This is a genomic window from Burkholderia sp. Cy-637 (genome assembly GCF_011753175.1).
Lineage (GTDB): Bacteria > Pseudomonadota > Gammaproteobacteria > Burkholderiales > Burkholderiaceae > Burkholderia > Burkholderia gladioli.
Window position 1 is genome coordinate 1 of record NZ_VWWC01000027.1, and the last position, 57,671, is coordinate 57,671.

43 protein-coding genes (1 of these 43 running past the window's edge) are annotated in these 57,671 nt (G+C 65.2%); 21 read left to right on the plus strand and 22 right to left on the minus strand.

All coding sequences use genetic code 11. From position 1 onward, the window contains the following. Positions 1–2,978: DUF3971 domain-containing protein (locus tag F3J10_RS10580; protein ID WP_167242027.1), on the minus strand; the 2,978-nt coding region annotated here is incomplete at its 3' end. A gap of 372 nt (positions 2,979–3,350) precedes the next feature. On the opposite strand from F3J10_RS10580, the gene glnE reads away from it, so the two are divergent. Beyond that, positions 3,351–6,167, plus strand: coding sequence for a bifunctional [glutamate--ammonia ligase]-adenylyl-L-tyrosine phosphorylase/[glutamate--ammonia-ligase] adenylyltransferase (gene glnE / locus F3J10_RS10585; RefSeq protein ID WP_167242028.1), 2,817 nt, complete (start codon positions 3,351–3,353; stop codon positions 6,165–6,167). Positions 6,168–6,337: 170 nt separating this feature from the next. Continuing rightward, positions 6,338–7,213 carry a hypothetical protein gene (locus F3J10_RS10590; protein ID WP_167242029.1) on the plus strand — a complete coding sequence of 292 codons (876 nt, stop codon included), beginning with the start codon at positions 6,338–6,340 and terminating at the stop codon, positions 7,211–7,213. Between the two features lie 136 nt (positions 7,214–7,349). Here the strand turns inward: F3J10_RS10590 and recN are convergent, their stop codons facing one another. After that, positions 7,350–8,999: a DNA repair protein RecN gene (recN, locus tag F3J10_RS10595; protein WP_025098494.1), complete on the minus strand. Its 1,650-nt coding sequence runs from the start codon at positions 8,997–8,999 to the stop codon at positions 7,350–7,352. A gap of 19 nt (positions 9,000–9,018) precedes the next feature. Then, the gene (locus F3J10_RS10600) at positions 9,019–9,921 is read right to left on the minus strand and encodes an NAD kinase (RefSeq protein WP_025098493.1); all 903 of its coding nucleotides are present in this window, start codon (positions 9,919–9,921) and stop codon (positions 9,019–9,021) included. 111 nt (positions 9,922–10,032) lie between these two features. On the opposite strand from F3J10_RS10600, the gene hrcA reads away from it, so the two are divergent. The 3 genes from hrcA (at position 10,033) to F3J10_RS10615 (ending at position 12,693) form a co-directional block, all read left to right on the plus strand. Then, on the plus strand, positions 10,033–11,058 hold the full coding sequence (gene hrcA, locus F3J10_RS10605) for a heat-inducible transcriptional repressor HrcA (protein ID WP_013696719.1): 1,026 nt from the start codon (positions 10,033–10,035) through the stop codon (positions 11,056–11,058). Between the two features lie 135 nt (positions 11,059–11,193). Further along, the gene (hemH, locus tag F3J10_RS10610; protein WP_025098492.1) at positions 11,194–12,261 is read left to right on the plus strand and encodes a ferrochelatase; all 1,068 of its coding nucleotides are present in this window, start codon (positions 11,194–11,196) and stop codon (positions 12,259–12,261) included. Positions 12,262–12,285: 24 nt separating this feature from the next. After that, complete coding sequence (locus F3J10_RS10615) at positions 12,286–12,693, plus strand: RNA-binding S4 domain-containing protein (RefSeq protein ID WP_025098491.1); 408 nt, start codon at positions 12,286–12,288, stop codon at positions 12,691–12,693. On the opposite strand, the gene F3J10_RS10620 is transcribed toward F3J10_RS10615, so the two are convergent. Then, positions 12,665–12,826 (minus strand): hypothetical protein, encoded by a 162-nt coding sequence (locus F3J10_RS10620; protein WP_013696722.1) that lies wholly within the window; start codon positions 12,824–12,826, stop codon positions 12,665–12,667. The genes F3J10_RS10615 and F3J10_RS10620 overlap by 29 nt on opposite strands. 427 nt (positions 12,827–13,253) lie before the next feature. Here F3J10_RS10620 and grpE point away from each other — a divergent pair, with 427 nt between their 5' ends. The 4 genes from grpE (at position 13,254) to pabB (ending at position 19,337) form a co-directional block, all read left to right on the plus strand. Continuing rightward, positions 13,254–13,808, plus strand: coding sequence for a nucleotide exchange factor GrpE (gene grpE / locus F3J10_RS10625; protein WP_025098490.1), 555 nt, complete (start codon positions 13,254–13,256; stop codon positions 13,806–13,808). 363 nt (positions 13,809–14,171) lie between these two features. Beyond that, complete coding sequence (gene dnaK, locus F3J10_RS10630; protein WP_167233185.1) at positions 14,172–16,118, plus strand: molecular chaperone DnaK; 1,947 nt, start codon at positions 14,172–14,174, stop codon at positions 16,116–16,118. A 215-nt stretch (positions 16,119–16,333) separates the two neighbouring features. Further along, positions 16,334–17,470, plus strand: a complete 1,137-nt coding sequence (gene dnaJ / locus F3J10_RS10635; RefSeq protein WP_025098488.1) for a molecular chaperone DnaJ — start codon at positions 16,334–16,336, stop codon at positions 17,468–17,470. Between the two features lie 22 nt (positions 17,471–17,492). Beyond that, the gene (pabB, locus tag F3J10_RS10640) at positions 17,493–19,337 is read left to right on the plus strand and encodes an aminodeoxychorismate synthase component I (RefSeq protein ID WP_167242048.1); all 1,845 of its coding nucleotides are present in this window, start codon (positions 17,493–17,495) and stop codon (positions 19,335–19,337) included. A gap of 96 nt (positions 19,338–19,433) precedes the next feature. Here pabB and panB read toward each other — a convergent pair whose 3' ends face one another. The 6 genes from panB to hda are packed head-to-tail and all read right to left on the minus strand — an operon-like array spanning position 19,434 to position 24,571. Further along, positions 19,434–20,249 (minus strand): 3-methyl-2-oxobutanoate hydroxymethyltransferase, encoded by an 816-nt coding sequence (panB, locus tag F3J10_RS10645; RefSeq protein WP_167242030.1) that lies wholly within the window; start codon positions 20,247–20,249, stop codon positions 19,434–19,436. A 47-nt stretch (positions 20,250–20,296) separates the two neighbouring features. Beyond that, positions 20,297–20,980: a deoxynucleoside kinase gene (locus F3J10_RS10650; protein ID WP_013696728.1), complete on the minus strand. Its 684-nt coding sequence runs from the start codon at positions 20,978–20,980 to the stop codon at positions 20,297–20,299. Beyond that, complete coding sequence (gene folK / locus F3J10_RS10655) at positions 20,977–21,507, minus strand: 2-amino-4-hydroxy-6-hydroxymethyldihydropteridine diphosphokinase (protein ID WP_036029628.1); 531 nt, start codon at positions 21,505–21,507, stop codon at positions 20,977–20,979. The genes F3J10_RS10650 and folK overlap by 4 nt, the downstream gene beginning before the upstream one ends. 29 nt (positions 21,508–21,536) lie before the next feature. Next, a complete protein-coding gene (pcnB, locus tag F3J10_RS10660; protein WP_167242031.1) occupies positions 21,537–23,141 on the minus strand; it encodes a polynucleotide adenylyltransferase PcnB in 1,605 nt (534 codons plus the stop codon). Further along, entirely contained in the window at positions 23,138–23,824 is a 687-nt protein-coding gene (locus tag F3J10_RS10665) for an HAD family hydrolase (protein ID WP_036029622.1), read from the minus strand. The genes pcnB and F3J10_RS10665 overlap by 4 nt, the downstream gene beginning before the upstream one ends. A 21-nt stretch (positions 23,825–23,845) precedes the next feature. Continuing rightward, entirely contained in the window at positions 23,846–24,571 is a 726-nt protein-coding gene (gene hda, locus F3J10_RS10670; RefSeq protein ID WP_025098483.1) for a DnaA regulatory inactivator Hda, read from the minus strand. A 369-nt stretch (positions 24,572–24,940) separates the two neighbouring features. Here hda and purM point away from each other — a divergent pair, with 369 nt between their 5' ends. Next, positions 24,941–25,996, plus strand: coding sequence for a phosphoribosylformylglycinamidine cyclo-ligase (purM, locus tag F3J10_RS10675; protein ID WP_013696733.1), 1,056 nt, complete (start codon positions 24,941–24,943; stop codon positions 25,994–25,996). A gap of 135 nt (positions 25,997–26,131) precedes the next feature. On the opposite strand, the gene miaA is transcribed toward purM, so the two are convergent. After that, entirely contained in the window at positions 26,132–27,100 is a 969-nt protein-coding gene (miaA, locus tag F3J10_RS10680) for a tRNA (adenosine(37)-N6)-dimethylallyltransferase MiaA (protein WP_167233190.1), read from the minus strand. Beyond that, positions 27,097–29,217 carry a DNA mismatch repair endonuclease MutL gene (gene mutL, locus F3J10_RS10685; RefSeq protein ID WP_166913120.1) on the minus strand — a complete coding sequence of 707 codons (2,121 nt, stop codon included), beginning with the start codon at positions 29,215–29,217 and terminating at the stop codon, positions 27,097–27,099. Before mutL ends, miaA begins: the two co-directional genes overlap by 4 nt. A 154-nt stretch (positions 29,218–29,371) precedes the next feature. Between mutL and F3J10_RS10690 the strand changes: the two genes are divergently transcribed. Then, entirely contained in the window at positions 29,372–30,055 is a 684-nt protein-coding gene (locus tag F3J10_RS10690) for a VTT domain-containing protein (RefSeq protein ID WP_013696736.1), read from the plus strand. A gap of 108 nt (positions 30,056–30,163) precedes the next feature. On the opposite strand, the gene F3J10_RS10695 is transcribed toward F3J10_RS10690, so the two are convergent. Then, positions 30,164–30,979 (minus strand): mechanosensitive ion channel family protein, encoded by an 816-nt coding sequence (locus F3J10_RS10695; RefSeq protein WP_025098479.1) that lies wholly within the window; start codon positions 30,977–30,979, stop codon positions 30,164–30,166. Between the two features lie 386 nt (positions 30,980–31,365). Here F3J10_RS10695 and F3J10_RS10700 point away from each other — a divergent pair, with 386 nt between their 5' ends. After that, a complete protein-coding gene (locus F3J10_RS10700; protein WP_167242032.1) occupies positions 31,366–32,502 on the plus strand; it encodes a class I SAM-dependent methyltransferase in 1,137 nt (378 codons plus the stop codon). Between the two features lie 40 nt (positions 32,503–32,542). Here F3J10_RS10700 and F3J10_RS10705 read toward each other — a convergent pair whose 3' ends face one another. Then, positions 32,543–34,105, minus strand: coding sequence for a right-handed parallel beta-helix repeat-containing protein (locus F3J10_RS10705; RefSeq protein WP_167242033.1), 1,563 nt, complete (start codon positions 34,103–34,105; stop codon positions 32,543–32,545). Between the two features lie 149 nt (positions 34,106–34,254). After that, positions 34,255–35,094 (minus strand): class II glutamine amidotransferase, encoded by an 840-nt coding sequence (locus tag F3J10_RS10710; RefSeq protein ID WP_167242049.1) that lies wholly within the window; start codon positions 35,092–35,094, stop codon positions 34,255–34,257. Between the two features lie 281 nt (positions 35,095–35,375). On the opposite strand from F3J10_RS10710, the gene F3J10_RS10715 reads away from it, so the two are divergent. Continuing rightward, positions 35,376–36,008: a class I SAM-dependent methyltransferase gene (locus F3J10_RS10715; protein ID WP_060000161.1), complete on the plus strand. Its 633-nt coding sequence runs from the start codon at positions 35,376–35,378 to the stop codon at positions 36,006–36,008. A 110-nt stretch (positions 36,009–36,118) separates the two neighbouring features. Here the strand turns inward: F3J10_RS10715 and F3J10_RS10720 are convergent, their stop codons facing one another. The 3 genes from F3J10_RS10720 to F3J10_RS10730 form a co-directional block, all read right to left on the minus strand. After that, the gene (locus F3J10_RS10720; protein WP_167242034.1) at positions 36,119–37,540 is read right to left on the minus strand and encodes a mannose-1-phosphate guanylyltransferase/mannose-6-phosphate isomerase; all 1,422 of its coding nucleotides are present in this window, start codon (positions 37,538–37,540) and stop codon (positions 36,119–36,121) included. A 109-nt stretch (positions 37,541–37,649) separates the two neighbouring features. After that, entirely contained in the window at positions 37,650–39,677 is a 2,028-nt protein-coding gene (locus F3J10_RS10725) for a capsular biosynthesis protein (RefSeq protein WP_240155509.1), read from the minus strand. After that, entirely contained in the window at positions 39,678–40,829 is a 1,152-nt protein-coding gene (locus F3J10_RS10730; RefSeq protein ID WP_167242035.1) for a glycosyltransferase family 1 protein, read from the minus strand. Between the two features lie 190 nt (positions 40,830–41,019). Between F3J10_RS10730 and F3J10_RS10735 the strand changes: the two genes are divergently transcribed. From F3J10_RS10735 to F3J10_RS10760, 6 genes are all read left to right on the plus strand, one after another. Next, entirely contained in the window at positions 41,020–42,213 is a 1,194-nt protein-coding gene (locus F3J10_RS10735) for a polysaccharide biosynthesis/export family protein (protein ID WP_167242036.1), read from the plus strand. Between the two features lie 201 nt (positions 42,214–42,414). Then, the gene (locus F3J10_RS10740) at positions 42,415–45,174 is read left to right on the plus strand and encodes an FkbM family methyltransferase (RefSeq protein WP_167242037.1); all 2,760 of its coding nucleotides are present in this window, start codon (positions 42,415–42,417) and stop codon (positions 45,172–45,174) included. 31 nt (positions 45,175–45,205) lie between these two features. After that, positions 45,206–48,511: a glycosyltransferase gene (locus F3J10_RS10745; protein ID WP_167242038.1), complete on the plus strand. Its 3,306-nt coding sequence runs from the start codon at positions 45,206–45,208 to the stop codon at positions 48,509–48,511. Positions 48,512–48,599: 88 nt separating this feature from the next. Next, the gene (gene gmd / locus F3J10_RS10750) at positions 48,600–49,634 is read left to right on the plus strand and encodes a GDP-mannose 4,6-dehydratase (RefSeq protein ID WP_167242039.1); all 1,035 of its coding nucleotides are present in this window, start codon (positions 48,600–48,602) and stop codon (positions 49,632–49,634) included. 3 nt (positions 49,635–49,637) lie between these two features. Continuing rightward, positions 49,638–50,531, plus strand: coding sequence for a GDP-mannose 4,6-dehydratase (locus tag F3J10_RS10755; protein ID WP_167242040.1), 894 nt, complete (start codon positions 49,638–49,640; stop codon positions 50,529–50,531). Continuing rightward, a complete protein-coding gene (locus F3J10_RS10760) occupies positions 50,528–51,658 on the plus strand; it encodes a glycosyltransferase family 1 protein (protein WP_167242041.1) in 1,131 nt (376 codons plus the stop codon). Before F3J10_RS10755 ends, F3J10_RS10760 begins: the two co-directional genes overlap by 4 nt. Here the strand turns inward: F3J10_RS10760 and F3J10_RS10765 are convergent. The 4 genes from F3J10_RS10765 to F3J10_RS10780 are packed head-to-tail and all read right to left on the minus strand — an operon-like array spanning position 51,653 to position 55,517. Further along, positions 51,653–52,897, minus strand: coding sequence for a glycosyltransferase family 1 protein (locus F3J10_RS10765; RefSeq protein ID WP_167242042.1), 1,245 nt, complete (start codon positions 52,895–52,897; stop codon positions 51,653–51,655). The genes F3J10_RS10760 and F3J10_RS10765 overlap by 6 nt on opposite strands. A gap of 17 nt (positions 52,898–52,914) precedes the next feature. Then, positions 52,915–53,568, minus strand: coding sequence for an ABC transporter ATP-binding protein (locus tag F3J10_RS10770; RefSeq protein ID WP_167242043.1), 654 nt, complete (start codon positions 53,566–53,568; stop codon positions 52,915–52,917). Then, positions 53,565–54,359 (minus strand): ABC transporter permease, encoded by a 795-nt coding sequence (locus F3J10_RS10775; RefSeq protein WP_167242044.1) that lies wholly within the window; start codon positions 54,357–54,359, stop codon positions 53,565–53,567. The genes F3J10_RS10770 and F3J10_RS10775 overlap by 4 nt, the downstream gene beginning before the upstream one ends. 9 nt (positions 54,360–54,368) lie before the next feature. Further along, entirely contained in the window at positions 54,369–55,517 is a 1,149-nt protein-coding gene (locus F3J10_RS10780; RefSeq protein WP_167242045.1) for a hypothetical protein, read from the minus strand. A 446-nt stretch (positions 55,518–55,963) separates the two neighbouring features. On the opposite strand from F3J10_RS10780, the gene F3J10_RS10785 reads away from it, so the two are divergent. Further along, positions 55,964–57,169 carry a capsular biosynthesis protein gene (locus F3J10_RS10785; protein WP_205200251.1) on the plus strand — a complete coding sequence of 402 codons (1,206 nt, stop codon included), beginning with the start codon at positions 55,964–55,966 and terminating at the stop codon, positions 57,167–57,169. Next, positions 57,162–57,671 carry the 5' portion of an SDR family NAD(P)-dependent oxidoreductase gene (locus F3J10_RS10790; protein WP_167242046.1) on the plus strand. 282 nt of this gene lie beyond the right edge of the window, so only the first 510 of its 792 coding nucleotides appear in the window; its start codon is at positions 57,162–57,164; the stop codon falls past the right edge of the window. Before F3J10_RS10785 ends, F3J10_RS10790 begins: the two co-directional genes overlap by 8 nt.

Below are 57,671 nucleotides of genomic sequence, written 5' to 3' on the forward strand. Positions count from 1 at the left end.
AAGGTCTTGGCGAAGGCGATCCAGGCGTCGGCGTCGAGCGCGGTGGCGTCGACGGCGGCCGTCACGCCCTCGCGCGGCAGGTCCGGCATGCGGTTCATGCCGAGCGCGCCGCGCACGGCCCGCACCGGTTCGCCTCGAGTGGCGTCGAGCACGTAGGTGGCGGCCACCGGGCCGAGCTTGAGTTCGGCCTGCTCCAGCGCGCGGCCCTCCTCGGGCGGCAGCGGCGCGAGCGTGAAGCCGAACGGCATCGGCGTGCCGGCCGGCTTGGTGAAGGGCGCCGGGAAGTCCAGCGCGAGCCCGGTCAGGTCCGAGGAGGCGGTGATCTCGGGCAGGCCGCCCTTGGCGCCGCGCACCGCCAGCCGGTACGGCGCGTCGCCCACCACGCGGCCCAGCAGCGCGGCGGCCGGCCCGTGCAGGTTGAGCCCGCGGGCCGAGTCGACGGCGATCCGGCCGTCCACGTCGAAGGCATAACCGTCGTTGCGCCGGAACCGGCCGTTGGCGTGCACCGCGCCGCCGAGCAGGCGCGCCGAGAGCCGGTCCAGCTCGGCGCTCTGCTGGGTGAAGCGCACCGTGCCGCGCAACTGCGAGAGCGGCGGCAGGCCGTCCGATTCCAGCGTGTTGCCGCCGAACGCGAGCGCGCCCTCGACCAGCGTATGCGGGTGCTTGACGTGCTGCGGGATGGTCAGCTTCAGCGCCAGCGAGGCCGGGCCCTGCGCGCGCAGCTTCTCGCCGACATGGCCCGACAGGCCGCCCAGCGCGCTGTGGTTCGTATAGTCGATCAGGTCGGCCAGCGGGCCGTGCGCGCGGCCCTCGATCAGCAGCGGCGACTCGGCCGGGTGGCCGAGGTCGTCGATGCGCCCGATCACCTTGCTCAGCTGCACGCCCTTGTAGTGGGCGCGCGGGATGTCGAAGCGCAGCTTGTTGTTGCGCAGCTCGAACACGCCGTCGATGCCGTCCAGCGCCGGCCAGACGCTGGGCGTGCCGTTGGCGAGCTTGCGCGGCGGCTGCGGGGTCGGCTCGAAGCGCCCGCCGGTGAACGGCGCGACGATGTGGAACACGCCGTCGTTCGGCGCGTATTCGTAGGGGAAGGTCTCGAGCGGGCCCTGGGCGATGATGGTCGCGCCCTTCGAGACCACGCCCGCCTGCAGCGCGTGGCCGAGATACTGGTGCAGGTGCTCGGACATGCTGGTCGGCAGGTAGCGCACGATGCGCGGGATCGCCGCGCGGCCGAAATCGGCCTTCAGGTCGAGCGTGCCGCGGCCGTGGCCGGGATTCGAATAGCCGCCGCTGACGGTGATCTCGGCATCGGGATTCTCGACGTAGAGCAGCGGCAGCTTGACGTCGACGCGCGGGCGCCGCTCGCCCGGCGCGGCGGCCGAGGCGATGGTCCAGGAGGTCTGCGCGCGCAGGCGGTCGAAGGACAGGCGCGGGTCCTCGAACACCCCGGGCACGGTGACGGCCGCCTTGACCGTGTCGATGCTGGCGCTGCCGCCGCGCTCGTTCGCGTCGACATGGCCCCAGACGTTCTCGAAGCCGGGAATCCCGGCGCGCGGATGGCCGCGCGGCGACAGCCCCGGCCCCGGTTCCTGGGCCTCGACGCTGATCCCCTGCAGGTCGCCCGTCAGGCGATAGCGCACGATCGGCGCGGCATGGGCGGTCTCGTCGCCGGCCAGCTCGGCCTTGCCCGGCGCGGCGCGCTCGGCCTCCATCACGTAGTTGGCGATCAGGCCGCGCGGGTCGACCCGCACCAGCTCGTTGCGAAAGCGCGCCGGCAGCGGCAGGCCGCGGATGAATTCGGCCAGGATCCCCAGGTCGACGCGGTCGCCGGCCACCTGGATCAGCTGGCCGTGGCTGGCGTCGGGCACGCGGTAGCGCGCCGTCAGGGTCGCGAAGGACAGCGCGCGCGACAGCGGCGTGCCGTCGTCGAGCGGCGGCTGGCCCAGCTCGGCGTGCAGGTTCGAGAGCTTCAGCGTGTAGTCGCGGCCCGGCGCCAGCGCGAGATCCCAGCCGAAGCCGGCCACCGGGATGTCCAGGCGCGGCTGGGTCGGGCGCACCCGCAGCGCGACGTCGGCGCCGCTCAGGCTGCCGTGCGCGTCGAACAGCCGGCCGTCGCGAAAGCCGATCCAGATGGTGTTGTCGATGCGTCCGGCATAGGCCTTGAGCGGCAGCGGCGCGTAGCGCGCCAGGGTCGGCAGGTCGACCGGGCCGGTCGAGACGTAGGCATCGCCGGTCCAGTTGGCGGGCCGGCCGATCGCGGCCAGCGGCTTGTGGGTGAAGCGCGCGCGGAAATCGAGCGGGCCGGCCAGCAGGGTGCCGTTGGCGGGCGCCTGCAGCGCCAGGCGGTGCACCAGGCCGTCGTTGAGCACCGCCAGGCGGATCCCGGTCAGCGTCAGCTCGGGCGCGTCGCGCTCGGCGTCGCGCCAGCGCAGCGTGCCCTCGCGCAGCACGATCGCCTGCTGGCGCAGCAGCCAGGTGCTGAAGGCGTCGTTGCCGCCCTTGCGGGTGGTCGGCACGTCCACCCCGGCGATGCTCAGCGTGCCGTCGCGCCGGCGCGCGATCAGCAGGTCCGGCGCGTCCACCACCAGGCTGGAGAGCGTCGGCGAGAGCCGCACCAGCGAGCGCCAGGAGATCGCGGCGGTGGCATGCGGGATGGTCAGGGCGGTGATGCCGTCCTTGCCGCGGATGCTCAGGGCGGTGACGTCGACGCCGGGCTGCATGCCGGACCAGTGCGGCGCCAGGCGGGCGATCCGGACTTCGGCGTGGAGCTTGTCGGAAACGAAGGATTCGATGCGGGGCCGCAGCTTGTCGACCTGCGGCAGCAGCGCATAGCGCAGGCCCAGGTAGCTGCCGGCGGCCACGAAGTAGAGCGTCGCGCCGCCGATCAGGACGACGCGGAACACGCGGCGCAGCACCGGATGATCGTGCTTGGGAGGTCCGGCTTCTTGACTGCTGGCGGCGGATTCCTGACGGTCGGGCATGCGGCGGACGGGCGGCGATGTGGTAGCGTTGCGGACTGACGCTGAAATGTAACACAGGGGTTTGCCGACGCGCCCATTTGGCCGGCTTGCGGGCTGGCGTAGGCGCGAGTCGGCGGCGGTTTCGCGAAGCAGGCTGCCGGGCGCGGCGCGTGCCGCCGAAGCCGTCGCGGCCGGCGACGCTTCACGCCTGCCGCGTCCCGCGGGGCAGCGTGAAGCCCGCCGGGAACCTTGCCGTGAAGCCCCTGCCGTTAAGCCCTTGCTGCGAGGCACCGAAGCTGCCGCGGCCCTGCAGTGGCCTTGCCGTTACGTGTTACTGCCGGCATTTTTCGCGCGCCTGTCGCGCCCCGACCGCCTTCCCATCGCGCCGCCGCCATGACCGACGCCACCACCCCGAGCAGCACTGCCTATTCCCGTTACCTGGCGCGCGCGGTCGCCGCGCGCCCCGAGCTGGCCGCGCGGATCGCCGCCTGGGCCGCCGCGCCGATCACGCGCGCGGCGATCGACGCCCGCCTGGACGAGCTGCTCGGCCAGCCCGAGGGCGCGGCCGCGCCGATCGGCGAGGAGCCCTTGCGCCGCGCCCTGCGGCAGTTGCGCATCGAGGTATTCGGCGCGGTGGCCGAGCGCGACCTGGCCGGCACGGCCGACGTCGCCGAGGTGACCGGCGCCATGACCGACCTGGCCGAGGCCACCATCCAGCGTTCGCTGGCGGTGCTCTCGACCGAGCTCGAGGCGCTCTACGGCGAGCCGCGCGGGCCCGGGGGCGAGCGCCTGACGCTCGGCGTGGTCGGCATGGGCAAGCTGGGCGGGCGCGAACTGAACGTCTCCTCCGACATCGACCTGATCTTCGTCTACGAGGACGACGGCGAGACCGCCGGCGGCACGCGCGCGGCCCTGGCCACTCAGGAATACTTCACGCGGCTGGGCCGGCGCCTGATCGGCGTGCTGTCCGACACCACCGCCGACGGCTACGTGTTCCGCGTCGACATGCGGCTGCGCCCGAACGGCGATTCCGGCCCGCTGGTGTGCAGCCTCGGCATGCTGGAGGAATATTTCTACGTGCAGGGGCGCGAGTGGGAGCGTTATGCCTGGATCAAGGGGCGGCTGGTGTCCGAGCCCGGCAGCGAGTCGGCGCGGCGCCTGGCCGGGCAGCTCGACGCGATCGTCAAGCCCTTCGTCTACCGGCGCTATCTCGACTTCGGGGTGATCGGCGCGATCCGCTCGCTGCACCGCCAGATCCGCCAGGAGGCGCAGCGTCGCGCCTCGATGCGCCCCGACAAGGCCGACGACATCAAGCTCGGGCGCGGCGGGATCCGCGAGATCGAGTTCAGCGCGCAGGTGTTCCAGCTGATCCGCGGCGGCCAGGACGCCGATTTCCGGGTGCGCCCGACGCTGGCCGTGCTGCAGCATGCGAGCGCGCGCGGCCTGATCGCGGCCGAGGTGGCCGAGCGCTTCGCCGAGGCCTATCGCTTCCTGCGCGTGATCGAGCACCGCCTGCAGTACCGCAACGACGCGCAGACCCACGCGATGCCGGTCGAGGCCGAGGATCGCGCGGCGCTGGCCGCCTCGCTCGGTTTCGCCGACTACGCCGCGCTGCTCGCCGAGCTGGACCGGCACCGCGGCTTCGTCGAGGCGCAGTTCGACCAGATCTTCTCGAACCGGCTGGCGGGCGATCCCTGCGGCAACGGCAATGGCGAGGAGGGCGCGGCGGCCTGGATCTGGAGCGGCGCGCTGGCCGACGACGGCGAGGACGAGGCGCTGAACGCGCGCCTGGCCGGCCTCGGCTTCGTCGATCCGGACGCGGTGCTGGCGCGGCTGCGCGGCGTGTGGCGCTCCTCGCGCTACGCGGGCCTGCCCGAAAGCAGCCGGCAGCGCTTCGACCGCGTCGCGCAGCGCGCGCTCGACGCCGCCTCGGGCATCGACGCCGCGCATCGCGACGACACCGTGATCCGCTTCTTCGACCTGCTGGAGACGGTCGGTCGGCGCGGCGCCTACCTGGCGCTGCTCACCGAGTACCCGGCCGCGCTCGATCGCGTGCTGTCGGTGCTGGGCGCGACGCGCTGGGGCGGCGGCTACCTGATCCGCCATCCGCAGTTGCTCGACGAGCTGCTCGACGACGAGGCGATCGCCAGCCCGTTCGACTGGCCGGCCTTCAAGGACGCGCTGCGCGCGCGGCTGGCCGCGGCCGACGGCATGGAGCAGCAGATGGACCTGCTGCGCCACGCGCAGCACGCCGAGGTGTTCCGGATCCTCCTGATCGACCTGGCCGGCAAGCTGTCGGTGGAGCACGTCAGCGACCGGCTCTCGGAGCTGGCCGACGCGGTGCTCGACGTCACGCTCGAGGTGGTCTGGTCGCAGCTCGCCAAGCGGCACATCGAGCGGCCACGCTTCGCGGTGATCGCCTACGGCAAGCTCGGCGGCAAGGAGCTCGGCTACGCCTCCGATCTCGACGTGATCTTCCTCTACGACGATCCCGACGAGCGCGCCGCCGACATCTACACCACCTACACGCGCCGCCTGATCACCTGGCTGACCACGGCCACCGGCGCGGGCGCGCTGTTCGACCTCGACCTGCGGCTGCGGCCGAACGGCGAGGCGGGCCTGCTGGTCACCGACCTCGACGCGTTCCGCCGCTACCAGTTGCGCGAGGGCGACGGCGCCAACACGGCCTGGGTCTGGGAGCACCAGGCGCTCACGCGGGCCCGCTTCAGCGCCGGCGACGCGCAAATCGGCGCGGCCTTCGAGGCGATCCGCGAGCAGGTGCTGACCACGCCGCGCGAGGGCGAGATGCTGGCGCGCGAGATCGTCGGCATGCGCGACAAGGTGGCGGCCGGCCATCCGAACCATACCGAGCTGTTCGACCTGAAGCACGACCGCGGCGGGATGGTCGACATCGAGTTCATCGTGCAGTACTGGGTGCTGCTGCACGCGGCGCGCGATCCCGAGCTGATCCGCAATACCGGCAACATCGCGCTGCTGCGCGAGGTGGCGCGCTTCGGGCTGATGGACGACACCGAGGCGGAGACGGTCGGCGCGGCCTACCGGCTCTATCGCAAGCGCCAGCACCAGTTGCGGCTCGACGGGATGGAGAAGGCGCGCGTGCCGGGCGAGACCGTCGCGGCCGAGCGGGCCGCCGTGGCGGCGCTGTGGGAGCGCGTGTTCGGCTGCGTGAGGCCGGCCGAGCCGCAGTGAGCGCGGCCGGCTGAAGGCCGGCGGGCGGGAAACATCGGGCCTCGCGCGGGGATCGGCGCGAGGCCCGGTTCGTCTGGCCAGATGGGCCCGCTGCCGGCCGGCGCGGCCGCTGGCGGGCGCAAAAGGCCGGTGATACGATGCGGCGACCTTCTCCCGATCCAGAATTCAAAATGAAAAAGGCGATCCTGGTTTATGTGGACCACAACAGCCAGATGGTCGAGGAGTTCTTCTGGCTCTACAAGAGCCTGATCCATACGCGCTCGCTGGACGGCGGCGCGCTGATCGTGGTCTGTCATCCCGAGGTGGTCGGCCATCTGCCGGCCGATCCGCGCCTGGTCGTGATACCCGCGCTGCCTCATGCTCGAACGCATGCCGAGTGGGCCGGCTATCCCTACATCAATTCGGTCGCCAACCTGTGCGCGCCGGAGGTGCTCGATGCCTGCGCCGGCTTCGACCTGGTGCTCAAGACCGACTGCGATACCTTCGTCACGCCGGCCTTCGCGAGCTTCGTGCCGAGCGGCCTGTGCTTCGGGTTCGGCGCCTATGCCTACGAGGATTCGGTGCGCCGCAAGCTGGTCGAGTGCAGCGCGCGCTGGGGCTTTCCGCATGCGGGCCTGCACAACGTCGGCGCCTCGGTGTACGGCCCGTCGGAGATGGTGCGGCACTTCCTGGTGGCGCAGATGGATTACTGCCGGCGGCTGTTGGCCGAGGAGTTTGCCGAGCACGAGGGGCAGTGGCCGGGCTGGTGCAAGAACGTGCTGACCATGTACGCCGGCGAGCTGGCCTTGCGGCAGACCTACCCGCAGCGCTGCTCGATCGGCCTGCTCGACCATTTCCCGCACGCGACGCGGCGCCTGGGCGGGGACGTGCTGCACATCCATGCCTGGCATATCGAGGAATATTTCTCGAAGCACGCGTTTCGCGCCGGCGAGTACGACGGCATCGACCCGGCCACCATCGATCGCGGCAGCCTCGGCGGCTATTGCCACTGGCTCGCGCGCGCCGGGCTCGACGAGATCGAGCCGATCGCGGCGCGGCCGGCCTGAGCGGGGGAAGCGCCCCGAGCCGCCGCCGGCGGGTGCCGGCCAGGATCACGGGAGTTGCCGCGGTGCCTGGGCGGGGGCGGTCGTCACAGCACGCCTGACAGCGGCGGGCGCCCGCGCGACGCGGGACAGGCCGGCCTCAGGCGGCCAGCATTTCCTTGGCGTGCTTGCGCGTGGTGGCCGTGATCTCGAGCCCGCCGAGCATGCGCGCGACTTCCTCGACGCGGCTCGCGCGATCGAGCGGGGTGACCGAGGACACGGTGCCGCCGCCCGGGCCCTGCGCCTTCGCGACCTGGAAGTGATGGTCGCCGCGCGCGGCCACCTGCGGCAGGTGGGTGACGCACAGCACCTGGCGGTCCCGGCCGAGCTGGTGCAGCAGGCGGCCGACCACCTCGGCCACGCCGCCGCCGATGCCGGTATCCACTTCGTCGAAGATCAGCGTGGGCGTGAGGCTGGCCGCGCTGGCGATCACCGCCAGTGCCAGGCTGATGCGCGCCAGCTCGCCGCCCGAGGCGACCTTCGCCAGCGGGCGCAGCGGCACGCCCGGGTGGCCGGCGACGCGGAACTCGATCTGCTCGAGCCCGTGCGCGCCGCCCTCGGCCAGCGGCAGCAGGCCGACCTCGAAGCTGCCGCCCGCCATCGACAGTTCCTGCATGGCGGCCGTCACCGCGCCGCCCAGCGCGTCGGCGGCCTGGGCGCGCGCCTCCGACAGCGTGCGCGCATCGGCCAGGTAGGCCTGCCGGGCGCGCTCGGCGGTTTCCTGCAGCGCCGACAGGTCGGCTGCCGCGTCGAGCGCGGCGAGCTGCTCGCGGCGCGCCGCGTGTTCGTCGTGCAGCGTCTCCGGCGGCAGGCGGAACTTGCGCGCGGCCGTGTGCAGCGCATCCAGCCGCGCCTCCACCTGGGCCAGGCGCTCGGGATCGAGTTCGAGCCGCTGCGCGTAATGCGACAGCGAATAGGAGGCTTCGCGCAGCTGGATCTCGGCCGGGTCGAGCGAGGCCAGCACGTCGTTGAGCGTCGGGTCGATCGCGGCCAGCTGGCGGACCTTCGAGATGATCGCGCCCAGCTGGGTCAGCATCGCCTCGTCCGATTCGGAGATCGCCAGCAGGGTGCCCTGCACGCCGTCGATCAGGCTCGCCGAATGCGTCAGGCGCTGGTGCTCGGCGTTCACCTCGTCCCATTCGCCGGGCTGCGGCGCCAGCTTGTCGAGCTCGGCCAGTTGCCAGGCCAGCTTCTCGCGTTCGAGCTGCAGCTCGCGCTCGTGTGTCTGGGCCACCTCGATATGGTGCAGCGCGTCGCGCCAGGCGCGCCAGCCGCGCGCCACCACGGCCGCGTCGGCGCTCAGGCCGGCATGCGTGTCGAACAGCTCGCGCTGCGCGTCGGGCCGCATCAGCAACTGGTGGGCATGCTGGCCATGCACGTCGACCAGCATCTCGCCGAGCTCGCGCAGTTGCGAGAGCGTCGCGCTGGTGCCGTTGATGAAGGCGCGCGAGCGGCCGTTGGCGTCGATCACGCGGCGCAGCATGACGCTGTCCTCGGCCTCGAAGGCATGCGCGTCGAGCCATTGCGCGACGCGGTCGTGCGGCGTGAATTCGGCGGACAGGTCGGCGCGCTGGCAGCCGGTGCGCACCACGCTGGCGTCGCCGCGCTCGCCGAGCGCCAGCGCCAGGGCGTCGATCAGGATCGATTTGCCGGCGCCGGTCTCGCCGGAGAACACGGTGAAGCCGCTGTCGAATTCGATGTCGAGCGCGGCGACGATGACGAAGTCGCGTATCGAGAGATGGCGAAGCATGATGGAGGGCGCCGCCGCGTCAGGATTCGGGATCGTCGTCGTGCGACGGATGCTCGTTCCAGTGCAGCTTCTTGCGCAGCGTGGTGTAGTAGCTGTAGCCGACCGGGTGCAGGAACGGCACGGTGTGGCGCGAGCGGCGCACCTCGATGGTGTCGTTCAGTTGCAGCGCGGTAAACGACTGCATGTCGAAATTCACGTTGACGTCGCGCCCGCCGATGATCTGGATCCCGACCTTGACGTCGTCGGGCAGCACGATCGGCCGGTTCGACAACGCGTGCGGGGCGATCGGCACCAGCACGATGCCCTGCAGTTGCGGATGCAGGATCGGGCCGGCCGAGGACAGCGCATAGGCCGTCGAGCCGGTCGGGGTGGCGACGATCAGGCCGTCCGAGCGCTGGTTGTACATGAAGCGGCCGTCCACCGAGACGCGCAGCTCGGCCATCCCGGAGAAGCCGCTGCGGTTCACCACCACGTCGTTGAAGGCCAGCGCGTGATAGATCGGCTCGCCGTTGCGCACGATGCGCGCCTCCAGCAGGGTGCGCTCCTCGCGCTCGAAGCTGCCGGCCAGCATCAGCGGCACCAGCTCGAGCATCTCCGAGGCGGAAATGTCGGTGATGAAGCCGAGCCGGCCGTGGTTGATGCCGATCAGCGGGGTCTTGTAGGGGGCGAGCTGGCGGCCGATGCCAAGCATCGTGCCGTCGCCGCCGAGCACGATCGCGACGTCGGCGCGCGCGCCGATTTCGGTGGGGGTCAGCGCCGGATGGCCGGTGATGCCGTATTCTGTCGCCGTGGCGGCCTCGAACACGACCTCGAGCCCGCGCTGCGCGATGGCGGCGGCGAGCGCGGCGAGCGGTTCGGCGATGCCGGGCGTATTGCTGCGCCCGACGAGCGCGACGGTCTGGAACTGGTTGCCGGTAGTCATGGCGGCATTACACCATAGCTGGATGACGAAAAGGAACCGTCCGGGAGGCCAGGCATGGCCTGGTGCCGGAACGCTCGCGGGCGCCGCCCGCTTAGGCTAGAATTTTCGATCATGTTAGATCCCCGCGCCCGAACCCTCCTCAAGACCCTGATCGAACGGTATATCGCCGACGGTCAGCCGGTCGGCTCGCGCACTCTGTCGCGGTATTCCGGCCTCGAACTGAGCCCGGCCACCATCCGCAACGTGATGTCGGACCTCGAGGAGCTCGGCCTGGTGTCGAGCCCGCATACCTCGGCGGGGCGGATTCCCACCCCGCGCGGCTACCGCCTGTTCGTCGACACCATGCTGACGGTGGAGTCGCCGATCGACGACGCGGCCGTCACGCGCCTGGTGCAGACCACCCTGCAGGCCGGCGAGCCGCAGCAAAAGGTGGTGGCCGCGGCCGCCAGCGTGCTGTCCAACCTGTCCCAGTTCGCCGGCGTGGTGCTCACGCCGCGCCGCAGCCATGTGTTCAAGCAGGTCGAGTTCATGCGGCTATCCGACAAGCGGATCCTGCTGATCATCGTCACCCCCGAGGGCGACGTGCAGAACCGCATGATGGCGACCCAGCGCGACTACTCCCCGTCCCAGCTGACCGAGGCCTCGAACTACATCAACGCGAACTTCGCGGGGCTGTCCTTCGACGAGGTGCGGCGCCGGCTGCGCGAGGAGATCGACACTCTGCGCGACGACATGACGGCGCTGATGCACGCGGCCGTCACGGCCAGCACCGAGACGTCCGACGACGAGGACACGGTGCTGATCTCCGGCGAGCGCAAGCTGCTGGAGGTGGCCGACCTGTCCTCCGACATGGCGCGGCTGCGCAAGCTGTTCGACGTGTTCGACCAGAAGACCAGCCTGCTGCAGCTGCTCGACGTGTCCAGCCATGCCCAGGGCGTGCAGATCTTCATCGGCGGGGAGTCGACCCTGGTGCCGATCGACGAAATGAGCGTGGTGACCGCGCCCTACGAGGTGAACGGCCAGATCGTCGGCACGCTCGGCGTGATCGGGCCGACCCGGATGGCCTACAACCGGGTGATCCCGATCGTCGACATCACCGCGCGCCTGCTGTCGCTGACCTTGAGCGGCAACCAGTAGGGCCGCCGGCCGGGCCGATCGAGCCCGGCTATTGCCCTCATCGGCGCGGCGGGCATTCGGCCGCGAGGCGGCCGCGGCGGGCGCCCTCGTTATAATGGGGGCCGTTCGATCCGGTGCCCATGCACATCCCCGTTCATGCGTTTTGATCTCGAACCCCCTTCGCAGCAGGCCGCAGCGCATCGCACGGCGGTCCTGCTGATCAATCTCGGCACGCCCGACGAGCCGACTGCGGGCGCGGTGCGCCGCTATCTCGCGCAATTCCTGTCCGACCCGCGCGTGGTCGAAATCCCGGCCCTGGCCTGGCAGCCGATCCTGCGCGGCCTGATCCTGCCGTTCCGCTCGCGCGCCTCCGCCAAGAAATACGCCACGGTCTGGATGCCGGAAGGCTCGCCGCTGCGCGTGCACACCGAGCGCCAGGTCGAGGGGCTGCGGCCGCTGTTTGCCGCCAACGGCTACCAGGTGCTGGTCGACTACGCGATGCGCTACGGCACGCCCGACATCGGCACGGTGCTCGGGCAGTTGAAGCGTCTGGGCGTCGAGCGCGTGCTGCTGATGCCGCTCTATCCGCAATACTCGGCCTCGACCACGGCCACCGCCTTCGATGCCGCCTTCGCCGCGCTGGCCCGCATGCGCAACCAGCCGGAGATCCGCACGGTGCGGCACTACGCCGACCACCCGGCCTATATCCATGCGCTGGCCGAGCAGGTGCGGCACTACTGGGCCGAGCATGGCAGCCCCGATTTCGCGGCCGGCGACAAGCTGGTGCTGAGCTTCCACGGCGTGCCCAAGCGCACGCTCGACCTGGGCGATCCCTACCACGACCAATGCCAGCAAACCGCCGCGCTGTTGATGGCCGAGCTGGGGCTGGGGCCGCTCGAATGCCGGGTGACCTTCCAGTCGCGCTTCGGCAAGGCCGAGTGGCTGCAGCCCTATACCGCGCCCACCCTGCGCGAGCTGGGCGCGGCCGGCGTGAAGCGGGCCGACGTGTTCTGCCCCGGCTTCACCTCGGATTGCCTGGAAACCATCGAGGAGATCGGCATGGAGGTGCGCGACGAGTTCCTGCACGGCGGCGGCGGGAGCTTCCACCGGATTCCCTGCCTGAACGCCTCGCCCGCCTGGGTTTCGGCGCTGGGCCAGATCGTCGCGGAAAACCTGCAGGGCTGGCCGGTGCGCGTGGCCGTGCCCGCGGAGACGGCCGCATGAGCGTCACGAAACGGGATTAAGCTGATGAATTACCGGATTTCGACCGAACCCGGCGCCAAGCTGCGCATCGACAAGTGGCTGTGGGCCGCGCGCTTCTTCAAGACGCGCTCGCTGGCGGCCGATGCCGTCGAGAAGGGGCGGGTGCGGATCGGCGGGGCGACGGTCAAGCCCTCGAAGGACGTGCGGGTGGGCGACCGCGTGGAAATCACCATCGAGACCGTGGTCTGGGAGCTCGACGTGCTCGGCATCTGCGACACGCGCGGGCCGGCCAGCATCGCCCAGACGCTGTATGCGGAAACCGCGGAAGGGCGGGCGAAACGGCTTGCCGAACTCGAGCGGCGGCGGCATTATCGCGAGCCGGCCGCCGAGCTGCATGGCCGGCCGACCAAGCGCGATCGCCGCATCATCGACAAACTTTCGGGTGAACGCTGAAGATCTGCTCGAAGGTGGCGCGCGCGCTGCCGTATTCGGTGGTGCGGTCGGTGACGGCGCCCGACAGGCAGATGGTGGTGGTGCCGGCCACGAGTACCAGCGCGACCACCGATATGGCAAAGGTCAGTTTCACGGTACTCCCCTGGGGAACGAGGCCGGCATGAGCCGAGGGCGGTGGATGGCGGCCGGGGCGGGTTTCGCGCCGATCGTCAGGCAGCGGAAAGTCTGACGATAGCTCAGGGTTAACCTGCGTTCGGGCAGCCTGATGGCAGTGTAGTGCAGCGCCCGAAGCCGATCCAGTGGGGCCGCGGTAACGGTTGTTACCGGCAGTTTCGGCGCCACGGCGCGACAGCCCGCCACGATTGGCCGCGCGGGCGGCGCCCAAGCCCGATGCCGGGCCGATCCGCGGCTCGACGCCGCACCCCTGGCCGAAAGACCCTCTTGAAGTTGTTGTCTTCGGCCCCAACTACGTCGCCGTTGTCCGGCGATGCGTGCCGCGTGCCCGTCACGCGGCGCGTATCGTCGATCCGGCTTTCATCATTCAATTCGATTTCAGCGACATGGAAAACACGCAAGAGAATCCGGCTGGTCAACCGGCCGACGAGACCGGCCGCGACGCAACGGCTGCCCAGGCACCGGCCGGCGACGCGCCGCAGGCAGCGGCCGCCGACGCCGCGCTCGCCGAAGCGCAAGCCAAGGTCGCCGAGCTGCAGGAGAGCTTCCTGCGGGCGAAGGCCGAGACCGAGAACGTGCGCCGCCGCGCGCAGGACGACGTCGCCAAGGCGCACAAGTTCGCCATCGAGGGCTTCGCCGAGCACCTGCTGCCGGTGATCGACAGCCTGGAAGCCGCCGTCGGTGACAAGTCGGACGACGTCGCCAAGATCCGCGAAGGCGTCGAGCTGACGCTGCGCCAGCTGCAGAGCGCGCTCGAGAAGGGCCGCGTCAACGTGATCGACCCGGTCGGCGCGAAATTCGATCCGCATCAGCACCAGGCGATTTCGATGGTGCCGGCCGAGCAGGAGCCGAATACCGTCGTCAGCGTGCTGCAGAAGGGTTACACGATCGCCGAGCGCGTGCTGCGTCCGGCGCTCGTGACGGTCGCGCAGCCGAAGTAAGGCGCCGGCCGGGCGCCGCGCCCGCCGCCTCCTGTCCACGGCCCTCCGGCATCCCGGCGGGCCGCGTGCATGATGGCCGCCGCGGGCCGCGCCGGGAAAGCATCAGGCAAGCATCGAGCAAAGCATCGAGTCGGGGGTGTCAATACGGGGTTCGATCCGGGGTCTTGCGCCCATGGGCATCGACCACCGTCCTCTGGCCGGCCGCCGCCGGCGATTGAAAAAATTGAATGGCCGCATCGCTTTCGGGGTCTTGAAAACGGCGCGGTCGCACCTATTTCGTGTGCAGAGTCGAATTCGGCGCGGCAAACCGGGCAAAAACGGCCCGAAAGCCGCAGCAAACAGCATTTCTGGAGATTACGAAAAATGGGAAAGATCATCGGTATTGACCTCGGCACCACGAACTCGTGCGTGGCCGTGATGGAAGGCAACCAGGTCAAGGTCATCGAGAACTCGGAAGGTACCCGCACCACGCCGTCGATCATCGCGTACATGGACGACAACGAAGTGCTGGTCGGCGCGCCGGCCAAGCGTCAGTCGGTGACCAACCCGCGCAACACGCTGTTCGCGGTGAAGCGCCTGATCGGCCGCCGCTTCGAAGAGAAGGAAGTGCAGAAGGACATCGGCCTGATGCCCTACAAGATCATCAAGGCCGACAACGGCGACGCCTGGGTCGAGGCGCACGACGAGAAGCTGGCGCCGCCGCAGGTGTCGGCCGAAGTGCTGCGCAAGATGAAGAAGACCGCCGAGGACTACCTCGGCGAGCCGGTCACGGAAGCCGTGATCACGGTGCCGGCCTACTTCAACGACAGCCAGCGCCAGGCCACCAAGGACGCGGGCCGCATCGCCGGCCTCGAGGTCAAGCGCATCATCAACGAGCCGACCGCGGCCGCGCTGGCCTTCGGCCTGGACAAGGCCGAGAAGGGCGACCGCAAGATCGCCGTGTACGACCTCGGCGGCGGCACCTTCGACGTGTCGATCATCGAGATCGCCGACGTGGACGGCGAGATGCAGTTCGAAGTGCTGTCGACCAACGGCGACACCTTCCTCGGCGGCGAGGACTTCGACCAGCGCATCATCGACTACATCATCGGCGAGTTCAAGAAGGAGCAGGGCGTCGACCTGTCGAAGGACGTGCTCGCGCTGCAACGCCTGAAGGAAGCCGCGGAAAAGGCCAAGATCGAGCTGTCCTCGAGCCAGCAGACCGAGATCAACCTGCCGTACATCACGGCCGATGCCTCGGGCCCGAAGCACTTGAACCTGAAGATCACGCGCGCCAAGCTGGAAGCGCTGGTCGAGGAACTGGTCGAGCGCACCATCGAGCCGTGCCGCACCGCCATCAAGGATGCCGGCGTGAAGGTCTCGGACATCGACGACGTGATCCTGGTCGGCGGCCAGACCCGCATGCCGAAGGTGCAGGACAAGGTCAAGGAGTTCTTCGGCAAGGAACCGCGCCGTGACGTGAACCCGGACGAAGCCGTCGCCGTGGGCGCCGCGATCCAGGGCCAGGTGCTGTCGGGCGACCGCAAGGACGTGCTGCTGCTCGACGTGACCCCGCTGTCGCTCGGCATCGAGACGCTCGGCGGCGTGATGACCAAGATGATCAACAAGAACACCACGATCCCGACCAAGCACGCCCAGGTCTATTCGACCGCGGACGACAACCAGGGCGCGGTGACCATCAAGGTGTTCCAGGGCGAGCGCGAGATGGCGGCCGGCAACAAGCTGCTCGGCGAGTTCAACCTGGAAGGCATCCCGCCGGCACCGCGCGGCGTGCCGCAGATCGAGGTGAGCTTCGACATCGACGCGAACGGCATCCTGCACGTCGGCGCGAAGGACAAGGCGACCGGCAAGGAAAACAAGATCACCATCAAGGCGAACTCGGGCCTGTCGGACGCCGAGATCGACCAGATGATCAAGGACGCCGAGGCGAACGCCGCGGAAGACCAGAAGCTGCGTGAGCGTGCCGATGCGCGCAACCAGGGCGACGCGCTGGTCCACAGCACCAAGAAGGCGGTGGCCGAGTACGGCGACAAGCTCGACGCGGGCGAGAAGGAGAAGATCGAGGCCGCGCTCAAGGAGCTGGAAGACGTGCTGAAGGACAGCTCGGCCGAGAAGGCGACGATCGACGCGAAGGTGGAAGCGCTGTCGCAGGCCTCGCAGAAGCTCGGCGAAAAGATGTACGCCGACATGCAGGCCCAGCAGGCAGGCGCCGCCGCCGGTGCCGGCGCGGCCGAGGGTGCCCAGGCGGGTGCCGCGAACGCCGCCGACGACGTGGTCGACGCGGACTTCAAGGAAGTGAAGAAGGACTGAGTCGGGCCGCGGTCGTGCCGCGCGGCACGGCCGCTACCGATTCGGTCCGTTACTGCCGGACGGACCGGATCACCCTGCGCCTGGCGGGCCTCGCGGCCCTCCGGGCACATTTGTTTTATGGCGGGGCGGCGCGCGAGCGCCGTTCCACGGTCGCAAGACTTTACTGGAAGCGAGAGGAGCCGCCCGTGCCGAGCGCGTGGCGGCATTGAACCGATATGGCGAAACGGGATTACTACGAGGTTCTGGGCGTCGCGAAGAATGCGAGCGACGACGAAATCAAGAAGGCATATCGCAAGCTCGCGATGAAGTACCACCCGGACCGCAATCCGGACAGCAAGGATGCGGAAGAGCATTTCAAGGAGGTGAAGGAAGCCTATGAAATGCTCTCGGACGAGCAGAAGCGAGCCGCCTACGACCAGTACGGTCACGCGGGCGTCGATCCGAACATGGGCGGTGCCGGCGCGCAGGGTTTCGGCGGTTTCGCCGATGCCTTCGGCGACATCTTCGGCGACATCTTCGGCCAGGCCGCCGGCGGCGCGGCCCGCGGCGGCCGGGGCGGCCCGCAGGTGTATCGCGGCGCCGACCTGCGCTACAGCATGGAGATCACGCTGGAGCAGGCCGCGCACGGCTACGACACGCAGATCCGCGTGCCGAGCTGGGTCTCCTGCGAGATCTGCCACGGCAGCGGCGCCAAGCCGGGCACCAAGCCCGACACCTGCCCGACCTGTCACGGCCAGGGCACGGTGCGCATGTCGCAGGGCTTCTTCAGCATCCAGCAGACCTGCCCGAAGTGCCATGGCACCGGCACCTACATCCCCGAGCCCTGCGTGCACTGCCACGGCTCGGGCAAGGTGAAGGAAACCAAGACGCTCGAGGTCAAGATCCCGGCCGGGATCGACGACGGCATGCGGATCCGCTCGTCCGGCAACGGCGAGCCCGGCATCAACGGCGGGCCCTCCGGCGATCTCTACGTCGAGATCCACATCAAGCAGCACTCGGTGTTCGAGCGCGACGGCGACGACCTGCACTGCCAGATGCCGATCCCGTTCACCACCGCGGCGCTGGGCGGCGAGATCGAGGTGCCGACGCTGGCCGGCCGCGCCTCGTTCACGGTGCCGGAAGGCACGCAGTCGGGCAAGACCTTCCGCTTGCGCGGCAAGGGCATCAAGGGTCTGCGCTCGAGCATCGCCGGCGATCTCTACGTGCATGTGCAGATCGAGACGCCGGTCAAGCTGACCGACGGACAGCGCGATCTGCTGCGTCAGTTCGAGCAGTCGCTGGCCGAGGGCGGCGGGCGCCACAGCCCGCAGAGCAAGAGCTGGTTCGATCGCGTGAAGAGCTTCTTCGAGTGACGACAGCGGTGCCGGCAACATGATGGACGTGCAGGAGGGCGCGCCGTTCGCGCTCCTCGACGATTGCGACTCGACCGCGGCTGCGCGGTCGAGTCGTTTGTACATGGGCTTCTCGCACGAGCGCGTGTGCACCGATCCGGCGCGGCTCGATGCCTGCTGCGCGGCGGTGGCCGAGGATCTCGCGCGCGGCCTGCATGTGGTGGTGCTCGGCGACTACGAGTTCGGCCGCAATCTCGAACGCGGCCAGGCCGGCGACGCGCCGCTGCGCTTCCTGCTGTTCTCCACGCTCACGCGACTGTCGCGCGACGAGGCCGATGCCTGGCTCGCCGCGCGCGACGGCGCGGCGGCCGAGCCTTCGCCGGCCGGCATCGCGCGCCTGCGCAAGAGCGTCACGCGCGCCGAGTTCGATGCGGCGATCGACGCGATCCACGTCGCGCTGCGCGCCGGCGATTCCTACCAGGTCAACTACACCTATCGGCTCGGCTTCGACGCCTGGGGCTCGCCGACGGCGCTGTATCGGCGGCTGCGCGCGCGCCAGGCGGTGCGCTACGGCGCGCTGGTCGCGCTGCCGGGCGGGCGCTGGATCCTGTCCTGCTCGCCCGAGCTGTTCGTCGAGAAGCAGGGCACGCGGCTGCGCACGCGGCCGATGAAGGGCACCGCGCCGCGCTTGGCCGACCCGGCCGCCGATGCGCACGCGGCCGCATTCCTGGCCGGCGACGCGAAGAATCGTGCCGAGAACCTGATGATCGTCGACCTGCTGCGCAACGACGTCTCGCGCGTGGCGCGTACCGGTTCGGTGCGCGTGCCGGCGTTGTTCACGGTCGAGCCTTATGCCTCGGTCTGGCAGATGACCTCGACCGTCGAGGCCGAGGCGCGGCCCGAGGCGGGTTTCGCCGATCTGCTGCGCGCGCTGTTCCCCTGCGGCTCGATCACGGGCGCGCCCAAGCACAGCACCATGGCGCTGATCGACGCGATCGAATCGACGCCGCGCGGGCTCTACACGGGCATGCTGGGCTGGCTCGACGCGGCGCCGGCGGGCGCTTGCGGCGACTTCTGCCTGGCGGTCACGATCCGCACGCTGACGCTCGAGGCGCCGAGCGTCGATGGATATCGCGCCGGTACAATGGGCGTCGGCGCGGGCATCGTGCTCGACAGCCGTGCCCCTGGCGAATACGCGGAGTGCGAATTGAAGGCCCGTTTCCTGACCGACGCCGATCCCGGCCTGCAACTGTTCGAAACCCTGTACGCGACGCGTGCCGAGGGCGTGCGCCATCTCGATCGCCATCTCGCGCGGCTGGGCGGCAGCGCCGAGGCGCTCGGCTTTGTCTTCGACGCGGCCGCGATCGAGCAGCAGGTCCGCGCGCGCGTCGACGGCTTCGACGCCGACGGCCCGCATCGCCTGCGCGCGGCGCTCTCGAGGGACGGCTCGCTCGAACTGACATCGGCGCCGCTCGCGCCGCTGGCGGCCCCGGTGATCGAGGTGCTGCTGGCATCCGAGCACGGTTTCGCGCCGACCGCCTCCTCGGACCCGCTGCTCGCGCACAAGAGCACGCGCCGCGCCGAATACGATCGCGCCTGGCGCGAGGCCGAGGCGGCCGGTGCCTTCGACATGCTGTTCGTCAACGAGCGCGGCGAGCTGACCGAGGGCGGCCGCAGCAACGTCTTCGTGAAACTCGACGGCCGCTGGTTCACGCCGCCGCTGGCCAGCGGCCTGCTGCCGGGCGTGATGCGCGGCGCGCTGCTGGCGGACCCGGCGCTCGGCGCGAGCGAGCGCGTCCTGAGGCCGGACGAGCTGGCGCGCGCCGATGGCCTGCTGATCTGCAATGCCTTGCGCGGTGCGGTCGAGGCGAGCTTGCGCCGGATCTGAACGCGCGGCGCGGCGCGCCGACTGGTCAACGAAAAAGCGCGGCACCTTTCGAGGTGCCGCGCTTTTTTATCGCCGTCGTGCCGACCGGCGGAGAACTCAGAACGAGTGCTCGGGCCCGGGGAAGCTGCCGTCCTTGACGGCGCGCACATAGGCCTCGACGGCCGCCAGGATGCTCGGCTGGCCGTGCATGAAATCCTTCACGAAGCGCGGGCGCTTGCCGGGGAAGATGCCCAGCATGTCGTGCAGCACCAGCACCTGGCCCGAGCAGTTGAGACCGGCGCCGATGCCGATGGTCGGCGTGCTGACGAGTTCGGTCAGCTCCGAGGCCACCAGGGTCGGCACCGCCTCGAGCACGATCAGCTGCGCGCCGGCCTGCTCCAGCGCCTTGGCGTCGCGCAGCAGCTGGGCCGCGCCCGCCTCGGTCTTGCCCTGCACCTTGAAGCCGCCGAAGGCATGCACCGATTGCGGCGTGAGCCCCAGGTGCGGACAGACCGGCACCGCGCGCTCGACCAGGAAGCGCACCGTCTCGGCCAGCCATTCGCCGCCCTCCAGCTTGACCATCTGCGCGCCGGCGCGCATCAGCTTGACCGAGCTCTCGAAGGCCTGCTCGGGCGTGCCGTAGGTGCCGAACGGCAGGTCGGCGACGATCAGCGCGCGCGGCTGGGCGCGCGCCACGCAGGCCGTGTGATAGGCGATCTCGTCGAGCGTGACGGGCAGGGTGGTGGTCTGGCCTTGCAGCACGTTGCCGAGCGAATCGCCGATCAGCAGCGCGTCGACGCCGGCGCGATCGAGCAGCGAGGCGAAGCTCGCGTCGTAGCAGGTCAGCATCGCGATCTTCTCGCCGGCCGCGCGCATCTGCTGCAGCTTGGGCACGGTGATGGCCGCGCGGCTCGATTCCTGGAGATAGGTCATGGGGAGATCCGGTTCGTGAGGAAAGACAGGCGGCGCGACGACGCTGGTCAGCGGTCGGCGCCGCCCTTGACGAAGGATTCCTTGCGGCCGCGCATGGTCTCGATGCGCGTCATCAGCAGTGCAAGGTCGTCCGGCGAGTCGAGCGGATTCAGGTGTTCCGCGGCGACGGTGAGGACCGGCGTGCGGTCGTAGTGATAGAAGAATTCGTTGTAGGCGTCGCACAGTGAGCGCAGGTAGGCGTCGCCGATCTGCAGCTCCATCGCGATGCCGCGCTTCTGGATGCGCGCGTAGAGCACCTCGGGGCTGGCCTGCAGGTAGACCACTAGGTCCGGCGCCGGGGCCGGTACGTCGACGCGCTCGGCCAGCGCGCGATAGAGCTGCCATTCGTCGTCGCCCAGCGTCAGGCGCGCGAAGATCTCGTTCTTCTGCGGCATGTAGTCGGCGACGATCGCCAGGCCCGCCGCCTGGGCGGCCGCCAGCTCCTGCGCCTGCTGCGCGCGCTGCAGCGCGAACGACAACTGCGCGGGCAGCGCGTAGCGCGCGCCCTCGCGATAGAAGCGTTCCAGGAAGGGATTGTCCTGCGGCCGCTCGAGCAGGGGGCGCATCGCCCAGCGTTCGGCGATCAATGCCGCCAGCGAGGTCTTGCCCACCCCGATCGGCCCCTCGATCGCGATGTAGCGATGCGGCGGGCGCGGGTCGGGCGGCGTGACGGTCAGCGGAGTGGCGTTCATCGGCAGCGGCTTTTGTCGTTCGCGGCCTTCATCGCCATCAGGCACTGGCAGGTCTGCACCTTCTCGATGCGCTGGTCGGCCACCGCGGTCAGGAAGGCCTGCGCGTGGCCGTGGATCGGGATCGCCAGCGCCGGGTCGAGCTCGACCAGCGGCACCAGCACGAAGGCGCGCCCGGTCAGGCGCGGATGCGGCACCACCAGGTCGGGTTCGTCGATGGTGTGATCGCCGTACAGCAGGATGTCGATGTCGAGCGTGCGCGGCGCGTTGTGGAACGGCCGCTCGCGGCCGAAGTGGTGCTCGATCTGCTGACAGAGCTTGAGCAATTCGCGGGCCGCCAGACGCGTCTCGATCTTGACCGCGCAGTTGTAGTAGTCGTCACCGCCGGCGTCGATCGGCGCCGTCCGGTACAGGCTCGATTTGCCGAGCACGGTGACCGCGCATTGCTGCGCGAGGCAGACCACCGCATCCTTCAATGTCTGGCGCGCATCGCCGAGATTCGCGCCGAGGCCGAGATAAGCAAGCGTCATGGCATCCACTTCCTGCGTCGTCCGACGGCTCAGTCGTCCGCATCCGGCGCTTCGGCCGGCTGCTGCGCCGCGCCGCCGTCTTCCGGACGGCGGTTGCGCACGCCGCCGCGGCGGCGGCGCTTGCGGGGCCCGGCGGCCCCCGGTACTCCAGGCGCCTTGTCGCGCGAGGTGCCCTGGGTGAGCAGCGTCTCGCGTGCCGCGGCATCGCCGTCGATGAAATCCGTCCACCACTGCGCCACCGATTCGTCCAGTTCGCCGGACTCGCAGCGCAGCAGGAGGAAATCATACCCCGCTCTAAATCTTTGGTGTTCCAGCAGCCGGATCGCGCTGCGGCCCGAGCGTTTCTCGAGGCGCAGTTGCAGGCCCCAGATCTCGCGCATGTCGGCCGAGTAGCGCTTGTGGATCGCCAGCTTCTCGGTCTGCATCTCCAGCACGTCGTCCATCGCGCGCTGCAGGGCCGGCACCGGGAATTCGCCGTTGGCGACGTACTGGTTCCAGCGCTGGCGCATGTCGTGCCAGAGCAGGGTCGCGAACAAAAAGCCCGGCGACACCGACTTGCCGGCGCGCACGCGCGCGTCGGTATTGTTCAGCGCCAGCGTGATGAACTTCTCGCCCTGGGGCTGTTCGAGCACCACGTCGAGCAGCGGCAGCAGCCCGTGGTGCAGGCCTTCGCCGCGCAACTGCTTCAGGCAGGCCAGCGCGTGGCCCGAGAGCAGCAGCTTGAGCATCTCGTCGAACAGGCGCGCGGCCGGCACGTTGTTGATCAGGTCGGCCAGCGGCTTGATCGGATCGCGCGTATGCGGCTCGATGTCGAAGCCGAGCTTGGCCGCGAAGCGCACCACGCGCAGCATGCGCACCGGATCCTCGCGGTAGCGCGTGGCCGGGTCTCCGATCATGCGCAACAAGCGTGCGCGCATGTCGGCCATGCCGTCGTGGTAGTCGAGCACGGTCTGCGTCGCGGGGTCGTAATACATCGCGTTGATCGTGAAGTCGCGGCGCGCCGCGTCCTCGTGCTGCTCGCCCCAGACGTTGTCGCGCAGCACGCGGCCGCTGGCGTCCACCGCGTGGGTGCGCCGGTCCAGCTCGTCGCGCTTCATGCGGCGCGGCGGCGGCGCGTCGGCGGGCGGTGCCTCGGCCGGCGCGTCGACCAGAGCGCGGAAGGTCGAGACCTCGATCAGCTCCTGGCCGAACTGCACGTGCACGATCTGGAAGCGCCGCCCGATCAGGCGCGCGCGGCGGAACAGGCGCTGCACCTCGGTCGGGGTGGCGTCGGTGGCGACGTCGAAATCCTTGGGCGCGATGCCGAACAGCAGGTCGCGTACCGCGCCGCCGACGATGAAGGCGCGGAAACCCGCCTGCTGCAGCGTGTCGGTCACGCGGACCGCGTTGCGCGAGATCAGCGAGGGATCGATGCCGTGCACGGCGGCCGGCACGATGGTGGGGTCGGTGCGCCGCTCGGCCACTTTCGCGGCGTCGCGCGCGGCCTGCTTCTGCGCGTTCGCTTTTTTCGCGGCGGCGGTGGCCGGCGCGCGCGGGGCGGCGCGTTCGGACGGCGCGGCCTCGGCGGGGGCGGAATCGTCGCGGGCGGCGCTATCGTCCTGCCCGAGCAGCTTGCGGATGAGTTTCTTGATCACGAAGGTTGGAATAGATCGAGGATGCGCCAGCCCTGCTCGCGGGCATGCGTGCGCAGCGTGTCGTCGGGGTTGGTCGCGACCGGGTCGGTGACTTTCGCGAGCAGCGGGATGTCGTTGTGCGAGTCGCTGTAGAAGTAGCTGCGCTCGAAATCGGCCAGGCTCTTGCCGAGCGAGGCGAGCCAGGCCTCGGTGCGCGCGATCTTGCCCTCGCGGAAGCTCGGCACGCCGGTGGCGCGGCCGGTGAGGTCGGAGGCCGGATGGCCGTCGACCGTCTCGACCTCGCAGGCGATCAGGGTCTCGACGCCGAAGGCATCGGCGATCGGGCGCGTCACGAAGGCGTTGGTGGCGGTGACGATGCAGCAGAGATCGCCCGCCTCGCGATGCCGGCGCACCAGCTCGAGCGCGGCCGGCAGCATCGCCGGGCGGATCACTTCCTGCATGTACTGCTCGTGCCAGGCGTCGAGCTGCGCGCGCGGATGCCTGGCCAGCGGCGCCAGCGCGGCCGCCAGGTAGGCGTGGATGTCGAGCGTGCCGGCCTTGTAGTCGGCGTAGAAACGGTCGTTCTGACGCTTGAAGCTTTCCGCGTCGACGAGACCGAGCTTGATCATGAAGCGACCCCATTCGTGGTCGCTGTCGGTCGGGATCAAGGTGTGATCGAGGTCAAAGAGTGCCAGATTTGTCATGGAGGGGCATTTTACTTGAAGCTACTTGATCTGGCCGGAACCGCCCGCCTCGCGCTCCAGCGTGGCCAGCAGCGTGCGCAGCAGCGGCAGCGTGACGGCGCGTTTCTGTTCGAGCGAGAAGCGGTCGAGCGCGTCGAGCAGGGCCATCAGGCTCGGCATGTCGCGCCGGTAGTGCGTGAGCAGGTAGGCGGGCACGTCGTCGGCGATGGCGATGCCGCGGTCGCGCGCGGCGCGCTTGAAGACCGCCGCCTTGTCGGCGTCGGACAGCGGCGCGAGATGGAACACCAGGCCCCAGCCCAGGCGCGTGCGCAGGTCCTCGCGCACGTCGAGCGCGAGCGGCGCGGCCGGCCCCGCGCCGACGAAGGCGCTGGACGGGTGGGCGCGCACCTCGTTGAACAGGTTGAACAGGGCGATCTGCTGGTTGTCGCTCATCGCGTCGATGTCGTCGACGGCGTACAGCGAGACGCGCGGGTCGAAGGCGATCTCGCCGAGCGGGCTTTGCGGCGTCAGGTAGCGCGCGCTGCCGTAGGAGGTGTCGTAGACCAGCGCCTGCAGCAGGTGGCTGCGACCGCTGCCGGCCTCGCCCCAGACATAGAAGGAGCGGTCGGCCACCGGGCCCGCCGCGAGCGCGAGATCGAGCCGGCGCAGCCGCGAGACGAGCTCGTCGTTGGCCCCGATGGTGAAGTTCTCGAAGGTACGCGGCGGCGGGGTGCCGAGGTCGAGCGTCAGTTGACGGGTGGCGGTCACGATGCGGGGCGGTTGAGGTCGGGCTCGCGCCGTGCGGCGGCAGGCAGGGGGAAGCGATCGGGGCCGTGGCGCCGCGCGGCTGTCGTGGCGGCCCAACGCCGGGCGGGCCGGGCGGGTGCCGGGCGACGGTGGCAGGCAGGTGCCGGGCTTCGTTTCGCGGCCGCGTCCGTCGTCCTCGACATGCCGCCGGCATGGGCCGGCCCTGGCTGGCGCGGCATCGCGCCGGTGCTGGCCGGCGGCCGCGCGAACGGCGATGAAAACGGGGACGATTCGGACACGATGGTTTCCGTCGAAAGATCGGCGCGGGAATTCGGCCGGGCGTCCGGCTTCGGGTAAAATCGCATTTTACCGACCTTCTCGCATTCCCCCATGACTTCTCCGAAATCCGCTCCCGACGCCCAAGGTCTTTCCTACCGTGACGCGGGCGTCGACATCGACGCGGGCGATGCCCTCATCGACAAGATCAAGCCCTTTGCGAAGAAAACGCTGCGCGACGGCGTGCTCGGCGGGATCGGCGGATTCGGCGCGCTGTTCGAGGTGCCCAAGCGCTACCAGGAGCCGGTGCTGGTGTCCGGCACCGACGGCGTGGGCACCAAGCTCAAGCTGGCCTTCCACCTGAACCGCCACGACACGGTCGGCCAGGACCTGGTGGCGATGAGCGTCAACGACATCCTGGTGCAGGGTGCCGAGCCGCTGTTCTTCCTCGACTACTTCGCCTGCGGCAAGCTCGACGTCGATACCGCGGCCACCGTCATCAAGGGCATCGCGACGGGCTGCGAACTGTCGGGCTGCGCGCTGATCGGCGGCGAAACCGCGGAAATGCCGGGCATGTACCCGGACGGCGAATACGACCTGGCCGGTTTCGCGGTCGGCGCGGTGGAGAAGAGCAAGATCATCGACGGCAGCACCATCGCCGAGGGCGACGTGGTGCTGGGCCTGGCCTCGAGCGGCATCCACTCGAACGGCTTCTCGCTGGTGCGCAAGATCATCGAGCGCGCCAACCCGGACCTGAACGCGCCGTTCGACGGCCGCACGCTGGCCGACGCGCTGATTGCGCCGACCCGCATCTACGTGAAGCCGCTGCTCGCGCTGATGGCCAAGCTGACGGTCAAGGGCATGGCCCACATCACCGGCGGCGGCCTGGTCGAGAACATCCCGCGCGTGCTGCGCGAAGGCCTGACGGCCGAGCTCGACCAGAGCGCCTGGACCCTGCCGCCGCTGTTCCAGTGGCTGCAGGAGCATGGCGGCGTGGCCGACGCGGAAATGCACCGCGTGTTCAACTGCGGGATCGGGATGGCCGTGATCGTGTCGGCCGCCGATGCCGATGCGGCCGTGGCGGAACTGAGCGCCGCCGGCGAGCAGGTCTGGAAGATCGGCCGCGTGCGCGCGAGCCGCGAAGGCGAGGCGCAGACGGTGGTTGTCTGAGGTAAGGGAAGGACGAACCGGGCGGCGCGTGTCGGCGCCGCCGATCGTCCAGCCACCCGGCAGGAATACGAAGGGCCGCGATTTCGAATCGCGGCCCTTTTCATTTGGCGCAGCGCATCGCGGTGATCGAGGCGGCTAGCCGGCGTTCGCCTCCAGCACGCGCTCGAGCGCGGCCACCGCGCGCGCCGGCGCATCCTCGGCGCAGCAGTCGACCACCACCCGCTCCGGCATCGAGCGCAGCCAGGTGAGCTGCCGCTTGCAGAGCTGGCGCGTCGCGAACACGCCCTTGTCGCGCATGGTCGCGTGGTCGGTCGCGCCGTCCAGGTATTCCCAGGCCTGCCGGTAGCCGACGCAGCGCATCGAGGGCAGGCCCAGGTGCAGGTCCTCGCGGCGGCGCAGCCGTTCCACCTCGTCGATGAAACCGGCCGCGAGCATCGCGTCGAAGCGCGTGGCGATGCGCGCGTGCAGCACCGCCCGGTCCGACGGTTCGAGCGCCACCGGCACGAAACGGTAGCGCCCGGCCGCCGCGTCCTCGCGCGGCGCGGCCAGCAGCGCCGACATCGGCTGCCCGCTCAGCATGAACACCTCGAGCGCGCGCTGGATGCGCTGCGCGTCGTTCGGCGCGAGTCGCGCGGCGGTGGCCGCGTCGACCCCGGCGAGCCGCGCATGCAGAGCCGGCCAGCCCTCGCGCGCGGCGTCCTCGTCGAGTCGCGCGCGCAGTTCCGGATCGGCGGCCGGCAGGGCGTTGAGCCCTTGCGTGAGCGCCTTGTAGTAGAGCATGGTGCCGCCCGCCAGCAGCGGGATGCGCCCGCGCGCGATGATCTCCTCGACCAGGCGCAGCGTGTCGGCACGGAATTCGGCGGCCGAGTAAGCGGCGGCCGGGTCGATGAGGTCGATCAGGTGGTGCGGCACGCGCTCGCGTTCCTCGCGGCTGGGCTTGGCGGTGCCGATGTCCATGCCGCGATAGACCAGGGCCGAGTCGACACTGACGATCTCGATCGGCAGGCGCTCGGCCAGCGCCAGCGCCGCGGCGGTCTTGCCCGAGGCGGTCGGGCCCAGCAGGCACGCCACCGTGAGCGGCGCGCGACGGTTCGTCATGCTCATTGTCCGCGCATGAACAGGCGGTCGAGATCGCCGAGCGTGAGCTGGTACCAGGTCGGGCGGCCGTGGTTGCACTGGTCGGCGCGTTCGGTCGCCTCCATCTGGCGCAGCAGCGCGTTCATCTCGTCGAGCGTGAGGCGCCGGTTCGCGCGCACCGCGTGATGGCAGGCCAGCGTGCCCAGCAGTTCGTGCTGGCGCTCGGTCAGCACGCGCGAGCCGCCGAATTCGTGCAGGTCGGCCAGGATCGCGCGCGCCAGCGTCGGCAGGTCGGCATCCTTCAGGAGGGCCGGCACGGCGCGGATCGCCAGCGTGGTGGGCGAGAGCATCGCCAGGTCGAAGCCGAGCGCGTCGAGCGTCTCGCGTTCCTCGTCGGCGGTGCCGATCTCGACCGGCGTGGCCGTGATCGTCACCGGCAGCAGCAGCGACTGCACCGCGATGCTGCGGTTGGCCAGCGCGGTCTTGAACTGCTCGTAGAGGATCCGCTCGTGCGCCGCGTGCATGTCGACGATCACCAGGCCCTGCGCGTTCTGCGCCAGCACGTAGATGCCGTGGACCTGGCCGAGCGCGAAGCCGAGCGGCTGCTGGTCGTGCGCGCCGTCGGCGGGCAGGCTGCCCGGCGTCGCGCCGAACGGTGCCGGGGCCGGCTCGGCCACGCCCGCGCTGCCGTCGCCGGCCTGGCCGTCCTTGCGGCCGAACAGGGCGTCGTAGAGCGCGAGCGGCTGCGCGACGGGCAGGGTGCCTTGCGTCATGCGCGACTGGCGCATCCAGGTGTTGCCCGAAACCGGGCGGGCGCTGCCGCCGCCAGCACCGCCACCGCCGAAACCACCGCCGCTGGAAGCACCAGCGCCGAAGCGGGAAGTACCAAAGCCGCCCGAGGCGCCGCCGCCGAAGCCGCCCGCACCATCGGCCGATGCCGTGCCGCCGGCCTCGCCGCTCACCTCGCCGCCTTCCGAGCCGGTGCCCGCGCCGAGCGGCGTGCGCTCGAACGAGGCCGGGCTGCCCGGCTGGGCCGGCGAGAGATGCGCGGCGTGCCCGCCCGCGGTGGTTTCCGGCGAGGCACCGGCGTGCCGCGCCAGCGCGCGCTGCACGGCATGGAACACGTATTGGTGGATCGAGCGCGAATCGCGGAAACGCACCTCGATCTTCGAAGGATGCACGTTCACGTCGACCGCCTCGGGCGGCAGGTCGAGGAACAGCACGTAGGACGGGTAACGATCGCCGTGCAGCACGTCCTCGTAGGCGGCGCGCACCGCGTGGGTCAGCAGCTTGTCGCGCACGAAGCGGCCGTTGACGAAGAAATATTGCTGGTCGGCGCGGCCGCGGCTGGCGGTCGGCAGGCCTGCGCAGCCATACACGGCCAGCGGCCCGGCGCTCTCGTCGAGCGGCAGGTGGGCGGTGGCGAAACCCTCGCCGAGGATCTTCGAGACACGCACCGCCGGTTCGCTGGCGTTCCAGTGCTCGACGGCACGGCCGTTGTGCAGCACCGAGATCGCCACCTCGGGCCGCGCCAGCGCCGCGCGGCGGATCATTTCCAGGCAGTGGCCGAATTCGGTCTGCTCGCTTTTCAGGAACTTTCGGCGCGCCGGCGTGTTGAAGTAGAGTTCGCGCACCTCGATGGTGGTGCCGCGCGTGCCGGCCGCGGGCGAGAGCGCGCCCGTGTCGGCGTCGATGCGGGTGGCGTGCGCGGCGTCCTCCGTGCGGCTGGTGATCGACATCTCGGCGACCGAGGCGATCGAGGCCAGCGCCTCGCCGCGAAAGCCCAGCGTGGCGACCGACTCGAGCTCGTGCAGCGAGCGGATCTTGCTGGTGGCATGGCGCATCAGCGCGAGCGGCAGCTCGTCGGCGGGAATCCCGCAGCCGTCGTCGGTGATCGAGATCCGTTTGACGCCGCCTTCCTCGAGCACGATGCGCAGGCTGCCGGCGCCGGCGTCGATCGCGTTCTCCAGCAGCTCCTTGACCACGGAGGCAGGGCGTTCGACCACCTCGCCGGCCGCGATCTGGCTGATCAGCTGGTCGGGCAGCGGCTGGATCGCGCGCAGCGGGCGCGGGCTGGGGGCGGGCGCGGCGGCGGGCTCGGCAGCGCTGGCGTCGTCGGCGGCGGAATCGGTGAATTCGGACATGCCGCGATTATAACGAGGCTGCCGCCGCCGCACCGGGCGCCGCCACCGGGGGCTTTTTTCACGGAACCCTCAGGTTCTTTCGGTATCATTCCGCGGTCGCGCCGCAGCCCGGCGCCATCGTTCCCGTCATGTCTCGAAATCGAAGGAAACGCATTTGGATACGCTGATTCACTTCTTCGGTCTGGTTCTGCACATCGATGCGTTCCTCGGCCAGTTCATCCGGCAATACGGCGCCTGGGTGTACCTGGTGCTGTTCCTGATCGTGTTCTGCGAAACCGGCCTGGTGATCCTGCCCTTCCTGCCCGGCGATTCGCTGCTGTTCATCGCGGGCGCCTTCGCGGCCTCGGGCGAGATGAGCCTGGCGGGGCTGATCGTGCTGCTGCTGGTGGCGGCCACCGCCGGCAATACCGTCAACTACCTGATCGGCCGCGCGATCGGGCCCAAGGTGTTCGATACGCACATCCCGGTGCTGGAGCGCTTCCTCGATCGCGCCGCGCTGCAGAAGACCCATGATTTCTACGAGCGCCACGGCGGCAAGACCCTGGTGCTGGCGCGCTTCATCCCGGTGGTGCGGACCTTCGCGCCCTTCGTGGCCGGCGTGTCGATGATGCGTTTCGCGCGCTTCCAGTTCTTCAACGTGGCCGGCGCGCTGCTGTGGGTGCTGCTGCTGGTGCTGCTCGGCTACTTCTTCGGCAACATCCCCTTCATCCGCCAATACCTGAACGTGATCGTGCTGGTGGGGATCGGCGCGGCGGCCGTGCCGGTGCTGATCGGCGGAGTCTGGAAGCTGCTGCGCGGCCGCTCGGGCGCGCAGCGCGCGGGCGGCGGACGCGGCTGAGCCAGCGCCCGTCAGCCGGGCCCCGGCGGCCTGCCGCGGCGGTACTCGAAACAACGCCCGCTCGTGGATCGAGCGGGCGTTGTCGTTTCCGCGTCGCCGCGGCGGGGTTCAGCCCGCCGTGCGCTGGATGGTCGGCGTTTCCGGCGTCGGGTAGCCGGCCTCGCGGAAGGTCTCGATGATTACGCGATGCGCGTCGCAATAGACCTGCCAGTAAGTGGCGGGCGGCGTGTTGGGACGCACGAACAGCAGCGGGCCCTCGGGGGTGAGCTGCAGGATGCCGATGTCGGGCGCGGGCGCCGACATCACGTTCGGGATCGCGGTGATCGCCGTGCGCAGCTTTGCGATCGCCTCGACCGGATCGACGCCGTTGGCGATCTTGGCGGTCAGGTCCACGCGCCGATGCGGCGTCGCGCTGTAGTTGGCGATGTTGTCCGAGAAGATCTTGTTGTTGCCGACGATGGTCACCACGTTGTCGCCGGTCAGGATGGTGGTGCTGAACAGGCCCAGCTCCTTGACGGTGCCGGTCACGCCGGCCGCCGCGATCGAGTCGCCGACCTTGAACGGGCGCAGCACCTGCAGGAACACGCCGGCCGCGAAGTGGGCCAGCAGGCCGCCCCAGGCGGTGCCGACCGCCAGGCCGATGCCGGCCAGCAGCGCCGCGAAGGAGGTGGTCTGCACGCCGAACACCTGCAGGATCGCGAGGATCAGCACGATCGTCAGCAGCACGCTGACCACCGAGGAGAGGTAGTAGGCGAGCGTGGTGTCGACCTTGCCGCTGCGCTGCACGAGCCGGCTCAGCAGGCGCGTGGCGAGGCGGATCAGCCAGCGGCCGACGATCCACAGCGCGATCGCGGCGATCACCTTGAGGCCGAAGTCGAGGCCGCGCGTCATCAGGAACTGCTGAGCGGTTGCGAGATCCAGCATGGGTTCTCCGAGGGGGAAAGGAAAAGGGCGCGAGCAGTTATAACCCGATCGTCCTGCGTTATCAATCGATGGACATGCCCTCGTCGAGGGACGATATGCCGAGCACATTGACCGGTCCGCGGGTGGTCATGCCGCTTGCATGGAGTTGAGATAGTTCGAGCGAATATTGCGGTCGCCAGCCTGGTTTTTTTGCGTTAATGTCTTGGGCAATCCGTAATCTCTCATGTGTCATCGCTTGGACTTCCCGAGGCTGCTAACATCGATGATTCCGCTTCGCCGCATCCTGCCCGCCAGTTCACGGGCCCGGGCGAACTGCGCATCGCGTGATCGGAAATCACGATGCCGGGCGATTTGATCCTATTCCTGTATTTGGAGTGCTGCGCGCAATGGCGAAAGACTTTGCTAGTTATTACGATGTCCAGTTTTCGGAAAGCCTCGAGACCGGTTCGATCTATGAGCCGTTCACGCCTTTACTGGAAGCGGCTCATAACCAGCGTATCGAACTGCTGGACAAGCTGCCGCTCGGGGATCTGAGTGACAAGGTCGTCGTCGATTTCGGCACGGGGTCTTGGGGTTTTGCATGTGTTTTCGAAAAATTGCACGACTGCAAGCTGGCGATTGGTATCGATATTTCCGCGCAGGCCGTGGCAATTTCTGAACAGAAGTCCAGGGCTGGCAACTTTGCCTACGGCAATCGCTTCAAATACTTGGTGTCGGACGGCAATACGCTTCCTCTGGAAACGGGGTCGGTGGACGTGTTCTTCACCGGGGAGTGCATCGAACACGTTGAAAATACGGATGCCTTTCTCGATGAGATTTATCGGGTGATGAGGCCTGGCGGCATCCTGATCCTGACGACGCCGAATCCACAGCCCTGGTTTTATCGGATCTTCGGCATGGAATATGCCGTGGGCCCGGAACATATCGCGTTGATGACGTATGACGAACTGAATTCGTACCTGGCGCCTCGTTTCGACGTGTTGGAGTGGCAGGGCTACAACGCTTCGATCCACCCCGATATCGATGGTTTCATTTCAAATCCGGCAATTGCGCAAACCTGGGCTCGCGCTTGCCGCGACAACCCGCGAGATGCTTGCGGCTTTGTTGTGATGGCCCAGGCCAAGCCCGGCTATCGTCCGCGTCAATACGAGCGGAACTCGCGTCGTCTGACTAGTAGCGATGTCCGGCAGAGAGGAGTGTGGGAAGAAATGGGCATCCACAAGGAACTCAGCGCCCATATGACGAAGGCGGGTGGTGAATTGTCCATGTCGTTTACCGGTTCGCAACTCGTGGTGCTGATGTGGGCTCACGACTGGAGCGGTATCGCCAGGATTTCGGTTGACGATGATGTGCGGGAAGCCGACCTGTATTGCGCACATGCCGGTTTCAGGCGTCTGGTGTTCGCAGGGCTGGACCCACACGCGCCGCACCGTCTCGAGATCGCTGCCACGGGACGCAAGAATCCCTTGTCGCATGATGATCAGGTCCTGTTCTTTTCGGCCTCGTCGTTCCAGTCTGTCTGACGTAAAGCCATCCTGAACGGGCTCATGCGTGTGAACCCACCTAGTACTCAAGCAGGCTGATGTACCAGCGGTGTCGTGTGGCGGGAGCATCGGCGGAACTGGTGAGCTGGATGTCGATGACATCGCCGGGCGCTACGAGCACGGCTGGTTGAGAACTGTTGGTTTTCACGCTGTACGTGGTTCCCCGCTTCGAACCGACCGTCATGACGGTTGGCGCGCCATTCTTGCGCAAGGTATAGACGAAGGTCGCCGGCTTGCTGGTGGCCTGTTCGGTGGCGGCGTAGATCGTCATGATCATCGCCCGGCGCGGTATCACGTAGTAGGCGTCTGCCTCTGTCTGATGCGCTCCGTTTGGACCGAGAAACACCGTGCCGCCCGGCGCGACAGGAGCGCCCGAGGTGCCGGTTAGGTCCAGGTCTCCCGATACGTCGACGGCGTCGGTGTCGACGCGATAAGGCCCGTAAGCCGGCGAAAAACCGTGTGCGAACACCTTGTTCTTGCCCAGTGAGACATTCCGGCTTTCGCCATCCAGATTGATGCCCCAGCGGGCCTGGCTCGCATCCCAGTGATAGACCTTGTTGCCCAGGATGAGCGCGTCGGTGACACTGGAAAACACGGCATCGTCGTATCGGCCATTTCCCGCCTGGGAATTAGTGTGGATATCGTTGCCTTCGAAGGTCAATTCGCTGCCCCCGACGATATCGACGCCTTGGCGGTCACTCAGTTCGAAACGATTGCCGAGAATGCGATTGTCGCTGGAATCTTCCTGCCTGAAGCCCACGACATTCTGCCAATGATAGTTGCCGTTGTAGGTCCCTGCGCTCGAGTGAATAGCCAGGAACCCGAAGTCGGCATGAGCGTACCCCTCAAGCATTCCGAACTGATTACCCTCGATCGAAAAATCGTTGCAATAATTGAAGGCTGCGTTCGAGCGCCGATTGCCGAGAAAGTAGCTGTGTGCGATTCGAATTCCCGATATCTGGCGTTCGCGTGTCCCGAAACACTGAAGGCCGTTACCAGAAAAACCAATCACGGAAATATCGTCGAGCAACGCATTGTTGGACCCGGAGTCGAGACGCAAGCCGGTTGACTGCGGTAAGGCCTGAGGCTTGCCCAGCGTATCGAAGGCCAGATGCGAGATGGTCAGCCACTGCGCGTCGGAAAATGTCATTGCGGTGCCGGATGTCGTCAGTGTGAGCAGGCTCGCCTGCCGCCCCTTGCCGATCAACCTGACATTGTTGATGCCGGAGAACTGCATCGGCCGGATCATGCAGCGCCCAGCCGGAAAATCGATTTCCCCGCCACTTTTTACCGACGCGATTGCCGCAACGATAGCTGCCGTGTCCGCGTCGGCATGCTCCATCGATCCGTCGCAGACTGCGCCGAAATCCCGGACGTTGACAATATCCTGCAGTTTGCTCTGCAGGCTTCTCTGTTTTGAACCAAGTGCTGCGCCCCGGAATTGGAATTCGAACGTGGCGCCGGGAGGCGCACGATGGGCGGTGGCGTCGCTGCCGGTGAAGGTCTCCCCGCTCGCGGAGGACGGGGTGGCCGATTGCGTGCTGCTGTTTGTCGAGGCGCTAGATCCTGGCGGGGCGAGCATCAGTGCGCCTATCAAGACGCATGCCCGAATGCTTGGAGGTACCCTATGCCGCGGTCTCGGATCATTTCGATATCCATGGAGTAGCTTCAAGAGTTGGATGCTCGCTGGTAAATGAGGCCATGGGTCACGTGGTTTGCCTTTTGGCGTGATCAATGATTAGGTATCCGTGGCGAGAACGGTCGCTGTTCGACATTGCCATGATGGACAAGGATAGCCGTGCTTTCTGGAATCTCTTCCCAGGCGCCGGGAAGTTCGACGAGCGGTTCGGACAGCACCAGGAACGCATCCTCCCCGACTGCCGTGATGCGAGGATCGTTCGGATACAGTTCGTGCAGGTGCCGGAACGACGTGCTGTGGAACAGCGAACGGGAACGATGCTCGCTCGAGTAGCGTATCGCCACGATCCGTGCGCCGTCGGTGGCGCAGACCGTCATGTTGATCGGTTTATCGATCGCATGTCGGGCAGCGATGTGTTCGATGGCGCCGGCCATACGCTCGATAGCCGGGAGGGGCTCATGTTCGAGCCCAAATGTCAGGGCCAGATGGAACATGATCTCCGAATCGGTGGAGCCTTCGATCGAAGGAAACAAGGCGGGATCGATCCGCATCATCAGATCATGCCGCAGCTTGTGATAGCCGCGGATCAAGCCGTTGTGTACGAATAACCAGCGTCCGTGCCGGAACGGATGGCAGTTGGTTTCCTGTACCGGCGTATCGGTTGCGGCGCGGATATGCGCGAGAAACTGCGGCGAGTGGGTGGCGCGCGCGACTTCACGAAGATTCCTGTCGTTCCAGGCTGGATGGACCGAGCGATAACGAAACGGGATTTCTTCCGGGCGACCGTACCAGCCGATGCCGAACCCATCGCCGTTGGTGGTGGTGGCGCCGAGCCGCGAGTGAAGGCTCTGATCGATCAGGGAGTGCCTGGCGCGAAACAGGACTGTTTCTAGTGGAATCGGATTGCCGGAATAGGCCAGCCAGCGACACATGAGGACCTCCTGCTGGGTATGCATCGAGAATTCGTCGCTTGTCGAGGATAGCGGAAACGGCTGGCTGACGTCGTGTGTTCCGTCGTGAGGATGACGGTAAGGTAGGCGGCGTGGTTAAGACGGAACGCTCCGTTGGGGAGCGAGCGTGCCTGGCGACATCAGGCGCGAATCGGTCTTCCGGAGGCATGTCGACGCGAGATGGGTCGCTCGAAATCAGGTGGTGGCGTGCTGCAATTTCGACAGTTAGAATGCCTACGCCGACTGATCGGCAGATGATAATCATGGAGCGTTCCGTGCCGTACACTCATGTGAATTTCCCCGCGCTGGAAAAGAAGCATATCGAAGGCGCAAGACTGTTTGCCAATCGTGCCGACATGGTTGGTTTTCTAGGCAGGCTGGGCGGCGTTGTGGCTGAGCTGGGTGTGGCAGCTGGCGATTTCTCGCAGTTCATGCTGGAAAAGCTGATCCCCAAGAAATTCGTGGCGATCGACCTGTTTGATATGCACAAGTATCCGATGATCTGGGGCAAGCCTTCCTCGGAACTCTTCAACAATATGACGCAAATCGATTTCTTTCGGAATCGCTTTGCCAAATACGGTGATCGAGTGATCGCTGACGAAGGCCCCAGCTACGATGTGCTCGAGAAGTACGAGGACGCCAGTTTCGACCTGATCTATGTCGATGCGGGACACGACTACGAAAGTTGCAAACGTGACGCGGAAGTGTCTGGCAGGAAGATTCGTCGGGACGGCCTGATCGTATTCAACGACTACGTCCTCTACGATCCGTTCGGCGATGGGCCTTATGGAGTCGTGCAGGCTGTCAACGAAATGGTTGTCGGTGGCGGTTGGCGTGTGGTGGGCTTCGCGCTCGAAAAGAACATGTTCTGCGATATTGCGATCCAGCGCGTCTGAGCATGGAAGGGCAGCATGTGCCGGTGCAAGGCCCTCCTGTCGCTCCATGAAAGCGCCCCGGAGCCGGAATTCGATCCAGGGCGCTGCATATCCGCTGGCGGGACGTGTGTCTATTTGCCTGCGCGTCCGTACGTATCCTCGAATCTGACGATGTCGTCCTCGCCGAGGTAGGAGCCTGACTGCACCTCGATCAATTCGAGCGGAATTTTTCCCGGGTTCGACAGGCGGTGCAGCGTGCCAAGCGGGATATAGGTCGACTGATTCTCGGTGACCGTGATTTCCTTGTCGCCATTGCGCACGAGTGCCGTGCCTTTGACGACTATCCAATGTTCGGCACGGTGATGGTGCATCTGCAGGCTCAGTTGCGCACCGGGACGCACAACGATGCGCTTTACTTGGAAGCGGTCGCCTTGGTCGAGTCCTTCGTAGGAGCCCCAGGGACGCTCTACCCGGCGATGTGTTACCGATTCGTGCCTGCCCGAGGCGTTCAGCAACTCGACGATTTTCTTGACGTCCTGCGCTTGATCCTTGCGAGCGACCAATACCGCGTCGGCGGTTTCGATGACGACCAGGTTATCGACGCCGATCGTTGCGATCATGCGATGCTCGGCACGCAGGTATGAGTTTGACGAGCGATAGGCGAACACGTCACCCGTCAAGGTGTTGCCATGCTCATCCTGCTCGGCGATATCCGCAAGTGCGTCCCACGAACCGATATCGCTCCATCCGAGGTCTGTGGTGGTAACGACCGCCGCGAGCTTGGTCTTCTCCATCACGGCATAATCGATCGAGATGTTCGGACAGCGGGTGAATGCATCGGCGCCCAGGCGGATGAAATCGGCGTCGCGCTGCGCGGTAGCCAGCGATGCTTCGGCCTGTGCCAAGACTTCTGGCGCATGGCTGCGCAGTTCGTCGAGGTAGGTGGAGGCCTTCAGCAGGAACATGCCGCTGTTCCAGGAGTAGGCCGGATCGGCGAGAAAGTGTGCGGCGGTTGCCGCGTCGGGTTTCTCGACGAAAGCGTCCACTTCGAACGTACCTGTATCGTCGGACAGCGGCGCGCCACGACGGATATAGCCATAACCCGTGTGTGCGAGTGTCGGTGTGATGCCGAATGTAACGAGTCTGTCGTCTGCGGCCGTGCGGGCGGCGTCTTCGACGGCAGCGATAAATGCATCTTCATTGCGGATGACATGATCGGACGGAAGCACCAGCAGGAGTGCCTCTGGCTCGTCTCGGACGAGCAGGGCGGCTATCGCGATAGCCGGGGCGGTATTACGGCCCACCGGCTCGAGAACGATCGACGAGGGCGTGATGCCCGTCCTGCGAAGCTGCTCGGCGACCAGAAAGCGTTGCTCGTCGTTGGTGACGATGATCGGCTGGGAAACATCCGAGATTCGACGAAGCCGCAAGGCGGTCTGCTGTACCAGCGAGTGTTCTCCGGTCAGCTTCAGATATTGCTTTGGATATCCTCCACGTGACATGGGCCAGAGACGGGTGCCGCTGCCGCCACACAGAATTACCGGATGAATCATTGTATTTCTCCACCATGGACTGTATTGATGCTGGCCGATACGAGATCCGACGAAACAGGATTGTTCATCCCACGCTGTCGTATCGAGTTTTGTTCGTCATGCCAATCTGCTATTTTATCCGCGATCGGCGCATGGCCCATCGCCAGGCAAGATGGCGGGCGGCATTCCTGGACCAGCGGTAGGCTTTGAGCAACCATCGTGTGCGACGACGGCGGATTCGATTCAAGGGCCGCGCCGCACTGTCCGCGAGCCTGCGCACGACCGCCTCGGGGGTCGTAAACAAGCCGAGTTCCCAGTCCCAGTAGATGGCGTAGCGCAGCAAGGTGCCGGCCGTCAATTGATCGAGTGTGAGCGCACGCTCGCGCCATCGTGGTTCGAGTGCATCCTGCGTAAGTCCCCAGCCCGCGTAGAACGGCAGTCCATAAGTGCAGACATGCTTGCCCCGAAGCAATGCTTCGAACCCGGAAAGCGAAGACAGCGTATGAATTTCATCGGCGATATCGATGAGTGAGATCAGATCTGCCTCGGTATCTATCACATCGGCGAGCCCGCCCGCCTCGATCAGGCCGGTCCGATTGCCGGACAGCACGTCGGGGTGCGGCTTGTAGACGATGAAGCCGGCGGGATGCCGTCGCCGGACTTCGGCGAGCAGTGCCTCCGATGTGCCGATTTCGCCAGTACCGAGGCGAATCGAGGCATCGTCGGCGACCTGCCCAGGTACCAGCAAGATGCGTTTGCCGCTCGGGCACCGCCACGTCGGGGCGTGACGGCCGAGATTGTATTTTGTCAGCCCTCGTTCGACGATGGTCGAGCGCAGGGCGGCGGCACGATCGAGTTCATGCCTGGAGAAATCCGTGCGATTAAGGATCTGCGTCAGATCGCTAGGCCGGCTCGCGTCAAAGTAGATGCCCGACCGGTCCAGCACCTGGCTCATCGGCGCGGACATGTCGGAACCGAGGCCGTCGGAATGAAGAAAACCGTCCTCGATCCGGAAATGCCCGACACCGGACGGCAGTGTCTCGGCCGGGCGCCCACCCCAGATCGCGGCCAGTTCTCCTGGCTGTACCGCCGTTGCCTGCGACACCCAGCGCAGGGTGGCGCCGCCTGCCGTGATGTAGGGGGTTGCATAAGGGCGCTTCCACCACTGGAACGCGACTGCCGCGATGGCCTGCAGATCCACGAACCGTTTTGCCACGTCGTGCTGCAATTCGATACTGTCCAGTAAGGTGTCGAGCTCGCCGATCTCGTGGCTGTGTGGATCGACATAGACGGCTGCCTCGAGGAAAACGGCCCTGAACAACGAGTCGATGCCATGGGCGACGCCACGTCGTGGAACGTGCGGCGAATCGAATGTGAGCCCCCAGCCCGCGTAATACGGGCTGCCGTGGACATGGACCGAAACGCCAGCGATTAGCGCGGCCATACCTTCCGAGGCACCAATTAGATGGACCTCGTCGGTCATCTTCAATACTTCGGTCAGCGAATGGGTGCTGTCGAGCACGGGCAGCGTGCTCAGGCGAGAGTCGCCCTGCGATAGCCAGGTTCCCGAGCCGGGATCGGCGGATCTGAGCAGCCAGAGTTCGCCGCCCGTGTTCATTGCCGCGTCGACCAAGCGGCTGAAGTGTCTACGTCGGTGGCGTCGCGGCGTGCACACATCTGCATGTGTCGTGGTCCGTTCATCGACGATGACGACGCGCTTTTTTGCACGCGGCTGGTGCCACGCGGCTGGAAGTTGCGCAATGCGGCGACGTACGTGAAGAGCATCACAATCGACAACCCGACGCATCAAGCTGGCGATTTCCCGATGCTCGAATGCGGACGACGGTGTCAGCAGATACTCGCCGATGGTTGTCACCAGGGAATGACCCGTACCGCGCGTCGACCGCAATTGAAACCATGAGAGTGGCGGACCGCCCTGGCTGCCGCGCGGCAGGATCGGGCCGGTACATATCGGCATTGCGTCGAGCTGTAGCCATGACGCGATGCGCGCGGCGAACATGCCCAGCGGATTGTCGGTCCAGACGAATCGGGGCCTGCCCCTCAGCCAGCCGCCGAAGCTGGCGCCCGGAGCGAGCGACGGCGGACGCGGAGGGACGAGGGGCGCCGAATCCTTGGTCGATGTGTCTGGTGCCGTCATTTACCCGAGGGTCTCCAGAAATGCGTCAACCCGTTGGAAATGTTCTCGCCATGTCGGCTCGCGAAAGTTGGATATGCGCGTTATTTGGGCATGACGCACCAGACTGTTCGGTCGCGCATATTCGGTGATGTTCGCAAGCCAACCGGTGCCATCGAGTGGGGCGATATATTCCGGAATGTTGTTTGCAATTTCGTGAAAGACGGGAAGATCGCTGGCCAGCACCGGTGTCTGCAATGCCAGTGCCTCGACCAGCGGCATGCCGTAGCCTTCCGCGAAGGAAGGAAACAGCAGGGCTTGTGCGTGCTGCAGCCAAGCTTGGAGTCGGTCGTCGCTGCAATGGGACTCCTCGATGACGAGTTCTCGTATCGGGGCGCAACGCTCCAGCATGTCGACAACGTTTTCACATTCCCAGCCACGGCGGCCGACGATTACCAGACGCGGTGCCGACGTGCCATGCCGCTTCGCCAATTCGCGCCAGATATGCAGCATGAACCAGTGGTTCTTGCGTGGCTCGATCGTCCCGAGCATGACGAAATACGGCGCCTCGATAGGGCGCGCAGAGGTTTTGCCGCGGCTAATCGCCGGCGCGAGGCGCGCGACAGTGCAGGGTGGTAGCGCCAATCCGGAAGCGCGTGCTTCGTCGGCGAGCGCATCGAGCGTGTCCTGGGAGTTGGCAATCAGGCCGCTGGCATTTCGCAAGGCCGTATGGATGCGTGCCCGGTGTGCCGCGTCTACGCCGGGCCGGCAATATTCGGCATGCGTGAGCGGTATCAGGTCGTGCACCATGAACACGGATTTGACATTGCGCTGATGCATGCTGTTGTAATAGCGTACAAACTCCATGCCGGAGTGGCTCGTATGCAGCAGGATTGCCGAGTCGAGGCGCGTGGGTCGAAGAGATCTCAAAACCGCATCCGCCACGATGCGGCGGATTTCCCAGCGATCTCGTCGCGATGCGAGCAATAGTGAAAACAGGTGTGTGGAGGTGCGCCGCGACAGGACAGTGGAGTATCCGCGTTCGCTGAGCACGGCTCGGGCACGCTGACCATATTGTTCGACATAGGCGAGGCCGACGCGGTCGACGCCGGTGGGGATCAGGCCATCGTGCAGCCGTGTGAGCAGGCGCGTTACGTCTAGAAGGATGGGAGGCACTCGGCTGTCGTCGAAGAGGATTCGTACTGCTAAGGCGTTGCCGAAGGGGGCTGTGTACGTTAGGGCTGCTTTGATTGTTCCGCGATTCCCGGTCGACCGATGTTGCGAACGGTAACTAAAAAAACAAGCTTATTATATCTTCCGGCATGAGACAATTTCGCCTCGCCGATTCCTTGCACCTTTGCAACACATGTCGCGTCTACCTCGTCAGCTTACTTTTTTCGCTATGTTCGTGGCAGCCGCGCTTGCAGGCTGCTCTTCGCTACCAACTTCCGGTCCGAGTCGTGCACAGATCACCAGTCAGTCCACCCAGTCGGCGGAATCGACGGCGGGAATGGCAGGCATTCAGGTGGTCGACCTTACCGACGAGGTGGCGCGTCGCTTGTACGATGAGCGCAGTCACGGCGACTTCGCGACGACACTTGGCAATGGCACCGCGTTCCGGCAGCAGCTTGGGGTCGGCGATGTGATCGAGGTATCGATCTGGGAGGCGCCCCCGGCCACGCTGTTTGGTGCGGCGCCGGTTGACGCGCACGGTGCCTCGTCCGCGTCGGGTACCAGCAATGCGCGTGTGACTGTGCTGCCCGATCAGACCATCGATGGCGACGGTGACATCAATGTCCCGTTTGTCGGTTCGTTGAAAGCCTTAGGCAAAACCCCTAATCAATTAGCTCGAGAAATCACGAGTCGGCTGAAAGGCATTGCTCATGACCCGCAAGTGCTGGTCAAGCTATCGCAGAACGTGACCTCTTACGTGACAGTGGTCGGCGACGTCAATTCGAGCAGCCGCATGCAGTTGTCGGCACGCGGCGAACGCCTGCTCGATGCGTTGGCGAGCGCCGGCGGCGTGCGCCAATCGATCGACAAGGTGACCTTGCAGGTCACACGCGGTTCCACGGTGGTTTCGCTTCCGCTCGAGAGCGTGATCCGTGACCCCAGGCAAAATGTTCCGCTCCATGCCGGCGACGTGGTGACAGCCTTGTTCCAGCCATACAGCTTCATTTCGCTGGGGGCAACGGGAAAGAATCAGGAGGTGGCCTTCGAATCGAAGGGGATCACGCTGGCTCAGGCCATCGCGCGCTCCGGCGGCCTGGATGATTCGCGTTCGGATGCGCAGGGTGTCTTCATTTTCCGTCTCGAGGATGCGAGTGCGTTGCCGTGGCCGGTCAAGCCGGTTCGTACTACTGCGGATGGCAAGGTCCCGGTCATCTATCGAATGAACCTGCGTGATCCGAAGGCCTTCTTCGTCGCGCAGAGTTTCACCATGGACAACAAGGATCTGCTCTACGTATCGAATGCTCCGATTGCCGAATTGCAGAAGGTTTTGAATCTGGTATTTTCGGTAGCTTACCCGCTCGTAACCGGGGTACAGGCATTCAAGTGATGGCACCGGCCTTCTCGTCCATGCGAGAAGGCTGTCCTGATCCCGATGCATATATGTGTGAAGAATGAATTGTCGGGATAGGCTGGCGCATGGCAGTCGAGTGGATCATGTGCTTATGCGACGTGCAATTCCGGAGCTGCGCGTGGCTTCACATCATGCGCAATTTTCGTAGCTGAAATCGAATGGTTTGCCCATCCCTTTATGGCAAGTTTCGTTTCATACGCACAGAATTTCGAAGACGTCATGCTATGGCGTGCGCTGTCCGATATCGAGCGAGGTAGTTATGTAGATGTCGGCGCGCATGATCCACGGATCGATTCCGTCAGCCGGGCGTTCTACGAACGGGGCTGGCGAGGCATCCACGTTGAACCGATTGCGCAAGACGTCGAACGCCTGAAGCAGGATCGTCCCGACGAAATAGTCATCCAGGCTGCGGTGTCCGATCAGCGCGGCACCGTTGTGATTCACGAGATGTCAGGCTTGTCCACCGGCATCGACGCGATAGCCAAGCAGCATGGTGAGCATGGCATTCCGTCGCGGCAAACCTCGGTTGTCGCGGTGACGCTCGATGATGTGCTGGCCGAGCTCGGCGCACGTGAGATTCACTGGATGAAAATCGACGTCGAGGGCATGGAAAAGCATGTTCTGCTTGGCTGGAAGGGCCCTAGCCGACCATGGATCGTGGTAGTGGAAAGCACGTTGCCGAATTCGTCGGTCCCCAATTGGAATCAATGGGAGCCACTGTTACTCGACAAGGGTTATGAATTCGTTTATTTCGATGGCTTGAATCGTTTCTACCTGTCCCCCGCGCACGCCGACCGTAAGACGGCCTTCGCGGCGCCGCCGAACGTATTTGACGGATTTGCGCTTCAGGGCGATTCTAGTGCACCGTTTTGCGATTTCGTCAATCAGCAAGCCGCTAACAGGGAACAGGAATTGAAGCGACAGGTCGAGTCGCTCGGAAGTGCAATATCGGTGCTTCAGGACAGTCTCGATGCGCGTGAACGCGAACACCGCGAGCAATTGCGTGGCTATATCGAGCATGAAAATATCCTGTCGGAAAAGTTATCGGAAAGCCTCCAGGAAATCGGGCGGCAAAAGGAATTGCGGCCGGAAGCGGCATTGGCTCGGGAGCGCTTGCTCGAACTGCAGTTTCGGAATGCTCGCCGGCAATTCCTCGTCCTAAACCGTAATTCGCTTGGCATCTCGACTTTGTCGGGCAAGCTGTTCGATCTCTCGGCTTCGGCCATGACAGAACGCCAGCGACTTCTCGATGCATTCAGTGCCCGGGAGGAACGGCTGCACGAACTGCTGGCGGCGGCTCAATCAGAACTGGCCGTCCTGACGAAACGACTGTTGGAGCGCGAGCAGGGATTCGCCGAGTCACGCGAACAGTCGCGTGACAACGAGGCGACGCTGCGCCTCGCCCTACAGCAATCCGAACACACGCATCGTGCCGAGATTGACGACGTTCGCACGGCCGCGGATCTGCGCGAGCGGGTACTGCAACAGGATATTGCTCGTCTGGTTGCCGACCTCGATGTGCAGCGCGAGCGCCTGCAGAGCGAGTTGCGGGACAGTGCCGAAGCGCATCGACAAGCGCTTGATGTGTTGCGTAGCGAGATGATCGAGCAGGGCGAGGCGATGACGGCTGCTGCTCTGCATCGCGAGTCGGTGCTGCGCGCGGAGGTCGAGCATCTGGAGCGGGAACGTGATCGGGCGATCCAGGAAGGGGGGGCGCGAGAGGAGAGCCTGCGCAACGAAATATCTGCCGTCGAGACCAACCAGATCCGCGTACTGCAGGCCTTGCGGGAAGCGCTGGAGGAGCATTCGACGAATCTAGCACGCGTGCATGCTGACCGCGAGCAGGCGCTTCGCGAGGAAATCATGACGCTGCATGCGGAACGGTCCAGCATGCATGAGATCTGGGCGGGGCATCAGCAGGACGTGGCACGCCTGGATCAGGAGCGACAGCAGGCGCAACTTCGAATGCAGGAGCAGTTCGATGCGCTCGAGCAGGAATTACTGCATGTCAGGCGTGAGAAGGCGGCGCTCGATGTCGAAGTCGGCCGTCTGCAGGACGGTGAGAGGGAATTGCTTCGCTTGCGCGAGACGCTCGTTTGGCGAATTCTGGCGCCCTTGCACGCGTTGAGGTTGCCGCGCAGGCAGGCGCGCCTGTTCCCATTGCTGGGCGGCAGCGACGCCGCTGACCGGCTCGACGACATTCCTTCGGCGCCAATCCCGGTCTCTCGCCCTGTCCAGTCCGATGCGACCGACCAACATATCCATCACAGCTCTGAATTCGAGTCAGTCATGAAGAAAATCGCGCACGTCAATCAGTTGCTGGATCTCGCGGGCCTGGAGTTCGTCGATAGCGCCTACCAGGTCCTGCTGAATCGCAGCGCCGACCATGAAGGTGCCGGGTATTACCTGAACCGCCTGCGCAAGGGGTACGGCAAGCGCAGTGTGATCGCGCAGATCATGCGCTCGGTGGAAGCAAGGGCGGTTCGTTCCCAGTTGCCGGGGCTTGCCGAACTGCTGGCCGAGGAGCGTTCTTCACGGCATTGGTTGTGGGGCATGTTTCAGCGCCGCAAGGATGTGCGCGCGCAGATGAATCGGCTCGAGTATCTCTACGGACAGGGCCAAGCCGAGATTCACTCCCGAGTCGACGTGCTGGAACTCGGCGTCGAGCGTGTTCATGCACACCTCGACGAACTGATGCGCGAGATGTCGTCGATGCAGGCGCAGTTATTACCCGGTTTGCGTTCATCCAGCGACATCGGACTGCCGACGCGTGACGAATTCGCGACCGGCGGCGGGAACGCCTCGACTGGCGCAACGCGCAAGGCCTCGATCGTCCGCAACCTCGATTTGCCGGTACACGGCACGCCGCGTGAAATCATCGATGCCCTGAAGGACAGGATTGCCTCGTCAAGGGAAGCCTCGCAATTCGTACGTTAAATCCGGATGACAGTGCTCAACAGGATCAGGTATGCAATTCAATACGTCGTTTTCTGGCAGGATCATTCAGGTTACCGAAGCACTGGATTTTGGTGATGCGGTTTCCAACAATGTGATCGCACTCGATGACCTGTTCAAGCGAAGCGGCTTCGAGGCATCGATCCACTCGAAGTGGTTCAGTGAGAAAGTGGCAAATTATCGATCGGATCTCGGCGAGCTCCGGCTGACGGAAAAAGATGTCGTCATCTATCACTTCTATGGCTACGCGGAACATAGTCTGAAGCTCCTGGCCGATCAGTATTGCACGAAGATCCTGGTCTATCACAACGTGACGCCGCACGATTTCTTCGAGAAGGAGTCGAAGCTGTATCGCTTTTGTCGCCAGGGCCGAGAGCAATTGCGGGAGATGCTGGACTGCTTCCATTATTTTTGGGCGGACAGCGAATTCAATCTGAGCGAGTTGCGCGCCCTTGGTGCCGATCCGGATGCCTGTTCCGTAGTACCGATCATCGTTCCTGCCTATGTGGGCGAGGTCAAGCCTGGTGGTCGCGAGGCCGGTGCATGGTTATTCCTGGGCCGTATCGCGCCGAACAAGAACCAGATCGAACTGGTCAAGCTGTTCAAGCGTATGCGAGCCATCAATCCGCTGTATGCGCAGAAGCTCTATATCGCTGGCGGGTATGAGCACGACGAGCCCTACTTCAAGGCCTTGCTCGATGAAATTGAAGCGGGAAACATGCGCGATCTCATACAGTTGACGGGGAAGATTTCCGATCAACAGCGTGATGCATTGTTCTCGAAGGCCTCTCTTTACGTATCCCTGAGCGAGCATGAGGGATTTGGCGTGCCGCTGGTCGAAGCGCCGTTGCGCGGCTTGCCGGTGGTCGCGCTGAATACTACGGCGATTGGAGAGACGATGGGCGGCAAGCCCGGGCTTGCCCATGATCTGCAGGATGTGCAGGATCATATCGCTCGCTTCATGCGAGATGACACGGCTCGGGCCTCGGCACTGGAAGCTCAACGGCTCAACGCGGCGCGTTTCCTGCCAGATGCAGTAGCCCGCCTGATGCTGGCGGCCCTGCGCCCGGTATTGCCCGCGCGCCGGCAATATCGAACCGTGTCGGTGGTGATCTGCACGTATAACCGGCGCGATTATCTCGAGCGTTGCCTAGACTATCTTCGACATCAGACTTGCTCCGATTTCGAGGTGATCGTCGTCAACGGCCCTTCCGACGACGGCACGCAGGATGTGCTGGATCGCCATGCCGGCCGTATCAAGATTGCACAGAATCCCAAACGCAACCTGTCGGTTTCCCGAAATATCGGGATCGAGCTTGCCGATGGCGATGTGATCGCGTTCATCGACGACGATGCGATTCCGTTCGACGACTGGATCGAGAACCTGCTTCGCGAATACAACGGGCGCCCGATGACCACGGCCGGCCTGGGCGGCCCTGCCTACTACGCGGGCTCATTCTGGTTCCAGGCCCAGGACAACGGAATCAACAAGTACGCGAAAGCAAAGGTCAACATCGACAGCGCCGAGATTGGCCGGGACGGCTGGTATCGATATAACACCGGCACCAATGCGACGTTTTCGTCTCGCCACCTGCGCGCTGCGAATGGTTTTGACGAACAGTTCGACTACTACCTCGACGAATCCGAGCTGTGCTTCCGCCTGCAGGCCCAAGGCAAGCTGATTGGATACTCGGACGATGTGATCGTGCGTCACGAGTTTGCGCAGAGCCACAACCGCGAAGGCAAATACAAGTACAACTGGGAAACCATCTGCAAGAACACCGCGTATTTCATCGCAGCCTATTCCGGCCTGAGCAATACGGAGCTGCGTGATTATGTAAGCGACCGCATGCAAGTGGAGCGTATCGAACCGCTGGATGCTGCTGTAAAGGCTGGCGAGCTCGAGGCGGTAGAGCGCGACCAGTACGTGCAGGCGATTCACAAGGGAATCGGTATCGGCCTGAAGGATGCTCTTGCATTTCCGAAGACGCGTCGACTGTCGCCGCCGCCGGAGGCATTCCAGCCATATGCCATCAAAGTGGACTATCCTCGTTGCGACCTTGATGTGAAACGTCTGCATATCTGCATCGTGACACGCGAATTTCCACCTTTCGCTGGAAACGGTGGTGTTGGGACGCTTTACTACCACCTCGCCAGCGAACTGCTGTTGATGGGACATGAAGTATCGATCATTACCCCATCTGGCGAGGACAAGCTGCATCGGCAGGGGCGTTTTTCGATTTACTTCTCGAAGATCCAGCCTGAAGCGTGGGTCAATGGGTTGGATAACGGCTTTACCACCAACCTGCAATGGTCCCTGAGTGCCTTGCATGCCCTGAGCGAATTGCATCGTCAGCGCCCGATCGATGTTGTCGATTCGGCATTGTGGGACAGCGAGTCGCTGGCTTTCTCGCTGGTGCCCGCCGACTCGCGGCCGCCGCTGGTGCTGCGGCTCGTGACGCCGTTCCCGGTAACGTCGCGCATCAATGGATGGTCGGTGCCGGAGCGCGTGACGGAACTGTTCGTCGAGGCGGAGCGGTCCCTATTGCGCCATGCCGACGCGGTGATTCCGATCAGTGAATCGATCGCCGGGACAGTGGAGAAGGAGCATGGAGTGGAGCGCGACGCGCGCTGGGAAATGGCGCATTGCGGCATCGCCTATTGGCCATTTTTCGACGTGAATCTCGGCTATTCGGCGTTTGAAGGCCTGAGAGATCTCACGGACGGCGAACTCGAATCCAGCAAGCTGGTCGTCTTCGTCGGACGTCTGGAGCGCCGCAAGGGTATCGATCTGCTGGTCGATGCCGCCCAGCGCATCCTGGAATCGAATCCGAAGGCTCGATTGCTGATTGCTGGTCGCGACCCGGAGGGCTGGCAGCATCGTGCGGTCGAGATGGTATCGGCTGACGCTCGCAAGCGCCTGCATTTTCTCGGCGAGGTGGCAGATGCGACCCGCGACAAGATCTTGGCGCGTGCTCATTGCCTGGTATTCCCGTCGCGCTATGAATCGTTCGGCTTGGTGCCGCTGGAGGCGTTCGTGCATGGTGTGCCGGTCATCGCATCACGCAGTGGTGCGATTCCGGAGGTGGTTGCAGACGGCAAGTGCGGCTTGCTGTTCGAGCCGGACCGGAGCACGTCTCTCGCGGAAAAAGTGGTGCGGGTCCTGAATGAACCGGGATTGAGGGATCGACTGTCGGTCGGCGCGCGTGCGCAGATTCGCCGATTCAGCAGCCGTAATAGCGCAGCCCAGGCGATCAGGGTCTATGCGGATCTGATCGGCGCATGCGATGAGACACGACCTGCCGAAGTCGCATTCTAGGATCGAGTTGCCGGTCATTTCGGTGTAATGGAGAGTCCGGTTCAGTTGCAGATAACGGATCGTGTAGTTCAACGTGGGGCGGAGCACCATGAAAAAGGCAATCATCACCGGCATCACTGGGCAGGACGGCGCATATCTCGCGCAATTGCTGCTCGAAAAAGGCTATGCCGTGTACGGCACTTATCGCCGGACCAGTTCGGTCAATTTCTGGCGTATTGCCGAAGTCGGTATCGAGCGTCACCCCGACCTGCATCTCGTCGAATACGATCTGACGGATCTTGGCGCCAGCATTCGCCTGTTGCAGACGACAGGGGCCACCGAGGTCTATAACTTGGCTGCTCAGAGCTTCGTCGGCGTGTCGTTCGAGCAGCCTGTCACAACTGCCGAAATCACCGGAATCGGCCCCTTGAACCTGCTTGAGGCGATCCGGATCGTCAATCCTGCCATTCGCTTTTATCAGGCCAGCACCTCCGAGATGTTCGGCCGGGTGCAGGCGATTCCGCAGGTCGAGAGCACGCCGTTCTATCCTCGCAGCCCGTATGGCGTGGCGAAGCTCTATGGCCACTGGATCACGATCAACTATCGAGAAAGCTACGGGATCTTCGGTTGCAGTGGCATCCTGTTCAATCACGAGTCGCCGCTGCGTGGACGCGAATTCGTCACGCGCAAGATCACCGACAGCATGGCCAAGATCCGTCTCGGAAAACTCGACGTGCTCGAGTTGGGCAACCTCGACGCCAAGCGCGACTGGGGTTACGCGAAGGAATACGTGCAAGGCATGTGGCTGATGTTGCAGGCGGAGCGGCCGGATACCTACGTGCTTGCTACCAATCGTACCGAGACAGTGCGCGACTTCGTCACCATGGCAGCACGGGCGGCCGGCATGCGCCTGGAATGGAACGGGGAGGGCGAGAACGAAGTGGGTATCGATGCACACAGCAACAAAACTATCGTGCGCATCAATCCCAAGTTCTACCGCCCGGCCGAGGTCGAACTGTTGATCGGTAACCCCGAGAAGGCTCGCAAGGAACTCGGATGGGAACCGCATACCACACTTGAATCGCTGTGCGAGATGATGGTCCTGGCCGATATCCGGCGCAACGAAGCCGGGTTTTCGTTCTGATCCATGGCAAGGGTACTGATAACGGGCATCGGCGGTTTTACCGGGCGCTATCTCGCACATGAACTGGCGGCCCGTGGGCATGAGGTGCACGGGCTCGCGCGTCGATCGTCGATGCTTGATCAATGGCCGGTTCGCGAAGCCGACCTGCTGGATCGTGCGGGGTTGATGGACGCGCTATCTGAACTGCGTCCCGAGGTGGTAGTTCATCTTGCGGCCATCGCCTTCGTGGCCCACGGTGATATCGACTCGATCTATCGGACCAACGTGGTCGGAACGCGCAACCTGCTCGATGCGCTTGTAGCAACAGGCAGTGGGTCGCAAGCCGTGCTGGTCGCCAGCAGCGCCAATGTATACGGCAATGCCGATTGCGAGTTGATCGACGAGACGGTGGCGCCGCAGCCCGCCAACGACTACGCGATCAGCAAGCTGGCCGCGGAATTTGCTGCCAGGTTGTCGGCCGATCAGCTACCGATAACGATCGTGCGACCGTTTAACTATACCGGGGTGGGGCAGGCGGCGAAGTTCCTGTTGCCGAAGATCGTCGCCAATTTTCGTGAACGGTCAGCGGTGCTCGAACTGGGCAATATCCATGTCGTGCGTGATTTCTCCGACGTCCGGATGGTGGTTCGCGCCTATGCGGAACTGCTTTTCCGAGATTTCTCTGGCCAGACGTTCAACGTTTGCTCGGGCGTAGGTCACACGCTGAAGGACGTGCTCGACATGATGTCGGGCTTGACCGGCCACCATCCCGAGATTCGTATCAATTCCGCCTTCGTGCGTACCAACGAGGTACACAAGCTGGTAGGGGACAATCGCCGCTTGCGAGATGCAATCGGTGAGGTCGACGTCATCGAATTAGAGGACACGCTAGCCTGGATGCTCGAGGACAAACCTTGAAGGTCGCGTTGGCGGTCGACGCGGTGGTGCCACCGCTGACGGGAATCGGGCGTTATGCCTGGGAGTTGGCGCGGCACTTCGTGCAACCCGAGTATGCCTTGTCATCAGTGAAGTTCTACTTCGCCGGCGGCTGGATCGACGACCCCATGGCGTTGCTGGATGGCAACGCGTCCGCCTCCCGGCGTAAATTCCGGCAACTGCCTCGAATCGTTCGTGGGAATCGCCGATTTCGTCGATGGGTGTCCGCACGAGAAAGCCGCGATCATTTATTTCATTCACCGAACTATTTTCTGCCCGAAGACATCGAGTCGGGCGTCATCACGGTCCACGATCTGTCGATTTTTCGATTCCCGGAAACCCATCCCGAGGAGCGTCTGCGTCAGTTCGATCGCAATTTCACGCGCAGCCTGAAGCGCGCACGGCATCTGATCACCGATGCCGAGTCTGTACGGCAGGAGGTGGCGGCCTTCTTCGGATGGCCTCTCGACCGTATCAGCGCGGTGCCGCTCGGCGTCAGCCCGCGGTTCCGGCCGCGAGGCTATGCCGAGCTTGCTTTACAGCTCGATACATACGGGCTGGCGCCTGGTGGCTATTCGCTGTGCGTCTCGACGCTGGAGCCACGGAAACGCCTCGATCGCCTGATCGAGGCCTACGCAGAACTGTCGCCAGCCTTGCGACTCAACTATCCCTTGGTTCTCGTGGGCAGTCGTGGCTGGCTCAACCAGGGCTTGCTCGATCAGATAGAGCGAGCTGAACGACAAGGATGGTTGAAGTATCTTGGCTTCGTTCCCGAAGCCGAGTTGCCGACACTGTACGCGGGAGCACACGCGTTTTTCATGCCATCTCTCTACGAAGGTTTTGGACTTCCCGTGCTCGAGGCGATGGCCAGCGGCGTGCCCGCGCTCACCTCGAATACCTCGTCGTTGCCGGAGGTGGCAGGCGGCGCAGCGTGGCAGGTCGATCCCGATGACCATGAGCAGTTGCGGCAAGGTATCGAGATGGTCCTGTCGGATGAGGACTGGCGTGGGCGGGCAATTGCACGAGGGCTTGAACTTGCGGGGCAAGCCACCTGGCAGCGCTGCGTGATGCGCACCATCGACGTCTATCGCCACCTTGGCGGCTCATGACGCGGTATCGAGACGGGCTATCAGGCCTTTCAACTGGCTCGCGCTGGCCGACCAGGTTAGCGGTTCGATTGCTTCACTGGTGGGAGCGGTGCCCGCGGCAAGGTCGTCCATCCAGCATTTGAGTTGCGACGCGAGCGCAGCGCCGTCCTGGGCTCGAAAGTAGGTCGCATGCTCTCGCGCAATCTCACGGAATACCGGAAGATCTCGCAGCAGGAGAGGCAGCCGGTATCGGGCCGCCTCGATGATCGGAAGACCGAAGCCTTCTCCCTCGGAGGCCAGCACGAGTCCGTTGACGGTGCGATACAACTGTTCCAGTTGCGAATCATCGAGGCTTGCGTGCCACTGCAGGCGCCGGCCGGTTTCCCGATGGGTCTCGATCTTTTCGACAAGCGCCTCGACTGCCCATCCGGCGCGTCCTACGATCACGAGCTGCGCATCCAGGCCGTCGCGCCAGAGTCGTTCGAACGCATCGAGCACGATGGCGTGGCCCTTGCGCGGTTCTATGGTGCCGACCATCAGGATTCGCAATCCGCAGATGCATGCTGCGGATGGTGTAGGCGCTGGAGCGACCGGCAGATCCGCGCCGAGATGAAACCACCATACCGGCAAGGACGAAATACCGATCCGCTGCCGCGTTTGCTCTGCCACCGATGCTGAAATGCAGAACAGGGCATCGGCATGGATGGTGAGCGTCGTCAGCCAGGTGTCGAACGAACGCACGGCACGCCGGGTGAACCATTGGGGATGGAGCGCTGGCAGCATGTCGTAGACGATGAATGCGAAACGGACTCCACTGGCCCGCCAGCATAGGAAATCGCGTTGCCTGCTGGGTGCGATTCGGCTCGCAAGGTCGAGGCCGAGGAAGAGATCGCCCGATGCGACACGAACCGGTTCATCGTCGCAAGCGCCAGCAATACCTGTCATGCGAGCTTGATACTGATTCGCATACGTATAGCTCTGCCTGCGCGTTGCCTTGACAGTGCGCACGACGTATCCCTCGGGCGGTGACGCGAGCAAGGCTCGAACGAGCGAGCGGACGACCCGCTGGATGCCGGTGCCGGCGTCATGGGCGGCGATGATTGACACATCGATCAACAACTGTCGCGGACCAGGCGTCCGTGACGCGGCGACGTCGCGCAATGGCGCGAGCCGTCGCCTTGCCGTTTGAGCGAGGGGGAGACGCCACCAGGTTGCCATATGTTGCAGGCAGGCGAGGATGTAGCGCGTCGAGACTTTCATGACGATAGCCTCGGTGGTCAGGCAAGATTTTCCTGATAGAAATGATACGCGTCGTCGACATGCTCGAAGCCGTGCAGACGACCTTGCACGAGCACGGCGGCCCGGTTGCAATGGGCCCGGATATACCCTGGATCATGACTGACGATGATGAGCGCGCGATCCGCGCGACGTTCGAACAGTTCGAAATGGCATTTCTCGTGAAAGCGGCTGTCGCCGACTGCCACGATCTCGTCGATCAGGAAGCAGTCGAATTCGATCGCCATCGAGATCGCGAAGGCCAGGCGCGCGCGCATCCCCGCGGAATATGACTTGACGGGTTCGCGCAGGTAATAGCCGAGCTCGGAAAATTCCTGAACGAACGGTTCTGCTTGCTTGGCATCTGCGCCATATACGCGGCAGATGAAGCGAAGGTTGTCCATTCCAGTCAGGCTGCCCTGAAAGGCGCCGCCAAACGCAAGAGGCCAGGAGACACTCATACTGCGATGAATCTTGCCGGTGGTCGGCAACTCGGCACCGCTGATCATGCGAATCAGCGTCGATTTGCCGGCACCGTTGCGGCCCAGGATTCCGATCTTCTCGCCGCGCTGCACCTGCAGGTCGACGCCGTTCAGTACCCGACGACGGCCTTGCCGAGTGTGATAGTCCTTGGAAACTCCGGTCAATTCGATCATTCGGGTTCGACTCGCTTGCTGGCATCACGAACCAGATACAGTCCGATGAGCAATAAAATCATATCCGACGTGACCATATAGGCAATGTTGTAGTGGGACTTGACCAGGGCGCCGTAGTAGCCGCTGCGGAGCATTTCGGTGCCATGGACCATCGGTAGCAGTAACACCACCTGCTGGTATTTTTGCGGAAGCCATTCGACCATGAAGACCGCACCGGACAAGGGGAAAAGCAAGTATGCGATGGTGTGCCAGATACGCTCCACAGCTTCGCTTCGTTCACTCAGGGCACCGATGATCAGGCCGAGAGAGCATCCAAATGTTGCCAGATGCAGCCAGGCGCCCAATACCAAGGTGATATCGGAAGGCGGCGCCATCATGCCCATCGATACGAAGAAGATGGTCAGGAACGCAAATGACATGGTCGTACCACCGACCTCAAGCAGCAGGCGCGCAAAAAACAGATCGATGACACGAACGTTGCGGTGATACAGCAGGGCCTGGTTCGGCATGATGGCCAGTGCACACCGGTTGGCGCAGTTGCGCCACAGTAGCACCGACGAGTAACCGGTTACCGCGAACGACGTAATGGACAAGGAAGAACCGTGGGTGGCCTTGATCGCGGTCCAGAGCGCAAGCACGCCGAGCGTGAACATCATCGGCTCGAAGAAAATCCATAGGAAGCCGATGTTGTGCCGCCCGTATCGGGTGATGATCTCGCGCATCAGCAGGGCACCGACCACCCGGCGCTGGATATTGAGCGAACGGGGAAAGGGGGTATCGTGATGCGCCATGGATGACCTTCAGTCGTTGTGCTCGCGCACACCGGCGATCAGGAGCGTCAGGATGCCCCATGCGATCATGCCAAGCGCGAAGACTTCGAAAATGCCCTTTAGTCGCTTGGGTTCAATCGCGATATCCGGCGTATTGGGTTCGATCAGTCGTTCGAGATACAGTTGTTTGCGTTGGGCTTCGGCACGCGCGTTTTCCAGGGCGCCCATGGCCGAAGCTAGTTGCTTATCGGCGAACTGCGAATCGAGTTGCATGCGTGCGTAGACGGCGGCCTTGTCGGCCAGCGAATTTTTGCCGCCCGCCACGCCCGTGGTAGCGGCTTCGATCTGTTGTTGCAGATTCGCTATGCTGGTCTTGAGCACGGCGATCTGCGGGTTCTTCGGTGCGATAGCCTCGAGCTGGGCAAGCTGCGTCTGGGCTGCCAGCATCTGCGTCTGCAGGGTCGTGGCCTGCTGCAACTGCAGGGCTGACTGTTTGTCCGGATCAAATACCGTGTAAGTCTTCCGGTAGCGAGCGAGGGCGGCAGCAGCATCCTTGGCACGCGCTGTCGCGAGGTCCACTTCGTGCTCGGCGAACGCGACCGTATCGGTTGCCGCCCGCCGGTTCATGCGATTGACGAGTCGCTCGCTCATTTCGAGTAGACGCTCGTTGATTGTCGCGGCATCCTTGGCGGTGAAGGCGCGGACCTGCAGCTTCGTGATCGCCGAGGTGGAGTCGAAATCCACCGAGGCAATGCGTTTTCCGTAGTACTCCCACAGATCTTCGAAACTGTTATCACCCCAGCCACCAAAGCGACTGATCAGGTCGCCGTGATCGGAGTATTCGCGGACGATGTAGTTCCTGGCGTTCAACTCCCGGAGTGCATCACGCGATTGAATGTAGTCGATGACAGGATAGGTGTCGTCCTGCGCGCGAGCAAACCCCGTGCCTTGTAGCAGCGCGCCGACGATGTTCGTCTGGGTCTGCTTTTGCGGACTCCGTACTACGAAACGGGATTCGGATACATACACATCCGATGCAATCAAGCCATAGTAGAGAATCGCAGCGGTTGTCGGTATAGCTACCGTCAACAGAAAGACGCGATTGATTTTCTTGAGTCGCTGGACCAGGCCCTGCTTCGGGGTGGTCGAGGGGATGTCACGATCGGTTGCGTTTTCCAACTTTTTCCCGTCAGACTCTATGCCTATTGGGCCCGCACCTGGCAGAAGCGAGGGCATGGACCCTGGATGGATGTAGGTCGAGCAATGCGCCACGTGAGCGAAGTGCTCCAATCGAACCCACTTGGGATGACCAGCATACGTTCCGCGCAGATGCTGGCATGCTGGTTGAGCGAACTCGGCATCGGCGGGCCGTCGTCTACCCGTGAGTGCGGCAGATTATAGCCAGTCGATATGGGTTGCGCCAACTTCGCTGCGGACCGTTTGCACTGCCGACGTTGCTCGATGAACTTTTTGCGTCAAGCTGTTTTTCTTCTTTTCGTAATGTTATATTGCAGCGACAATTCGGGCGGGAACGGGTGGTCGATCTTGAGCGCGACGCGTCCTCGAAGCCGGTGTATAAAATCTCTGTCAGACATCTGGCTTGCTTTGCCCACTACGCGTGCTCCATGCCTCGCTCATTCCTAGTGCTGCAAGGCACGGCATCGCAGTTTTTCAGTCATCTTTCCGACGTGCTGGAGTGCCATGGGCATACGGTGCATCGCGTCAATTTCTGCGGTGGCGATCTGTTCTATGGTCGGCGCCCCGGTGTATCCAACTACGTGGGCGGCCTGTTGGAGCTGTCCGCTTGGTACGCCAGTTTTATCGAGCGCGAAAACATCACCGACGTCCTGATGTTCGGCGACTGCCGCGATGTCCATCGCCCCCTGCATCCGATCGCCGAGCAATATGGCCTGCGCGTGCACGTGTTCGAGGAGGGCTATGTCCGCCCGCACTGGATCACGCTCGAGTCGCACGGCGTCAACGGCCGCTCGCGCATGCCGCGGGATCCCGCCGAATACCTGCGCCTGCGTGAGCTCACCCCGGCTGCCGAACCCGGCGAGCCGACTGGCTACAACCTCTACGAACGCGTCTTCCACGACATCAGCTATCGCGTCGCCAACGCGCTGCTGGCCTGGCGTTTTCCCCGCTATCGCAGCCACCGGCCGCGCAACGGCTTCGTCGAATACGGCGGCCTGGCGTTTCGCGCGCTGCTGCAAGGGCGCCATCGCCGGCATGCCGAACGCGTCACGCGCGAACTGTTCGATGCCGGCCGCCCCTATTACCTGTTTCCGCTGCAGCTGAATTCCGATGCGCAGATCGTCGTGCATTCCCCGTTCGAGGGCGTGCGCGATGCGATCGACTACGTGGTGCGCTCGTTCGCCCGGCACGCTCCCCCGGACGCCATGCTGCTGATCAAGAACCATCCGCTCGACACCGGCATGATCGAGTATCGCCGCTTCGCGCTGTCGATCGCGCGCGAGGCCGGCATCGGCGAGCGGATTCGCTTCATCAACTCGGGACACCTGCCGACCCTGCTCGAGCGCTCGCGCGGCGTGGTGGTGGTCAACAGCACGGTCGGCCTGTCGGCGCTGCACCACGAGCGCCCCCTGATCGCGCTCGGCGCGGCGATCTACAATATGCCGGGGCTGACCTGGCAGGGCAGGCTCGATGACTTCTGGCATCAAGGCGAATTGCCCGACATGATCCTCTATCACGCATTCCTCGACTACGTGATGCACCACACGCAGATCAACGGCGATTTCTACACGCGCACCGGCATCGAGATGGCGGTGCGCGGGGCGGTCGACCGCCTGGATCGCGCGGATGCGTAACCCGGCCCCGGCTCATGTCGTCATCACCGGCGCCAGCGCCGGCCTGGGCCTCGCGCTCGCGCTGGCCCACGCCGCGCCGGGCGTGGTGCTGGGCCTGGTCGGACGCGACCCGCAGCGTATCGATGCGGCCGCAACGGCCTGCCGCGCGCGCGGCGCGACGGTCGAGACCGGCATCGTCGACGTGCGCGACGCGGCGGCGATCGGCGCCTGGCTCGATGCCTTCGATGCGCGCTACCCCATCACACTGCTGGTTGCCAATGCAGGCATTGCCAGCACGATTGCCTCCGCCGACGATTGGGAGGATGCCGAACGTACCCGCGCCGTGATCGACACCAATCTCTACGGCATGCTGAATACCGTGCTGCCGGTGATCGAGCGCATGCGCGCGCGCCGTCGCGGCCGGATCGCGGTGGTGGCCTCGATCGCCGCCTTGCGCGGCATGGCTATCTCGCCCGCCTATTGCGCCAGCAAGTCGGCGATCAAGGCCTGGGCCGACTCCGTG

Coding starts and splice junctions, on each gene's coding strand:
- glnE (WP_167242028.1), top strand. CDS start 3,351: ATGACCGACGCCACCACCCCGAGCAGCACTGCCTATTCCCGTTACCTG.
- F3J10_RS10590 (WP_167242029.1), top strand. CDS start 6,338: ATGAAAAAGGCGATCCTGGTTTATGTGGACCACAACAGCCAGATGGTC.
- recN (WP_025098494.1), bottom strand. CDS start 8,999: ATGCTTCGCCATCTCTCGATACGCGACTTCGTCATCGTCGCCGCGCTC.
- F3J10_RS10600 (WP_025098493.1), bottom strand. CDS start 9,921: ATGACTACCGGCAACCAGTTCCAGACCGTCGCGCTCGTCGGGCGCAGC.
- hrcA (WP_013696719.1), top strand. CDS start 10,033: ATGTTAGATCCCCGCGCCCGAACCCTCCTCAAGACCCTGATCGAACGG.
- hemH (WP_025098492.1), top strand. CDS start 11,194: ATGCGTTTTGATCTCGAACCCCCTTCGCAGCAGGCCGCAGCGCATCGC.
- F3J10_RS10615 (WP_025098491.1), top strand. CDS start 12,286: ATGAATTACCGGATTTCGACCGAACCCGGCGCCAAGCTGCGCATCGAC.
- grpE (WP_025098490.1), top strand. CDS start 13,254: ATGGAAAACACGCAAGAGAATCCGGCTGGTCAACCGGCCGACGAGACC.
- dnaK (WP_167233185.1), top strand. CDS start 14,172: ATGGGAAAGATCATCGGTATTGACCTCGGCACCACGAACTCGTGCGTG.
- dnaJ (WP_025098488.1), top strand. CDS start 16,334: ATGGCGAAACGGGATTACTACGAGGTTCTGGGCGTCGCGAAGAATGCG.
- pabB (WP_167242048.1), top strand. CDS start 17,493: ATGGACGTGCAGGAGGGCGCGCCGTTCGCGCTCCTCGACGATTGCGAC.
- panB (WP_167242030.1), bottom strand. CDS start 20,249: ATGACCTATCTCCAGGAATCGAGCCGCGCGGCCATCACCGTGCCCAAG.
- F3J10_RS10650 (WP_013696728.1), bottom strand. CDS start 20,980: ATGAACGCCACTCCGCTGACCGTCACGCCGCCCGACCCGCGCCCGCCG.
- folK (WP_036029628.1), bottom strand. CDS start 21,507: ATGACGCTTGCTTATCTCGGCCTCGGCGCGAATCTCGGCGATGCGCGC.
- F3J10_RS10665 (WP_036029622.1), bottom strand. CDS start 23,824: ATGACAAATCTGGCACTCTTTGACCTCGATCACACCTTGATCCCGACC.
- purM (WP_013696733.1), top strand. CDS start 24,941: ATGACTTCTCCGAAATCCGCTCCCGACGCCCAAGGTCTTTCCTACCGT.
- miaA (WP_167233190.1), bottom strand. CDS start 27,100: ATGAGCATGACGAACCGTCGCGCGCCGCTCACGGTGGCGTGCCTGCTG.
- mutL (WP_166913120.1), bottom strand. CDS start 29,217: ATGTCCGAATTCACCGATTCCGCCGCCGACGACGCCAGCGCTGCCGAG.
- F3J10_RS10695 (WP_025098479.1), bottom strand. CDS start 30,979: ATGCTGGATCTCGCAACCGCTCAGCAGTTCCTGATGACGCGCGGCCTC.
- F3J10_RS10700 (WP_167242032.1), top strand. CDS start 31,366: ATGGCGAAAGACTTTGCTAGTTATTACGATGTCCAGTTTTCGGAAAGC.
- F3J10_RS10705 (WP_167242033.1), bottom strand. CDS start 34,105: ATGCTCGCCCCGCCAGGATCTAGCGCCTCGACAAACAGCAGCACGCAA.
- F3J10_RS10710 (WP_167242049.1), bottom strand. CDS start 35,094: ATGTGTCGCTGGCTGGCCTATTCCGGCAATCCGATTCCACTAGAAACA.
- F3J10_RS10715 (WP_060000161.1), top strand. CDS start 35,376: ATGGAGCGTTCCGTGCCGTACACTCATGTGAATTTCCCCGCGCTGGAA.
- F3J10_RS10720 (WP_167242034.1), bottom strand. CDS start 37,540: ATGATTCATCCGGTAATTCTGTGTGGCGGCAGCGGCACCCGTCTCTGG.
- F3J10_RS10725 (WP_240155509.1), bottom strand. CDS start 39,677: ATGACGGCACCAGACACATCGACCAAGGATTCGGCGCCCCTCGTCCCT.
- F3J10_RS10735 (WP_167242036.1), top strand. CDS start 41,020: ATGTCGCGTCTACCTCGTCAGCTTACTTTTTTCGCTATGTTCGTGGCA.
- F3J10_RS10740 (WP_167242037.1), top strand. CDS start 42,415: ATGGCAAGTTTCGTTTCATACGCACAGAATTTCGAAGACGTCATGCTA.
- F3J10_RS10745 (WP_167242038.1), top strand. CDS start 45,206: ATGCAATTCAATACGTCGTTTTCTGGCAGGATCATTCAGGTTACCGAA.
- gmd (WP_167242039.1), top strand. CDS start 48,600: ATGAAAAAGGCAATCATCACCGGCATCACTGGGCAGGACGGCGCATAT.
- F3J10_RS10755 (WP_167242040.1), top strand. CDS start 49,638: ATGGCAAGGGTACTGATAACGGGCATCGGCGGTTTTACCGGGCGCTAT.
- F3J10_RS10765 (WP_167242042.1), bottom strand. CDS start 52,897: ATGAAAGTCTCGACGCGCTACATCCTCGCCTGCCTGCAACATATGGCA.
- F3J10_RS10770 (WP_167242043.1), bottom strand. CDS start 53,568: ATGATCGAATTGACCGGAGTTTCCAAGGACTATCACACTCGGCAAGGC.
- F3J10_RS10775 (WP_167242044.1), bottom strand. CDS start 54,359: ATGGCGCATCACGATACCCCCTTTCCCCGTTCGCTCAATATCCAGCGC.
- F3J10_RS10785 (WP_205200251.1), top strand. CDS start 55,964: ATGCCTCGCTCATTCCTAGTGCTGCAAGGCACGGCATCGCAGTTTTTC.